This is a genomic window from Vreelandella zhanjiangensis DSM 21076 (genome assembly GCF_000377665.1).
Classification (GTDB): domain Bacteria; phylum Pseudomonadota; class Gammaproteobacteria; order Pseudomonadales; family Halomonadaceae; genus Vreelandella; species Vreelandella zhanjiangensis.
In genome coordinates this window covers 57,672-113,843 of record NZ_KB898649.1, presented here as the reverse complement: position 1 = coordinate 113,843, position 56,172 = coordinate 57,672, and the positions used below count along the sequence as shown (strand labels likewise).

Here is a 56,172-nt window from a genome sequence, read left to right as displayed (position 1 = left end):
CGGTATTTTTCTCTCCTCTGCGTGCGGTGGCGGTGGTTCTTGCGCCCAGTGTAAGTGCCGTGTTGAAGAGGGCGGCGGCTCGATTCTGCCTACCGAAGAGTCCCACTTCACCATGCGTGAAAAGAAAGAGGGCTGGCGGCTCTCTTGTCAGGTGCCGGTTAAGCAGGACATGAAGGTAGAAGTACCTGAAGAAGTGTTTGGCGTTAAGAAATGGGAAACCGAGGTTATCGCTAACCCGAACGTCGCTACCTTCATCAAGGAGCTGAACCTGAAACTGCCTGAAGGTGAAGAAGTTGCCTTCCGTGCCGGTGGTTATGTCCAGCTGGTCGCACCGCCTTACGATATTAAATTCGCCGATTTCGATATCGAAGAAGAGTATCGTGGTGATTGGGAAAAGTTTGGCATATTCGACGTTGCCCACAAGAACAATGAGGAAGTGATTCGCGCTTACTCCATGGCGAACTACCCGGAAGAAAAGGGTATCCTCAAGTTCAATATTCGTATTGCGACACCGCCTCCTGGCAGCAGCCATCCGCCGGGCCTGATGTCTACCTATGTTTTCAGTCTGAAGGCGGGTGACAAGGTAACGGTAATGGGTCCGTTTGGTGAGTTCTTCGCCAAGGATACCGATGCTGAAATGATCTTTATCGGCGGTGGTGCCGGTATGGCGCCAATGCGTAGCCATATCTTTGACCAGCTTAAGCGTCTTAAGTCAGATCGTAAGATGTCTTTCTGGTACGGTGCTCGCTCCTGGCGTGAAACCTTCTACAACGAAGAGTACGACCAGTTGGCAGAAGAGTTCCCGAACTTTGAGTGGCACTTGGCGCTTTCCGACCCGCAGCCTGAAGATAATTGGGAAGGCCCAACCGGCTTTATCCATAACGTGCTGTTTGAAAACTATCTGAAGGATCACCCTGCGCCTGAAGATTGTGAGTACTACATGTGTGGGCCGCCCATGATGAACGCCTCTGTGATTAAGCTGCTGCTTGATCTCGGCGTTGAGCCTGAAAACATCATGTTGGATGATTTCGGCGGATAAGTAATGATTCATTAGTACATGCCCTTTGGGCGCATTGGGGGCTGGCCGTAAGGTTGGCCCCTTTGTTTATGAATAGGGCTAAACGGGGCAAAACCTGCATTACCTGTGCGAATAGCCACCTGCGCTAATAAGTGTCTGGCGGCTAAGGTACAATAGAGGTAATGATGAATGACTGAAGGGCACTAATTGCCTTAACTGTTGTCGGCAGGTGGTGCATCAAAAGCAATGCTGGGAGGTTTACATGGCAATCTGGCTACTGGTATTTGGTTTTATGGCGCTGATTATGAGCGCGATGGCGGTTGGCGTTCTAATGGGCCGTAAACCTATCGCAGGCTCCTGCGGTGGTTTAAACCAAATTGGCATGAAAGACGGCTGCGATATTTGCGGCGGTAAAGATGAAGTATGCGAAGAAGAGAACCGCAAGCGGAGCGGCGTGCGTCGGCGTAGCGATGAAAGTCGTGGTGCAGACCTGGGCTATGACGTAACGCGGCGATAAAGCCACTCTTGAAGGGCTTAGCAGGCGCAGCCGAGTGATCCGCTGCGCCTAATTATTGGGGAAAGAGGAGACGCAGAGAGTATGGCGGTTCACAATTACGATGTCGTGGTTATTGGTACAGGTCCCGCAGGGGAAAGTGCTGCTATCAACGCTGCAAAGCACGGTAAGCGCGTGGCGATTATCGAAAAGCAGGCACAGGTGGGTGGTAACTGTACGCACTGGGGCACTATTCCCTCAAAAGCGCTACGCCATCAGGTCAAGCAAATCATGGCGTTCAATACTAACCGCATGTTTCGCGATATCGGTGAGCCCCGCTGGTTTTCTTTTCCAAAAGTAATGGAGCGCTCTCGCGGCACTATCGATAAACAGGTGGAAATGCGCACCACGTTTTATGCCCGCAACCGTATCGACTTGTTCCATGGCATTGCGCGCTTCAAGGATGAGCATACGCTGGTAGTGCGTGACCAGCACGAGGGCATGGAAGAGCTGGTCGCCAAGAAAATCATTATTGCTACCGGCTCACGGCCCTATCGGCCGGCGGATATCAATTTTCGCCATCCGCGTATCTACTGCTCCGATACTATTTTAAGCCTTGAGCACACGCCGCGTACGCTAGTGATCTTCGGTGCTGGCGTTATCGGCTGTGAATACGCGTCAATCTTTTCAGGGCTGGGCCTTAAAGTCGATTTGATCAATAATCGCGAAAGCCTGCTCTCCTTCCTGGATGCTGAGATCAGCGATGCGTTGTCTTATCATTTGCGTAAACACGGTGTATTGATCCGTCATAATGAAGATTACGCAAGTGTTGAAGGCGATGAATCCGGCGTGGTGGTACATCTCAAATCAGGTAAGAAAATCCGCGCCGATGCCTTTTTGTGGGCTAACGGGCGGACCGGTAACACGGATAGCCTGGGGCTTGAGAATATTGGCCTGGAAGCCAATGGGCGTGGTCAGCTTAGTGTTGATGAGCATTATCGGACGTCGATTCCGCATATTTATGCAGCTGGCGATGTTATCGGTTGGCCAAGTCTTGCCAGCGCGGCTTACGACCAGGGGCTCAATTCATGTAACGAGCTGCTTGATAAAGAGTATCGCTTTGTTAGTGATGTACCCACCGGCATCTACACCATTCCCGAAATCAGTTCGTTTGGCCCTAACGAACGTGAACTTACCGAAGCAAAAGTCCCTTATGAAGTCGGTAAGGCGTTCTTTAAAGACACCGCGCGGGCGCAAATCACTGGCGACGTGGTGGGGATGCTGAAAATCCTGTTTCACCAAGACACACTGGAGATTCTGGGTATCCACTGCTTTGGCGATCAGGCCTCGGAGATACTGCATATCGGCCAGGCAATTATGCAGCAGCCGGGCGAAGCCAATACTCTCAAGTACTTCGTGAATACGACGTTTAACTACCCGACCATGGCAGAAGCGTATCGGGTAGCAGCACAAAATGGCTTGAACCGAGTGTTTTAAAGCGCCATCAATTGAGTAGCACGTTGTTACTAATATTTTATTGAAACAACGCGTTGCTTTAAAAAAGGGGCCGAGCGGCCCCTTTTGCGTATGTCTAATACTCGTCCAAGAGCTGCTGGGCGCGTTCCTGCCAACTGCCTTCAATCGACGCCGCTTGCATCAAGGCATCACGTGCCTCATCAGGCTTGTTCTGCTGTAGTCGCAGTATCCCTAGATTTAGCCATGCTGCCCCCATTTGGGCATCATATTGAGTTGCCGCGTCAAAAGCTGCCATGGCTTTCTCCGGCTGCCCATCGGCATACAGGGCGTTGCCCAGCGCAAACTGACTTAGCGGATTGCTCGGATAGCGGGCAATAAGGGCTTGCCAACTGCTCAAGGCTTCTTTTGGCCCGTGGATTTCTTCATAAGCGCTAATAGCTTCCAAGGCATTACGCGCGGTAATACCTTCCGGCAGGGTACCTGGGTCGGCAACAATAAACCCCCAGCGGTCGCTGCGTGCCCAGGTGGCATCAAATCGGCTGAACGACAGGGTGTGTCGCTCACGTTCACCACTGCGCAGGATGAGCGTTTCATCGGGTAAATCAAACCCGATCGCGACCGCATAGTGCCACATTGGGTAAATAGGCAAAGAAAGGTTCTGCATCACCACGACCGGGTCGCCGTTAGCTAAATGGTTTAACAGCGCATCCATGGTGCCGCGAATGGGGTAGGCAAGCTGTTGGTGGCGACGGACGGTGGCCAGCATTTCAGGTTGAACACTGCCGTCGCGTCCTGGCAAGAATACTTGCGGGATCAGCTGATCTACGTCTACCTCAACACCCTGATAATTCAACACCATGGCAAGCGTTGCCGGGCCGCACTGGTACTCGGTTTGAGCAAAAAACGGTACGGTACGATTTTCTACCTGAGGGGTTAAAGCTTCGTAGGTGCTGTCGAGTAACACCGGGCTACGTGCGCAGGCAGCAAGCAGTAGAGTAAGCATAAAAACGCCCGCAAAGCGGGCGTAGGGTAACAACGTTTTCATAGTGACTGGCTTAGCGGGTAAACGGATAAACGTCGGTCAAACCGAGAATATCAGTAATCAGCAAAATGATGAAAACGGCAAACAAAGCGCCGATAACACCGCCACCAGCGCCGGCAGGTAGCTGATCAAGCTGCTGAGCCATTTGCTGTGCTTCAGCATCGCTCAACGCGGCAACACGAGCGTCTACTTCATCAAGATCCACACCCTGCTTTAGCAGCTGGTCCTGTACGTCGGCACGAGCCAGAATTTCATTGATTTTCTCACGGTCAGCACCGGCACGATCACCTGCTAAAACAGACTGAGTTGAAACTAGATCCATGGATTGCGGAGCGGCAGGCGCAGCAGCAACGGGCAGGCTGGTGATCACGAGCGCCGCGATTAAGAGCGTAGAGAGGTAAGCGCGCAATGTTTTCATCGTCTTCTTCCTTATAGACTGTTCAGAGGGGAGAGGTACTTTACTGCTGGAATCAAGAGTATAGAAATAAAACGCGTGAGTTTTAAGTCAATTGTGCAAGATGCTAATTATTTGCACTAATGCGATAGGTCGAGGCCATTTCAGAAAGTATGCCTTTGCCACCGGCCATGGTCATCGCCAAATCATGCAGACCGGGCCATAACGGCACCACCGATGCACCTTTCACGGCAAGATCAAGCCGTTGGGCCATCAACAGGAGTTTATGCAAACGCTTCATGGGAAGACGTTTAATGGCTTTTTGATAGGCGGGACGGCGCTTGTCAAAAATCATCGGCTTTTGGGTTTTGCAGGCATGTTCAAAGCTCTGGCCTTGATCCAGGTGCTGATGCAAAGAGAGCAGGGTGCGCAGCTCGCGGCTTAATGCCCATAGCACGATAGGTGCTTCGACGCCTTCACTACGCAAGCCCTGCACAATACGAGAAGCGCGGCTGGTTTCGCCTTTTAAACAGGCATCCGCCAGGTTGAAAACGTCAAAGCGCGAGCTGTCTTCAACGCCCTGAGCAATGCTTTCCACGTTTAATCGCGTGCCTTGAGGGTGAATCAGCGAGAGTTTTTGAAGCTCCTGATCAGCCGCCAGCAGGTTGCCCTCGGTGCGTTCACCTAAAAGGCGTGCCGCCTCAAGATCAATTTGCAGGCCATGGAGTGATGCGCGGTCGCGAAGCCAGTAGCCAAGGCGTGAATTGTCCACCGGCCATACGGGTACGAACACACCGTGCTTGTCGAGAGCTTTAAACCAGGCACTTTTTTGCTGCTTGGCGTCTAGCTTGCCCATGCTGATAAGCAGTATGTCGTCGCTGCCTTCCATCATTTCAGCGTACTGAACCAAGGCTTTGCTACCTTCCTGGCCAAGCTTATGGGTGCCTAGCCGCACTTCCATTAGTTTTTGAGTAGCAAACAACGACAAATTGCTGGAGGCTTCCAATAGGCGCCCCCAGGCAAAGTTGGCATCTACATCCAGCACTTCGCGTTCTTCAATACCCGCCTGACGAGCAGCCGTCCGCACGGCATCGCAGGCATCACGATGCTGAAGCGGTTCTTCACCGGCCACAATGACTACCTTGGGCAGTTTTTTGGCAAGCGTTGCAGATAGCTGGTCAGCAAAAACCTTCACTCAAAACCCTTAACATTCGCCAGGCGTTCGACAATCCGCTGCGCTAGCTGACGAGCAAGCGTATCCTGAGCTTCACGAAAGAGCGTCTCGCGGTTAAGCAAGTCGTCATCATTGACCCGGATGCGGCTACTGACCGACACCGTTGCGTTATTAAGTGCATAGGCATTGGTGTCGCGCTGTTGCACGGATAGCGTCGTGCTAAGTGTGAGTTCATGTTCACGGCTGGCACGACTATCGCTACCTATACGCCGCTCTAACCGAGAAGGCGGTCCTAATGTAACGCGCCAAGGCGCAGTGGGATCAACCTCAGTGCCTAGCTGTTGCAGGCGTGCGCGTAGCTGTTGTGCCGTGGCACTGGTCACATCGCCTTCAAGGGCAAGCGCAGGCAGAGTGGGCATGGAGCCGCTGCCGCGTAGATGAAAGCCACAGCCGCTAAGTAGCACTGCCGCCGAGGCGGCAATGCTGGTAGTCAGAAAGGTACGTCGGTTCATCCGCTTACCACGATGTTTACCAGCTTACCCGGCACGACAATAACTTTACGGACCGTTTTGCCTTCCAGGTGGCGCTGGACGTTTTCGTTTTCCATCGCGAGCTTCTCGATGGCTGCTTTGTCCGCACTCGCCGGGGCTTCCAGGCGAGCACGTAATTTACCGTTTACCTGAACAACGAGTTCGATGTTGTCACGCGTAAGTGCCACTTCATCAATAACCGGCCATTGTGCTTCAATCGCGGGCTCTGTGTACCCCAGGCGCTGCCACAGGCTGTGGCAAAGGTGCGGAGTGATCGGTGCAAGCAGCAGCACGCAGGCTTCAAGCGCTTCGCGGCTAACCGCCAGGCCCAGCTCGGAAGTATCATCGAACTTGCCAATCGCGTTGGAAAGCTCCATGACTGCCGCAATCGCCGTATTGAACGTGGTACGGCGACCAATATCGTCGCTGGCTTTCTTGATCGTTTCATGGGTTTTACGACGCAGCGCTTTCTGCTCATCGTTAAGCGTATCCAGTGTTAATTCACCCGGTGTACCCGCTTCGATGTGCTCGTTGACCTGACGCCAGATCCGCTTGAGGAAACGGTGCGAGCCTTCAACGCCGGAATCAGACCATTCCAGCGACTGTTCGGGCGGAGCGGCAAACATCATGAACAGGCGAACCGTATCAGCCCCGAATTTGTCGATCATCGACTGCGGGTCAACGCCGTTGTTCTTCGATTTGGACATCTTCTCAATGCCGCCCATCTCAACCGGCTGGCCGTCACTCATAAGCACTGCGTTCAACGGGCGACCTTTATCATCACGCTGAACTTCAACATCGGCTGGATTGAACCACTGCTTGCCGCCGTTATCGGTGGTGCGATAGAAGGTTTCTGCGATCACCATGCCCTGCGTTAACAGCTGCTGGAACGGCTCGTCGGAATCCACCAGACCAAAATCACGCATCAGCTTGTGGAAGAAGCGGGCGTAGAGCAGGTGCAGGATAGCGTGCTCGATACCGCCAATATAAAGATCAACCGGCAGCCAGTAGTTGGCGCGATCATCCAGCATGGCGTCGTGGTTATCGGCACAGCAGAAGCGTGCGAAGTACCACGAGGACTCCATAAAGGTGTCGAAGGTATCGGTTTCGCGTACCCAGCCATCGCCAAGGTCAGAAAATTCGGGCATTTTCTTAAGCGGTGAGCCGGAGGCATCCACAGTTACTTCCATAGGCAGGGCAACCGGAAGCTCGTCGTCAGTCAGCGGAACGGTTTGGCCTTCCGGGCCGTATTTAACCGGAATCGGTGCACCCCAGTAACGCTGGCGGGCAACGCCCCAATCGCGCAGGCGGAAGTTTGTTTTGGTTTCACCCCGGCCCATTGCCGCAAGCTTGGCGGCAATCGCATCGAACGCCTGCTCGAACTCAAGGCCATCGAACTCACCGGAATTGATCAGCTTGCCGTGCTCGATAAACGCGGCTTCGGAAAGGTCCGGTGTTTGGCCATTTTCATCGGCGATAACCGGTTTGATCTCGACGCCGTACTTGGTGGCGAATTCCCAGTCGCGCTGGTCGTGAGCAGGTACTGCCATGACTGCGCCGGTACCAAATTCCATAAGCACGAAATTAGCCACAAAAACCGGGACTTTGTCACCGGTCAGCGGATGAACCGCTAAGTGACCGGTCGCCATGCCAAGCTTTTCTTTGGTGGCCATTTCCGCTTCAGACGTGCCGCCTTTGGCGCACTCGGCACAGAACGCGGCAAGCTCGCTATTATGCTCCGCCGCCTGTTTTGCAAGCGGGTGGCCTGCGGCAACCGCCACATAGGTAACGCCCAGCAGTGTATCCGGGCGGGTGGTGTAAACCGCCAGCGGCTCGGCTGCGCTGCCATCGGCCGCTTCGATATCAAACGTCAGTTCAACGCCACGGGATTTGCCAATCCAGTTGCGCTGCATGGTTTTGACCTGCTCAGGCCACTCCACTTTATCCAGGTCAGTCAGCAGCTCGTCGGCATAGTCGGTGATTTTCAAGAACCACAGCGGAATTTCTTTGCGCTCAACCGGAGCGCCAGAGCGCCAGCCACAGCCATCAATGACCTGTTCATTGGCGAGTACGGTCTGATCGACCGGGTCCCAGTTCACCGTGGACATCTTCTTGTACACCAGGCCTTTTTCAATCAGCTTGGTGAAGAACCACTGCTCCCAGCGATAGTAACTGGTATCGCAAGTAGCGAATTCACGGCTCCAATCGTAGGCAAACCCCAGCGCCTTTAGCTGATTACGCATGTAATCAATATTCTGGTAGGTCCACTTGGCAGGCGGTACCTGGTTTTGAATAGCGGCATTCTCCGCCGGCATGCCGAAGGCGTCCCAGCCCATGGGTTGCATCACATTTTTGCCCTGCATGCGCTGGAAACGTGAGACAACGTCGCCGATAGTATAGTTACGCACGTGGCCCATGTGCAGCTTACCGCTGGGGTAGGGGAACATGGATAGGCAGTAAAATTTCTCGCGATTCGCGTCTTCTACTGCTTTGAAGCACTGATGTTTGTCCCAGTACTGCTGGGCGTCACGTTCGATTTCACGAGGGCTATAGTGTGCGTCCATCGGTTTTTTTAATGCCTTGGCGTATTCGCCCAACTTGGGCGCAAAGTGAATGGTAGATGACGACTGTCAGATAAGTAATGTCGATTGTATCCTATGAAGGAGTATCCTTGAACGGCAAGCTGATGATAGGAAATAACTGCGTCGATAAAAGGAGAGGTACCATGAGTGAACAACACAATGACCATCGCCTGCGCGAGGGCTATGAACGCCTGCTGGAACGCATGCAGGATGGCGCCAATGAGCTGACGTGGGACAACTTGCAAAAGGATCTAGACGACGCAGTCGCTTTTGAGGCAGAGCTTGAAGAGTACACCAAAGATGAGCTGGCGTTGCTGCGCGCCTGGGTGGAGCGTGATCTAAAAGATATGCGGTACTACCTGGCCGATACCGGTATGCAGGTCGCCACGTGGCTGGGCATTGATATCAGCGGCCTGTCGCGGCGGGTAGCGGAGTCGCTACTGTCTATCGCCGACCGTAGTGTAGTTGAGCGTGAACGCTTTGCCGAAGACCTGGAGGCAGCTCGGGCTGATTACTGTGAAGGTGAAATAGCCGCCCCTGGCTTGATGGCTTGTGTGCATTGCGATGCCCAGGTGATGCTGCCGCAGGTAGCTCGCCTGGAGCCTTGCCATCAGTGTGGGCATCGCTATTTCTACCGATTCCCCAATAAAATCATCGAAACGTAAGCGTTGCTGTCTGGGATAAATACATTGGCGTGGCAGCCCCTTTATAGGGCTGCCCACGTCTAAGCAGCTAATTGACTAAATAGCTCAACCCGGCAATCGAGCCCAGCGAAAGCAGACTCATTACTCCCGCATAAAATAGATTGTTCTTCATAATGCGATAACCGCTAACGCCGTAGCGTCCCTGCAGGGATAAATTAATCCCCGACAATGGCCCGACGCTGGTGCCCACTGCCCATGAGCATAGCCCCACAAAGGCAAACAGGGTGTGTTCTCCGCCTTGCAAGCTCACCATGGAAGCCAGTACCGAAACCCCGATAATCGGGTGAAGGCCCGCCAGCGCACTTAGCACGATAGCGATAAAACTCACCATGCCTTGTGGAGCCCCAAAGGCTTCGAACAGTGTCCAATCGCTGCCTGCTAGTGCAGTTACCAAGGTAGACAGGCCTAGTGTTAATAAACCTGCCGCTAAAAATAACGAGATCTCACCGCGCATCGCCGGTAAACGCGTCGTCGTATGCTGACGAACGCGACGAAGCGTGTAGCGTGGCCCCTCCCGCAAGTTATAAAGCAAAGCGACACTTGGAATTAAAAAAGTGATAATTCCCACAATGGATAGCTCAGGTGTAAGCCAAAAGTGAAACACCATGACCAGAAGCGCCATCACGACCGGCATCAATAAACTGCGGGGTGCCAGTGAGAAGCCCAGCACATTGCTTAAATCAAACCGCCGTCCCAGTTCCAGGGTGGTCAGTAATCCTGATGCCATCGCCAAAGGAAGACCAAACAGCGCGATGTGGGAGTACTGCATCTCGGGGGCTAAGGCGATGACGATGCCCATGGACGCAAAAAAGGGCGACCACGTCGCGGCACTGGAAAGCCCGCGGTTCAGCGCCAGATACTGAGGCATTGAAAGGGGGCCTGAGCGCGCCAAACGATCGCCCACCATAATAATCGTCGACATGTTCAAAATTGTGCCCAGAAAATGCACGCCCAGCCACGTGCGCAAAATGCCGCCGCTGCCCGTCAGCTTCTTGCCGGAGGCCCTTTTTCGCCCCTGCTGTTTACCCACTAGAGAAATAAAGCTCACGCCGACAAGCATGGCCGCCACAAAAGCATTGCCCTGCAGCATCGCGGGCCAATCCACCTCGGCGTTATAAACAAAGCGCGCTACTAACAGCATCGAAAGGCCCAGGCCCATCAACACCCCCGCCTGAACCCGCGAGCGCTTAGGGATATCCCGCCAAAGCAACGCCACCGAGAGCCACAACAAATAGCTCACCGCATGCGCCGTATTTAATAAGCCCGTAAAACCGAGAATCTGAGCGATCAGCCCAAGCAAAATCAGCACGCCCGCTAAACGCTGCCGAGAAGTGGTCTCTTGCATGACAAACCCTTAGTAGTGAATTAGCAGGCTAATAGGATTTGCGAAGGAAGGCTAGCAATGCTGTTTTCAAGGCCGCAAAAGCAACCAGCACTTGTGGGCGTTCGCTTTAGCGCACGATGATTATGCGGCTCCACTATCCTAGAATAAATCTGGGAGATAGGTACTCGTAGCGCGTGGTAACGATTTGTGAGGAACGAACAAATAAGGCACCCGCGAAAATGCCTCGGCAGGAGCGTGCAAGAGTGGATAAGCTTCAGAAGATAGCTTTCGAAAGCTATCGTTGCTGCCAAACGATAAATCTAAGCGCATGATACGCAGCCCGCCGAATGGTATGGTTGCCCGCTATGGAAAAGTAAACGCTTAATCACTGTCACGAAGTTTTTTGTTCAGGATTAAAAAGTATTTTTGTATTCTCATTTATGAACAATATATAGAAAAGGAACAATAGAGCATGGACCTCTCATGGCTAGTTTGTGATGCAAAGCATTTTGCGCAAATGAAGAAGGACTTGTTGGCCGAAGAGACAAGTAATACCGAAGATCCTGACTTAATCGCCATCGTAACGCCAGAAGAACAGCTTTTTATATTTGAATATGGTGACAAGCGTGCCTCGCTCTTCGCACGATATAAGGAGCGCCGTTATCTTTCGTTAAATCGCAAAGTGCTCTTTTGTGAAGTTGAGGAGCGCCCTCGGATGTCAGAAGTATCATTCTGGGAAAATGGGGTCAACGTTTGGGGGGCATACCATTATGGTGATGAAGACATCTATCATCTTGAAGAAAATGGTAAGCCGCCGGGGAACTATTACGTCATTAAGAAAACATTATTGCAAATGCAACGCGAGCAGGATAGTAACGGTGATGAAGAAGTTGATCACGTTTACTCTCTTCCTCTGTTTCAAGCTAAAGACCTCACAGGTTACGGTGCAGATACCGAGATGCCACAGGGAAAGGTATATAAATGGGATTGTCGCCCTCGTCCTAATGCCGCTATGCGTTTCCTCAATCGTCTGTTGAGGCGGCACTGATTTAGTATTGCTGTATTGAAGAACAGTCAGACGCCAGTGATGCTGATATTATTTGAGTCATCGTTTGGGTGGACGTCAGCTACTGGTAGATTTTACGCTTTAGCAAGCATAGGAAATTGATAGCGTGGGAATAAGTTTTCAGCAGTCGTTTTTTATCTATAAATTGATGGTTTATTAATGAAAATAAGACAAATGGAAGCTACTGATCTAGACGAAGCAGCAAAAGTACATTCGCTTGCATTTCCTCGCCAAGCGCATTCTTATGAATGGCTAAAATGTAACTTTAGCGCCTCTCCACGATTTCTCTGCTTTGTCGCAGAGGTTAGTGGTAACGTTATTGGTTATATTATGTGGATGCAAAAGAGTGGGTTTCGTTCTGAAGCTGTTCTGGAGTTAGAGCAGCTGGCAGTATTACCAAATCGTCAAGGCCAGGGAGTTGGTAAGCAGTTAATTGAAAGCTCACTACCTTTGGTTAAAGAGCAGCTAGTAACACATGGTTCTACGTTAAAACATATACTAGTAACTACAAGAGCTGATAATGCTGCTCAGAGGCTATATAAATCAACATTAGGCGCTGAAGTTGAGGCAACCATTCGCAATTTATATTCAGCAGATGAAGTATTGATGATTGCACGTAACATTAATTTGTAAGCGTAATGGCTGCATCACTTGCAGGTTCCGTCTTGCAGCGCTTATCAGCCCCACATACCCATGAGGCAGTCAAGCTGCGAAACAATGTTTCAGAGGTCATGACTGACTCAGTAATTTTCTATGCAGTACAGCAAACGCTGTCTCTAGCTGAAGTGCGCTTGCTAAGTCAGGCAGTGATATTTACCTATTCGGTTCCGGGGTTGATCAGGTGGGAACGGTATGTGCTGCAAGCATCCAAGGATTATTATTAAATGCAGTTAATACTTCCAAACCTAGAATATGAGCGTAGCTACCGGGAATACATCCAAGAGCTTGGCGATGAAGAGCGCTATCCTTTTCCCTTGGATTTCGATCATTCTGATTTTGGTAAGCTTCTAGCGAAGCTGGAAACATTCAAAAACGGTACTGATCTGCAAGAGCGGCTCGTTCCATCAAGCACCTATTGGCTGGTAGATGAGAGTGAGATTCTGGGAGTATCTAACCTCCGGCATCATCTTAACCATCGAATACGGCATGCAGGTGGTCATATTGGGCTTAGTATAAGGCCTACCCAGCGGGGAAGTGGGCTTGGGAGGCATCTGCTGGCGCTTACTTTGGAAAAGGCGTTGGAGCGTGGCATTCACCCGGTTCATATTCACTGTCATAAACACAACTTGCCTTCCTCGCAGATGATCATCGCAAATGGCGGCTCCTTGGAATCTGAAATTAACGACGGTGGAGAAATTATTCAGCGGTACGTGATCAATGCACCTTGATTGTCACGATGCCTCTGCGGTACTCAACCTGACTTTACTGTTTGTCAATTTTAAACCTGTTGAGAATCGAGCATGAGCGAGCAAACGTACTATCAGCGTTCATTGGGTGTAGAGGTCTATCCTCACCTCAAGATGGCTCTTGAAGTAGTGGACACTTCGCTGCCCAAAGTCGCGGTGGATGCAGGCTGCGGCGCAGGCCGTGATGCTCTTTTTCTGCTCGAGCGAGGCTTTACAGTGCATGCCTATGATAAAAGCGATGCGGCTATTGCCCGCTTGCGTGAAAAGGGCCAGCTACATCTCGATAGAACGTTATTTCCTCAGGTTTGCAGCTTTGAGTACTTTGCGTATCCAGAGTCGTCCTTAATAAACGCGTGCTCAAGCCTGTTCTTTTGCTATCAGGAACGGTTTGCGACTGCCTGGATGAATATCGCCCGATCGCTGCTCAAAGGAGGCGTGTTTTGCGGTCACTTTATGGGCCCCAACGATTCCTGGGTAAAGATGGGACACGGCGATCTTACTGTTCACTCAAAAGCTGAGTTAAACGAACTCTTTGCCCGCGATTTCAAGATCCTTGATATTCATGAACATGATGCAGAAGGTATGACGTTGCTGAGTAAGCAAAAGCATTGGCATACTTATTCTGTCGTTGCTCAGAAGATTACTGTAGTCAATGAAACATAGCGCGCAGCTTGAACAATGGATTGCCCAGGATAAAAAACGCATGAAGGCGCTGTATGCGGCGGCTGAAATGGGGCTACCCGATGGATGCCTGGCAGCGGGCTTTGTGCGCAACCTGGTATGGGACAAAATGCATGGGTTTTCAAGTCCCACTGCGCTTAACGATATTGACCTGATCTACTTTGACCCCAGCAACGTCTCTGAAGAGCGCGATCGCCATATTGAAAAGAGGCTCAAACGCACTGTGGATTTGCCGTGGTCGGTCAAAAATCAGGCCAGAATGCATGTGCGGAATCTGGACCAGCCCTATACCTCAACGGCGGATGCCATGAGCTATTGGGTGGAGGTTCAAACCGCCGTGGGTGCATCGCTGGATGATAACGGTGAGGTGGTAATTATCGCACCGTTCGGGGTTGATCCTTTATTTGATTTTACTATCACGCTGAATACCAAAAGGCCCAAACCACTCGACTTTAAACGACGTATTGCTGAAAAACGCTGGCTGGAGATATGGCCCCAGTTGAAGGTGTTAAATCCTTAACGCAATATCAGCGTTATTACGCGCTAAAACAGACGTCTGCAGGGGTAGGAACGGTATGCTTTGATACCCTCCAGTCAGATCTGCCGTGACCTGAATGGAGGGGTTAGCCCTCCGTTTTGATGAATCACCTAGTGTGTGCTTCGGTTACTTTCTGCTTTGGCAGTGGGGCGGTGATTGTTTGTTCATTAGCCATTTTATTATCGATTTCAAGGGTAGGCGGTTCCATGTGGCGCGCTTGGCGCTTCAGAATACTGGTGTACAAAAATTGGTTATAAACCGCCCAACAGTGGAAGGTTAAGAAGGTGACGATAAAACTGACGGCAACCACTTTGATCATCAGTGAGCCGTAAAGCTGTTCAAGAATGGCTTCTTCGATGATAAAGAAGGTGTATAGCCTTGCCAGTACAAGCAGCCACAAGATAAGGGTGGCCGTTGTAATAATGACGTCGCGGATACGATAGCCCAAGCCTTTCTGGCAGGGGTTATCAATGATGATAGGTACGAGCTTATTGTTCATGGAAACGCTCTCCTCGGTCTGGGCTGGTCCAGGTGGCAAGCCTTCCCTGCTGACGCATCATGGCTTTGGGGAAGGCAATAACAACGGTCGCCATATTGAGAATCCAGTAGGCAAACGGGTACCAGATGCTCCAGTAAACGCAGCGAAATATCTCTTTATCGTAGCGGCTGTCGATATAAAAGCTGACGGTGAACTGGATAAAACTAACCGCTATCAAAATACTGCCGAAATACGAGAACACCTGAGTAGTGATCGGCCATTCCATGGGTTGGTTCGCTTGAGAAACAAGCCAGGCGATCAGTAGCGCGATAACCGAGTAGCACCAGGCTACGCTGATGATGTATTCCAGCATCAATGGCCAGAAGCGCCGGTTTTTCCAGCGGATAGTTTGTGAGAAGTAGCGTAGAACGACTTCACCGCCACCTTGTGACCAGCGCAGCCGCTGCTTGAATAGCCCGCGAAGCGTTTCAGGCATCAATACCCAGCACATGGCGCGTGGTTCATAGCGGACATGGCCACCTGCCAGCTGCAAACGCCAGCTCACGTCGATATCTTCGGTAATCATATCGGTGTTCCAGCCACCGACTTTCTCCAGTGCTGTGCGTCTAAACGCGCAGATAACCCCAGATATGGTAAACACCATGCCGTAGATACGCTGGGCACGCTTGATAAGACCGATAATCGCGGAAAATTCGCCGGTTTGTATTTTGCCAATGACGGTTGAACGGGTTCGCACGCGAGGGTTGCCGGTGACGCCGCTTACTTTAGGGCTGTTCATAAAATGCCCCATCATGTAGCCGATAGCGTCGTAATCGAGGATGGCATCTCCATCGATTCCCACAATGATGTCGCTCGTCGCCTCACTTAGCCCATGGTTCATGGCGCTGGCTTTGCCCTGGTTGGGTTGATGCAGCACTTTTAAGTCCGTGTATATAAGCGCAAGCGCCTCAAGCCGACTACCGGTGTCATCCTTACTGCCATCATTGATGGCAATAACCTTCATCTGCGGATAGTTCTGCTTGAACAGGTGGTGAACGGTTTCATCAACATTAGCGCCCTCGTTATAGCAGGGTAGCAGTACCGTGACGGTGGGTGCGTTTTCGTCCCATTCAAGCTTGGCAGGCCAGGGCTGTTTACGCTCCCAATGTACATAAAAGTAGATACCGCCACAGATCCAGATGGTTGCCATTAGGCTTGGGTAGCCAAGCGTAAAGATGGCTAGGTATTCAAGTATGTTCATGGTGTTGCCCTAAAGCGGCGGCCATTGGAAAAAGCTGGTCGTAGCACACTAAGATTTGGATGGTTCTGGAGAAAATCATCCGGGTAGTAGCCGATATGCTGAATGCCTTCTTCGCGCAGCAGGCGTACCCATCGTGCTAACTCTTCGCTGGAAACGGGTGTTTGAGTGCGCCAATCCTGGGTTTGCAGTTCAAAGACCAACTGCTTGGAACTCACCTGAGCAAGCGAACGTCTGGCTAATTCCCGCAACCACTCATCCGGATTTTCGGCCTCTTCCATGTAGGGCATGGCCATTACGGCAACAAAATCGTAACCCGATGCGAAGTTTTGAATATCCTGCGAGAACCATTGCTGGCTTTCTGGATTCATCACCGTGCGGGCATACAGGTTACGCGCAGTAGTGAATTCTTTATTGTCTGCCTGGCGATAGTAGTTGGCTGCCTGCTCCAGCTCTCGGGTGAAGTCGGTTAAAAATTGGGTTTTATGCTGTGTCCAGGCCGCCATAAGGCTTGCGTCATTCTTAATAGCGGTAATATCGCGAGGTAAGGAGGCCTGAGCGTAGGCAGCCAGTGCTTCGGGGTTGGCATCCTCAAAATCGTTTAAAAAAGCGTCATCGTGAAATATCACGCCATCGAATTTCGTCAGGCGTCCAAGGTCCTGATAAATTTCGCGAATGATGCGCCGGTTGTCTTCCACATAGGGTGAAAGGCGACGGTAGCGGTCTGGGGCTTCAAGGCCTGTTTGTGAGTCGATGACATAGCGGTAGTCGTCACCAAGATCGAACGAGAGTACCGGCATCCACGCATATACCTTGACGCCCGCGCGTTTTTTTAACTGCCAGGCTACCCGGTTAAACAGGTCGGCTCTAACCGGCAAATGGCGGTTGGGGAAGTAGAGTTCATCGGCCACGCCATCACCATCAGGATCTGCAAACGCCTGCAGATAAACGGTGGTAACACCGTAGTTGTAGATACGCTCGATCAGCCTGTCGAGATTCTGTTCTTGCTGAATGGGGTCGTCGTCGTAAACATAATCTATATCCACGTGAACAATGCGCAGGTCTTCGGGTTCCCAGACGCGGTCGGAAAGAATTTCTTCAATCGTCTGAAGGCCGGTTTCCTGGTCGATCAGGTAGCGGTTGATAGAGCGCATGGAGCTATGCAGCTGGTTAGGTGCGCTTAACAGGCTAAAGGTATAGATCATGCCGTATTCAGCGGCGATATCCAGCGTTGCCTGACTAGATGCGCCGTAAGGCCATACCATCATGCGGGGCGAGCGACCCATGTGTGTCTGAAACTGCTGTTGGGTTCGTGCCATATCGTTGCGAATTCGTTCTACATAAGCGGCCTCGCTTTCGTAGCCGGTTTCCGGGTTCCAGATGCTAGTTACCGCGGCTGCCTGCTCGTTGCCCATCGGGTTGCCTTTAACCCCGTAATGCAGGTTGTAGGTATGAGAAGCGATTTCGACCAGCGGCGATTCGTCCAGAATCTGCACCTGCTCCCAGGTTAAAAACCGCTCCCGGGGTAGGGTAATATTGCCGTAAGGTACCCGGCCGCCTTCAGGGACATCCAGCCAACTGCCGACGACGGCTTGAACGGCAGGAAACCCGTACAGCTTTAGCAGCGGGAAGACAATGTCGTAGAAGCTGCGATAGCCATCATCGAAGGTGAGCAGCACGGCTTTGTCGGGCAGAGGCTGCCCGCCTGCTTTGGCATCGATAATTTGCTGCAAGCTAACCGGCTGATAACCACCTGCCGAAAGTAGATTGAAGTGTTCTATTAACCGGGCACGAGTGATGGTTTGCGAGTAAATGGGTAAGTCCGGTGTGACAGTGGTATCAACAATGTCGTGATAGCTGATCACTACATAATCACCAGGGGTACGTTCTGCATGGGCTTGTTGTAGCCCCAGCATGACCAGCAGGGCAGCGTTAACAAGAAAGACGCGCCAAAATTTCATAAAAACCTCCATACAAAGCTGGCCGAAATACTGTTGTCGTACTCAGGGGTGCCGTCGTAAACGGCCCTTTGTCTTGAAATGCCGTACTCGATGCTAAGCGTGGGTGCTATTAGCCACTTGTGCTGATAGCCCACTGACCACGTGTTTTCGCTATCCTGATCTTCTTGCCAGTAATGTCCTGAACCCAGCGCCAGGGTTTGTGTAAAGGACTTGCGGTAATCAAGAGGCAGCTCATAGCTAAGGGATAAAACACCGCCCAAATTGGCATCACGACGTGGATTGAAGTAACTGGCTTCAACTTCATCATTGCGCGAGGCAGACGCTTGAATCTCGCCGTTAACCTGCCAGCGATCGAAGTGATAAAGAATCTGGTCCCAATAGCCGTAAACTGATTGGCGTAGGTTGCTATCGGTAAAGTTGGTTGCCATCAGGCCAATTGCGCCTGCGCCCCGCTCGTCGTGTCGGTAAGCAAGTTCTCCCCGATAACGATCGGCGGTCACTCCGTCGCGTAGTGCCCGCAGCGGTGTATCGGGTGTGTTAATTTCGACGCCTAACGTGGTGGTGAGGTGATCGGATACCGCGTAGCGAAGCTCGGTACGGGCCATAAAATCGTTATTGAGCTGAGCGCCGTGTCCGGCGGCAATCGTCACGGTTGCCGGGTAGAGGTTCCATTCGTAGCCTGCGGCGGTATACGCCGCATAAAGGTTTTCGCCTTCAAACTCACCATATTGGCCAATGCGTTGAGCGAACGCGCGTGAGCCATTCTCATCGCGCGGTCCTTCCAGCAGCACTTCATAGCGCCACTCCTTGGAGGCCTGAGTACCGCTTCCTTGGCCTTCACTACGGGCAACCGTGCTGCTCAATTGGGGGGCACGCAGTTCACGCCACTCACGGGCCAGCTCATCACGCGTTGGACTAGGCCTGGCGGTGGCTAGCTCATTGGCAATTTGAGTTGTGGTATCGCGCCACTGGCCGCGCTGGAGCCTGGAAAGCAGCACCCCATGGCGGGGTGCATCGCGCTGCGTGGGCGGCATTAACTGTTCCGCGTGCTGATACGACTCTTCGGCTTTTCTTGGCCAACCACGGTCACGCTCAAGGTCGCCCTTGATCTGCCAAAGGTACGGGTCGCCGGGCGCCTGATCCAGGTAACTTGCCAGGCGTTCGCTAGCGGCACCGGTATCGCCACGCCACGAGGTAAGCAATATTTCAAGTAACAGAATTTTTTGATAGTTGGGGTTTTCAATGCGCGTTGTGCGGGTGAAATCCCAGCGCTGTTCGGGTTCACCCGCACGCCATGCCGCCAGTAACCGGTCGGCATCACGAAAGCGTTGTGCATCCGTATAACTGTAAAAAAGCCCTTCATTGAGTGGGTCGTCCGGATCAGAGCCTTTTTCAGGCGCCTGCTGGATCAGGTTCTCATAAAGCGTTGTCGCTTGGTTGGGGCGGCCTAAGCCATTCAATGCGTAGGCTCTGGCGCGGTTGACGTAGGTTGGCAATTGGCCATGCTGGCTTTCAAGCCGCATCGCTAGTGCTTCCGCTTCCGGAAATTGCCTAAGTTCGGCAAGCGCTACCACTTTGTCATATTCAGCTAAGGTAACAAGCTCTGGGGGAGTGCCCGCTGATTGCAGAACACTATTTATCTGCGCCAATCCTGCACGGGTTCTGGATGGCTGGTCGGTGTGGATTCCCAGGCGTATATCGGTAACCGATTCATAGTAGGTAAGCCACAAACGATCACTTTCGGAGAATACGGTGGGATTGGTCTGCATGATTTGTCGGGCAGCAGAGCTGGCCCCCAGCCCTACCGCCAAGCGATAAAGTGCCTGCAGCTCGTTGGTATTTGCAGGGTCTTGCTCCACCAGTGCCTGCCGGGCACCCAGTTCTTGCATCGCGTTAGAGGTACGTGATGCAAGGTAGCCTCTGGCTTCCAGGCCCGCAGTAGTGGTGCCCGCGACTTGGCTATGTTGCTGTAGAGCGATATCGGCCATGGTGTAATTACCCATGTCTGTCTGGACTAAGGCACGTCCAAGCCACCCCTCTGCATTGTTTGGGTTGCGATAGGTCAGCGCTTGAAATAGCGATAGTGCTTTGGGGTAATCACCCGCACTACGTGCCGCACCAGCCAGGTTGGCAAGTTCGTTTTCAGTAAAGTCACCAGGCTGGCACCAGGAACAGACAGCTAGTGCTTCCTGGTATTGCCCGGCACGTACCTGTAATGCAATCAGGTCCGAACGTACGCGAGTATTTTGTGTTTGGGAGTAAAGTGTTCGAAGGCCTTCAATCGAGGTTTCCAAACCTCCTTGACCTGCCTGAGCCACAAGGGCTTCACGCTGTATATCGGTAGTAGTTTGCCCGTAGGCTGTCTCTACGGTTAAACAGGCAAGCAGGCAAACCGGCAATAAGGAGCGAGGACGACCGTGCATGGTGTTATTCCTACACTGAAAGGAAGTGGCAACTACATATTGTTACTAAGAACATATGTTTCCAGTGTATAAGAGGATCTAAGCGATAGAACTAGGGTAAATGTTGATATTGCAGGGGATAATAATAATTAAAGCTAAGTGGTAGGGTCAGTCTTAATAATGAGTTGTCGAAACTTAAATTTTTAGTACTTTTTAATATTTTTGTATTTTTTATAAATAGTTGTAGCCATTTGTCTTTAGAAGTGAAGGTTTAGCAAGCATAAACGTATATTATGGCAAAATAAACATAATGGAACTTTCATAGAGTGCAATGTATTAGATAAGTTGTCGTTTAAAAATAAATCTTTTGATAAAAGTTGGATAGCGCGTTAACGCATGATTGGATATGCTTTATCAAGATGCAATGAAGTGGGCAATTGTAAGCAAAATGAGCGTTTATTGACTATATAAATCATCTGGTCATTCAAAAGAAGGGCCGTTAGTTGATCCTTTAAAATAATGAGTTTTTTGGTAAAAACATTGAGGGGAAGGCCATGGCTTCTGACATGCAATACCAAGGAAAATGCCTTTGCGGTGCTGTGGGCGTGACTATCACCATGCAAGATAATCATATAAGCGTTTGCCACTGCTCAATGTGTCGAAGATGGGGTGGCGGGCCTCTTTTTGCCGCCGAACCTGTCCGTGACGTAAGTTTTACGGGCGATGAATATGTCGCGACCTTTAGTTCCTCCGAGTGGGCTGAACGTGGATTCTGTAAGCAGTGTGGTACGCATTTGTTTTATCGATTAAAACAGGAAGAACACTATGCTATTCCTGTCGGTTTGCTGGAGAGTAGCGACTGGGAATTTACCGAACAGATTTTTATCGACCATAAGCCCGAGTTTTATACCTTTGCAGACGATACCCACATGCTAACGGAGGAGGAAGTGTTTGCTCAGCATGCAAACAAGTCGTAAGCAGCTAATAACGCTAAAATACCATTGAGCAGACTGAATAGAGAACGGTCATCAGGAGGAAAGATGAGTTTTCTGGTCAATATCGATGTCGATGATCTTGAAAAGGCAATCGACTTCTACCGTTCGGCGTTTGAACTACATGTCGGGCGCCGTTTTGGCGTATTCGGAGTTGAGATGTTGGGCAGTTCAGCGCCGGTCTACCTACTTATGAAATCACCTGATTCAATTGCTGTACCTGAGACTCGCCTACAGCGCTGTTACAAGCGGCACTGGACTCCCGTTCATTTGGATTTCGTCGTCGATGATATAGAAACGGCCGTTCAGAGGGCGGTTTCTGCTGGCGCACAGATCGAAAAGCCTGTCACGACCCAGGAGTGGGGTAAGCTTGCGCTGTTGGCTGACCCGTTTGGGCATGGGTTCTGCTTTGTTGAGTTTCTGGAAGGTGGATACGATGCGCTTGTAGAAGAAGAAGCATAGCTATTTTAGCTATGCAGTTTTTTCCACTGTCGCTTCCAGCGCATCAATCATTCTTCTTGCCGCATTGGAAAGCGTACGGTTGGTATGCACCAGATAGCCAAGCGGCCTGTGTATCGGAGCGGTATCGATACTTAGCTCGACCAGTTCGCTATCCACCATGCCCTCGGGTAATAGGCTCCAGCCAAGCCCGACGCTGCACATCATTTTCAACGTCTCTAGATAGTTGGTCGCCATGCTCACTGGTAAGGTAAACCCGGCTTCAGCAAACCGTTGTTCAATCAATGTTCGGGTAAACGTCATTGCTCCCGGCAGCACACACTTGTACTGGCATAGCGTTTCAAGCGTGAGTTCAGAGGCTTGGGCTAACGGGTGATCCGGGGCGCAAACAAAGCATAGCCGGTCACGCCAGAGCTTGACCACATGGAGTTGTTCAATAGGGTGGGGCGCAAGCGTTACCACCGCGAGTTCAAGCGTGCCATCCTGTACGCCCTGGTAGGCGAACTCGGAATCGAGAAAGTGCAGATCTAGCTCAACCTCCGGATGGTGCTGAGTATAGTGCTTGAGAATGGGCGGCAGGCGGTGCAGGCCAATATGATGGCTGGTCGCCAGCGTTAACCGGCCGCCGACCTGCCCAGAAAGATTGGCAAGCGCGCGTCGGCTATCCTCTACTGCTGCAAGGATCCGCTTGGCCTGGGGGAGTAATAAATGGCCGGCTTCCGTAAGCGATATACGCCGGCCTATCCGATCAAACAGCCGCGTGCTGACCTGTGATTCCAGCGTGGCAATACGTTTACTGACCGCGGGCTGGGTCAGGTAGAGCTGCTCGGCAGCCCGCGAAAAGCTTTGAGTTTCGGCAACGGCTAAAAACGCCTGTAGGCTTTGGGTATCCATGCGGGGTTCCGTCGCTAAGTTCTTACTGGTATTCCAATGTGGAATCGTATCTATAAATAACATGAATTGCTTTTATGCGCGACACGCGTGACACTCGTTGCATCACTGGCGCAAAGACGTCAGCGCAAAAAACTAGCAGGGCGCTTGCCCGGGAGAGCCATATGTCAGGTCAAACCCTTTACGACAAACTCTGGAATCAGCACCTGGTGAAACAGCGTGATGATGGCACCGCGTTGATTTATATCGACCGTCAGCTGCTTCACGAAGTGACCTCTCCACAGGCGTTTGAAGGTCTGCGCTTGGCCAAGCGTAAGCCATGGCGTTTGGATGCCAACTTGGCGACGCCGGACCATAACGTACCTACCACGTTGAAAGAGCGCGCCGAAGGCAACAGTGGCATTAAAGACCCGGTGTCGTTGATTCAGGTACAAACCCTGGATGACAACTGCGTTGAGTACGGTATCGAAGAGTTCAAGATCAACGACCCACGCCAGGGCATCGTACACGTAGTAGGACCGGAGCAGGGCGCAACGCTGCCTGGTATGACCGTGGTATGCGGTGACTCCCACACGGCAACACATGGTGCGTTTGGTGCGCTGGCCCACGGCATCGGCACTTCTGAAGTCGAGCATGTGCTGGCGACGCAATGTTTGCTGGCGCAAAAAATGAAGAACATGCAGGTGCGCGTGGAAGGCGAGCTTGGCCTCGGCGTAACCGCAAAAGACGTGGTGCTGGCAATTATTGGAGAAATTGGTACCGCAGGTGGTACTGGCTACGCGATTGAGTTTGCCGGCAGCGCGATTGCCTCGCTTTCCATGGAAGGCCGCATGACCGTGTGCAATATGGCCATTGAAGCCGGTGCCCGGGTGGGGTTGATTGCTGTTGACGACACCACCATCGATTACCTGGCCGAGCGCCCCTTTGCGCCGACTGCCGAGCAGTGGGAGGCAGCGGTGGCTGACTGGCGTAAGCTGGTATCGGATGACGATGCCACGTTCGATAAAGTGGTTACCCTGAAAGCTGAAGATATCGAGCCGCAGGTTAGCTGGGGAACCAGCCCTGAAATGGTGACGGGTATTTCAGGCCAGGTACCGGACCCCAAGGCGGCGCTGGATGAAACCGTACAGCGCAGCCATACCCGCGCGCTTGAATACATGGGGCTGCACGCCAATCAAAAAATCACCGATATCAAGCTCGATAAAGTGTTTATCGGTTCGTGCACCAACTCGCGTATTGAAGATTTGCGTGAAGCCGCCAAGGTTGCCCAAGGTAATAAAGTGGCCGACACGATCAAGCTTGCCATGGTCGTGCCGGGGTCTGGCCTGGTGAAACGTCAGGCGGAAGCCGAAGGGCTGGATAAGATCTTCATCGACGCTGGTTTCGAGTGGCGCGAGCCGGGCTGCTCCATGTGCCTTGCCATGAATGCCGATAAGCTGGGCGCAGGCGAGCACTGCGCATCGACCTCCAACCGCAACTTCGAAGGGCGTCAGGGGTACGGCGGTCGTACGCACTTGGTAAGCCCTGCGATGGCGGCGGCGGCGGCAATTGCTGGCCACTTTGTTGATGTACGCAGTTTATCCGCCAACGATGCTACCCACGCCCAGGAGGCTTGAGCCATGAAAAAGTTTACTCGTTTCGAAGGCGTGGTTGCCCCGCTTGATCGCGCGAACGTCGATACCGATTTAATTATTCCCAAGCAGTTCTTGAAATCGATCAAGCGCACGGGGTTTGGCGTTAACCTGTTCGATGAACTGCGTTATTTAGATGAAGGGCAGCCGGGGCAGGATTGTTCCAATCGCCCGCTGAATCCTGATTTCGTGCTCAATCAGCCGCGCTTTAAAGGGGCTGAGGTGTTGCTGGCCCGGCGCAACTTTGGCTGTGGCAGCTCGCGTGAACACGCGCCCTGGGCGCTGGAAGATTTCGGTTTTAAAGTCGTCATTGCGCCAAGCTTTGCAGATATTTTTTACAATAACGCGTTTAAAAACGGCATATTGCTGATCACGTTAAGCGAAGAAGAAGTGGATCGTCTGTTTGCCGGCGTTGATGCTAACGAAGGCTATCAGCTGGATATCGACTTGGAGCACCAGCGGGTCATCACGCCGGGTGGCGAAACTCTTGAGTTTGAAGTGGACGCGTTTCGCAAGCACTGCCTGCTCAACGGCCTGGATGATATCGGCATCACGCTGCAAGATGAAGATGCGATCCGCACCTTTGAGCAGAAGCACAAGGATGCCCGGCCCTGGCTGTTCCGTCAGCCTGCCTGATTCAGCTCAATAAAAGCTATTCAGAATAGCTAAAAAGACATACATAGCGCGGTGCAACCCCATTGCAACGCGCTAAGCGGCGCCAAGCCGTGCTGACACTCTATTAAGGATTTAACATGACCCATAAGGTGCTTCTGTTACCCGGCGACGGTATTGGCCCCGAAATCGCGGCTCAGGCCGCGCGCTTGTTAAAAGCCTGCCAGGAAGCGGGTTTGGATATTGACGTTGAAGAAGCCCTGGTCGGTGGCTCGGCTTATGATGTGCACGGCGAGCCGCTGCCCGCTGAAACGCTGGAAAAAGCCAAAGCGGCCAGCGCTATTCTGCTTGGCGCGGTGGGTGGCCCTAAATGGGACAAGATCGAAGATCTTTCCAAGCGCCCCGAAAAAGGCCTGTTGGGCCTGCGCAAGAACCTGGGGCTGTTTGGCAACCTGCGCCCGGCTATGCTCTATCCGCAGTTGGCCAGCGCCTCCAGCCTGAAACCTGAATTGGTGGCAGGCCTGGATATCATGATCGTGCGTGAATTGACCGGCGGCATTTATTTTGGCCAGCCGCGGGGGATTGAAGAGCGCAACGGTGAGCGTGTAGGCTTTAATACCTACATTTATTCTGAAAGCGAGATTGAGCGCATTGGCCGCGTGGCGTTTGAAATGGCCCAAAAGCGCGGCAAGAAGCTTTGCTCGGTGGACAAGGCCAACGTGCTGGAAGTCACTATCTTGTGGCGTGAAGTGATGGAGCGTCTGGCACCGGAGTACCCGGACGTCGAGCTTTCGCATATGTACGTGGATAACGCCGCGATGCAGCTGGTGCGCGCCCCGAAACAATTCGATGTGGTCGTGACGGGCAACATGTTTGGCGATATTCTTTCTGATGCCGCCGCCATGCTCACCGGTTCCATCGGTATGCTGCCTTCAGCCTCGCTGAATGAAAGCGGTCAGGGTATGTATGAGCCTTGCCACGGCAGCGCGCCGGATATCGCCGGGCAAAATATTGCCAACCCGCTGGCCATGATGCTGTCGGTTGCCATGATGCTGCGCTATTCGCTTAATGAAACGGCCATGGCAGAGCGTATAGAAGCCGCGGTGGGCAGCGTACTGGACGATGGCCTGCGCACTGCGGATATCGCTTCTGAAGGCATGCGGACTATCGGCACCGATGCAATGGGCGATGCCGTATTGGCCGCATTTGCAAAATGTTAATTGTATTCAAAGCGTGCTAACTAATTGATCTGAAAGTGTGACGGCTCGGCCACTCAAAAGGGTGGCCGACGCCATTTATAAGTTTTGTGTATAATATTGGTCTCATTCTTTGCTGGAGGACTTCACATGTTGAAAGTCGGTTTCGTAGGATGGCGTGGCATGGTGGGCTCTGTGCTGATGCAGCGCATGCAGGAAGATGGCGATTTTAACGGTATTGAGCCCATCTTTTTCACGACCTCCCAGGTAGGCCAGCCTGGCCCCGATATCGGCGTAGACGTACCTCCGCTTAAAGATGCGTTTGCCCTTGAAGACCTGAAAGCGCTTGATGTGATTGTGACTTGCCAAGGGGGCGATTACACCAAGGAAGTCTACGCAGATCTGCGTAAAAACGGCTGGCAGGGCTACTGGATTGATGCAGCCAGTACGCTGCGCATGGAAGACGAAGCCACTATCGTGCTTGACCCGGTTAACCGCAAGGTAATCGATGAGCAGCTTGCCAAAGGCGCCAAGACCTTTGTAGGTGGTAACTGCACCGTTAGCCTGATGCTGATGGGCCTAGGTGGCCTGTTTGAAGCCGATATGGTCGAGTGGATGACCTCCATGACCTATCAGGCAGCTTCTGGCTCTGGCGCCAAGCACATGCGCGAACTGCTCAATCAAATGGGTCAGCTGCGTGATAGCGTTGGTGAAGAGCTCAAGGATACATCGAGCGCAATTCTGGATATCGATCGTAAGGTAACCGCTGCCATGCGCGGTGGCGACTTCCTGACCGATAACTTCGGCGCACCGCTTGCCGGTAGCCTACTGCCGTGGATTGATACCAAGCTTGAGAACGGCCAGAGCCGTGAAGAGTGGAAAGGCTTCGTTGAGACCAACAAGATCCTGGGCCGTGGCGACAAGCCTGTACCCATTGATGGTCTGTGTGTACGAATCGGCGCCATGCGTTCGCACAGCCAAGCCTTCACCATCAAGCTCAAGCAGGATGTGCCGCTTGATGAAATCGAAGATCGCATTGCCAAGCACAATGAGTGGGTCAATGTGATTCCTAACGATAAAGACGCCACGGTTGCAGGCTTAACGCCCGCCGCCGCGACCGGTACGCTGAATATTCCGGTAGGCCGCCTGCGCAAGCTGAATATGGGCGGAGGATATCTTTCTGCATTCAGCGTAGGCGACCAGCTGTTGTGGGGCGCCGCCGAGCCGCTCAAGCGGATGCTGAAAATTTTGCGCGAGCAATAAATCAGCACGGCAAGTGTTAGCCAAAAAAACGGGGAGCTTTTAGCTCCCCGTTTTTTTTATGTCATTCATAAGATATGAATACATTAGGTCAAATAGGTGCATGCGTTTATCGCTTAACCATGTTAAGTATACTTGGTGATTGTTGTAGGGCTGCACAGCGTTGTGCATTGATAAATCAAGAATTGGTTGGGTCACGTGCCGAAAAAAACTTCAAACTATCGAGCTGCTCTAAACGCCGTTGCATGGCTGGCGCTGGCTTCGCTAAGTTCATTTACATTTGCCATTGAATTAGGGCCGGCCTCTGTTTCTTCGCCTCTGGAAAGCCCTTTAAGCGCTTCTTTACCGCTACTTGATTCTGACGCCTATCCGTTAGATGAATTACAGGTACAAGTTGCCAATGAAAACGCATTTTCCGACGCAGGGCTTGAGTGGATATCAACTATTCAGCCGGTGAGTGTTGCGCTTGAAGAGCGAGAGGGTCGTCGGCAAATTATGTTGAGTTCGCAGCAGCCGGTTACCGCTCCCTGGCTGGATTTATTACTCACGCTAGACTCTCCAGAAGGACAACAAACCCATACCGTTACCCTATTGTTCGACCCTGTTGGTTACTCTTCGATTACTTCAAACCCAGAGACTCAGGATAGCGCGGTTACCACACTTGATGTGTTGCCGGGGGATACGCTGTGGCGTATCGCCGAGCGTAGCAAGCCAAGTGAGGTCAGCATTCAGCAGATGATGCTGGCATTGGTCGAGGCCAACCCCGATCTTTTTCCTGCCGGTAATATTAATAGTTTGCGTGCTGGGCAGGTGCTGGCGGTACCCAGTGCGGCTCTGGCGTTAAGTCGTTCACCTGGCGACGCTGCGCAAACCGTTCGCACAATGGTGAGTGAAGGGCAGTATTCATCTACTTCTGAGCCATTGCTATTGTCCCAATCTGAAACGCAGCCAACGTCTGAACAGGATAAGCCATTAACGTCAGCCTCATCTGAGGGCGTCACTTCCAGCGCTGCCGATTCCAGTGAGGAGAAGACCGCGCAGAACAGCGCCATTGCGGAGCTTGGAGTGCAGTTAGCGCAAAGCCAAGCGAGCCTGATAAGAGCCCAGGAAGAACGCGAGCAGTTCCGTGTCGAGCTTGATGAAATGCGCCATAGCATTGATTTATTAAAAGAAGACATGGCGGCTCAAGCTGCCTCACCCAGCATGCAAGCATCGAGTGCAGGTGCCGCCACACAGATGGCGCTCGACCGACGTACGCAAAACACTGACGGCGTGCTAAACCGCCTAAAGCGCAACCAACAGTCGCTCGTCTGGGGCTTAGGCTTGCTGCTGATAGGACTGCTAGTGGCAGGACTTTGGGGATTTTTAAGACGTCGTAAAGTGCTGACGTATGATGATAAGCAATACGTGGAAGGCGCAACATTAGCTGAGCCGAAAGTGTTTCGGCCTACCGGTACAGCTTCTGAGAAAACAGCGTCTCCGCCATCTTTAAATATACCGTTATCTTGTGATGTTGAGCGCAGCAGTTCATTAGCCGGCGGCGAAATGGTAGATCATAAGCAAGACCCATTCTTCACCAGCGTGGCGAGAAGTCAGGCGGCAGGTTTAGCTGTACCCCTTGCAGCAAAGCCCGTGGACCTTTCAGAGACACAGTGGGAGATCGAAGAGGTAGCATTCGAGTCTCGAGGCCGGGATAATAGCTGACCTTTCAAATTTAATGACGTGGCTTGATGACGCTGTTCTACCACTTTGATGAAACACAACCGCTGAAAGGCCGCTTGGCGATGGGCATTGAGTACGATGGCTCGCGTTTTTGCGGCTTTCAGCGTCTAAAACATGCTGCTTCTGTGCAAGCAGCTGTAGAAGATGCCCTGACGAAGGTGGCCAGTGCGCCTGTCCAGATCCATGCCAGCGGGCGCACTGATTCGGGTGTTCACGCGACGCGCCAGGTGATTCACTTCGACCCCCCCGCCGAGCGCACTGAGAAAGCCTGGATTTTTGGCGTCAATACAAACCTGCCGCGCGATGTAGCCGTGCGCTGGGTAAAGCCGGTATCGGACGACTTTCATTCACGCCTGGGGGCGCTTGGCAGACGCTATCGCTATTTAGTGCTTAACCAGATCAGCCGCCCCGTTCTTGAGCGTACCAACGTGACGTGGTGCCGTGATCCACTGGACGCGGATGCCATGCATCGAGCCGCGCAAGCGCTCGTTGGCGAGCATGACTTCTCAAGCTTTCGTGCGGCGGGCTGCCAGTCCAAGACTCCATGGCGGCAGATGCATTTTGTCGAAGTGAAGCGCTATGGCCCGCTGGTGGTAATTGATATTCAGGGCAATGCGTTTTTGCACCACATGATTCGCAATATCGCCGGAGCGCTGATCAGCGTGGGGCGTGGCGCGCAAGATGATCAGTATATTGAACGTTTGCTGGCACTTAAGGATCGTAAGAAAGGAGATGTAACAGCACCTGCGTGCGGGCTGCATTTCGTTGACTCGATTTACGATGAGCGCTTTGAGCTGCCGATGGAGCCGGTAGGGCCTAATCTGCTCGCGTTTACCGGTGAATGGACTGGCGAGCGTGAATTACCTGACAACCCCAGGATTGCGGCGCGGCGTAAACTTAGCTTTGCCAAGAAAACGCCTGACCCGGCACAGGAGGCGCTCGATGAAGATACTTAGCCCCATGCGCACGCGAATCAAGTTTTGTGGGCTTACCCGCCGTGAAGATATCGAGCAAGCGGTCAGATTGGGAGTGGACGCGCTGGGCTTTGTTATGTGGCCTAAAAGTGCGCGCAGTATTACCGTTGAGCAGTTGGCAGTCCTTTCTGCCGATGTGCCAGCGTTTGTTACCCGGGTTGGGCTATTTGTTGATCAACCCGTTGAGTTGATTGAACAGTGCTTGCCGTACCTGGATCTGATTCAGTTCCACGGCAATGAGTCTCCCGAGTTTTGTGCTCAGTTTGGTCGCCCTTGGATAAAGGCCCTGCGCATGCATGAGAGTGTCGATCTGGAGAAAGCGGCGGCTGACTATCATCAAGCGCAGGCACTGCTTCTTGATGCTTATCGTCCGGGCATTCCTGGCGGCACGGGCGAGACGTTTGATTGGGCGAGAATCCCCGCAGAACTGGCAAAACCTGTTATCCTCGCCGGTGGGTTAACGGTTGAAAATATTGCTTTGGCCGTTCAACAGGTAGCGCCTTATGCCGTTGATGTATCTGGTGGAATTGAACTGACACACGGCTGTAAGGACGTTGATAAAATGGCGTCGTTTGTCAGCCAGGTCGCGTTCGCCGACGCGCGTTAAGCACACTGCGCAGCTTGCCTCATTTGGCTGCGTCCTATGTTTATTCAATGTTTGCCTTGTCTGGCAATCTCGTGAGGTATCTCTGTGACTGTCTCCGTAACTGGCTCAGCAACTGGTGATTCTAAAACCGCTTCTGAAACCGTTTCCGAAACCCGGTTCAGCGACCTAACCCGAATGCCCGACGCCCGTGGCCATTTTGGCCCCTATGGTGGCCGGTTTGTATCAGAAACTCTGAGCTTTGCCTTGGAAGACCTGGAAAAGACGTACTTAAGTCTGCGTGACGATCCCGCTTTTCAGGCCGAGTTTGATTATGATCTTGCCCATTATGTCGGACGGCCGTCGCCGCTCTACCATGCCAAACGCTGGTCAGAGTCTCTGGGCGGGGCACAAATTTGGTTAAAGCGTGAAGACTTGAACCATACCGGCGCTCATAAGGTGAACAATACGATTGGTCAGGCACTGTTGGCCAAAAAAACCGGTAAGCCCCGCGTTATTGCTGAAACCGGTGCGGGTCAGCACGGCGTGGCGACGGCAACAGTTGCTGCGCGGTTGGGCCTTGAGTGCGACGTGTATATGGGCGCTGAAGACGTGCAGCGCCAAAAGCTCAATGTCTATCGGATGCGCTTATTAGGCGCGCGAGTTATTCCGGTAGAGTCAGGTACGCGCACCCTGAAAGACGCCATGAACGAAGCGCTGCGCGACTGGGTAACGAATGTCGATAATACGTTTTACATTATCGGTACGGTAGCAGGGCCTCATCCGTATCCGCAGCTGGTACGCGACTTTAACGCAGTTGTCGGGCGTGAGGCGCGGCGCCAGTCGCTTGAACAGATCGGCCGCCTGCCGGATGCACTGATAGCGTGTGTTGGCGGTGGTTCCAATGCGATCGGTCTGTTTTATCCGTTCGTCGAGGACGACGATGTTGCGATGTACGGTGTGGAAGCCGGCGGCGACGGCATTGAAACCGGCCGCCATGCAGCACCCCTCTCGACCAATGCGCCGCGTGGCGTGCTCCACGGTAACCGCACATATTTGATGTCCGACGAGGCGGGGCAAGTGTCGGATACCCATTCGATCTCAGCCGGGCTTGATTACCCAGGTGTTGGTCCTGAACACTCGCTTTGGAAAGATGTCGGCCGGGTTAATTACGTAGCGGCAAACGATAAAGAAGTGTTGGAAGCGTTTCGCGAACTGACGCAGATGGAAGGCATTATGCCCGCGTTGGAATCCGCTCATGCACTTGCTCATGCCAAGGTGTTGGCGCCAACGATGCGCCCTGATCAGCATATTGTGGTCAACCTTTCTGGCCGTGGTGATAAAGACATCATGACCGTGGCCAAGATTGATGGCATCGAATTTTAAGAGCAGCTTTTAAGGACCGTTTTTAAGAACAGTTTTTAAGAACCGTTTTAAGGACAAGCATGAACCGTATTGATCAGCGCTTCAGTGAACTCAAGCAGCAGGGCCGTAAAGCCCTGATTCCGTATATTACGGCAGGCGACCCGGCCCCGCAGTACACCGTTGGCTTTATGCATGCGCTTGTTGAGGCGGGCGCCGATATTATTGAGCTTGGCGTACCGTTTTCAGATCCAATGGCAGATGGCCCGGTTATTCAAAAGGCTTGTGAGCGCGCCTTGAAACACGGCACGCGTTTAATTGACCTGCTGGATATGGTTGCTGAGTTTCGCCAGGTCGATACTAAAACGCCGGTTGTGCTCATGGGTTACTTGAATCCGATTGAGCGGATTGGCTATGAAGCCTTTGCTGATAAGGCGGCGGCAGCAGGGGTTGATGGCGTATTGGTCGTTGATATGCCGCCTGAAGAGGCTGATGAGCTTGGTCCGCTATTAAAAGTACGTAATTTAGCTGCGATTTTCCTTGTCGCGCCTACCACTTCCCATGCGCGAGCCGCTACAATATGCGCTCACGGTGAAGGGTACCTTTATTATGTTTCGCTGAAAGGCGTCACCGGTGCGGCAACGTTAAATGCAAACGACGTTGCTGAGCATTTAAAACCGCTGCGTGATATGACCGATCTGCCGCTCTGTGTGGGCTTCGGTATCCGCGACGGTGTTACGGCGGCTGAAGTCGCCAAGGTGGCTGATGGGGTGATTGTAGGTAGCGCCCTGGTTAATCGTATTGCCGAAAATGTAGAAACGCCTGAAATTATCGCCGGTCAGCTTAGAAGTGTGTTAGCAGAAATGCGCACCGCGATGGACGCCTAACGCTGCCCCTCATCGTCTACACTGAATCGATTGACGACACTCATCAAGCTTGGCGTTGCCAGGCATTGACGTAAACGGAAGACTTTCTGATATGAGCTGGTTAGACAAGATAGTGCCCTCCATGGGGCGTATCCAGCGTAAAGACCGTCGCGCTAGCGTGCCCGACGGCCTCTGGCGTAAATGTCCCAAGTGTGAAGCCGTTCTCTATCTTCCTGAGTTAGAGAAGCACAACAGTGTATGTCCTAAATGTGACCATCACTTGCGGCTAACCGCACGCAAACGCTTGGACTGGTTCTTGGATAAAGAAGGGCGTGAAGAAATTGCGGCAGAGCTTGAGCCCAATGATCGCCTGAAGTTCCGCGACTCCAAAAAGTACAAAGACCGTTTTACGGCGGCGCAAAAAGAGACTGGCGAAAAAGATGCGCTGGTCTCCATGCGTGGCAATCTAGACGGTCTGCCGGTCGTTGCCGTTGCCTTTGAGTTTACCTTTATGGGCGGCTCGATGGGTGCTGTGGTCGGCGAGAAGTTTGTTCGCGCGGCGACGCTTGCGCTTGAAGAGCGTATTCCGCTGGTCTGTTTTGCCGCGTCAGGCGGCGCACGTATGCAGGAAGCACTGTTCTCTCTAATGCAGATGGCGAAAACCTCGGCAGCACTTGAGAAACTTAAGCAAGCGGGTGTGCCGTATATTTCAGTGCTCACAGACCCTGTCTTTGGTGGTGTCTCTGCGTCACTGGCGATGCTGGGCGACTTGAATATTGCTGAACCCAATGCGCTGATTGGTTTCGCTGGCCCTCGGGTTATCGAGCAGACCGTACGCGAAACATTGCCTGAGGGTTTCCAGCGTAGCGAGTTCCTGCTTGAGCACGGTACGGTTGATATGATCGTGCATCGCCATGAAATGCGGTCTCGCGTGGGCGGTATGTTGCGTAAACTGACCCATCACGATGCGCTCTCAATCACCGATGAGTTGGCAGATGAAGTAAACGTCGCCGAACCGCTGGTTGATGAAGCCCATATCGCTGATGAGGCGGAAGCACTTCATAACGACACCAGCACAGAGACTACCGATAAGAGCCATGAATCACACCGCAATGCCTAAATCCTTAACAGAGTGGCTGCATCACTTAGAAACCCTGCATCCTGTAGGGATCGATTTAGGCCTTGAGCGCGTGTCACACGTTGCAAAGCGTATGGGGTTGCTTGGCAGCCCTATCGCCAAGCGTGTTGTGATTGTGGCAGGTACCAATGGTAAGGGTTCGACCCTTGCCATTATGGATGCCGTTGCCCGAGCCCACGGGCAGCGTGTTGGCGCCTATTCCTCTCCACACTTGTTGCGGTATAACGAGCGCGTGCGCATCGATGGCCAAGAGGCGGAAGACCAGCTCTTGGTCGATGGTTTTGAGCGCGTAGAGCAGGCACGCCTGCAGGCGCCTGAAATAAGCCTTACCTATTTTGAAGCGGGCACTCTTTGCGCGCTGTGGTGCCTGGCGAATGCCAACCTTGACCTGGCTGTACTTGAAGTTGGCCTGGGTGGTCGGCTGGATGCCGTCAATATTATTGATGCTGACGTGGCCGTTGTGACCACTATTGCTCAGGATCATGCGAATTTTCTGGGCACCGATATTTCGCAAATCGGGCTTGAAAAAGCGGGTGTTTTCCGGCCTCTTCGCCCAGCGGTGCTAGGCAGTCAGTCGCTACCCAGCAGCGTTGCGGATACCGCTATTGCACTGGCCGCACCGGTATATCGGCTAGGCTTGGCGTTTAGCCACAGTGCCGATAAAGAAGGCCGTAAGCCATGGTGCTGGCATGGATTGACAGCCTCAGGGGATACGATTTCTATTGATGCGCTTCCCGATCCTGGCCTGCCCATTGATAACGCGGCAACTGCGCTGCAAGCGCTGGCAATGACGGGACTTACGCTAATCCCGAAAGCCACGCAGGCCGCTCTGGCTAACGTGCAATTGCCGGGCCGTATGCAATGGATAGGGCAGTGGTGCCTGGATGTAGGGCATAATCCCCATGCGGCTGCCTATCTGGCGGATCGCTTGCCAGCACCGCCGGAAGATGGCCGGCAGTGGGCATTAATTGGCATGCTAAATGACAAGGACGCCGATGGGGTTATTGCCGCTCTGGCGTTGCGTATTTCTGACTGGGTCTGTGTAACGCTTGAAGGTGAGCGGGGCCGGCCGGCTGCTGAGCTTGCTGAACGTATTACCGCTCAGGGAGGACGCGTACATCATTGCGCAGACTCGCCTGAAGCCGGTGTGGATTTTTTAGCCCCATTGCTTAACGCTCAAGATCGTATTTTGGCAACTGGTTCATTTTTCACCGTCGCAGCCCTGCTAGCTAGGCCCCTGCCACAGGCCCTGTAGCTCTTTAGGCTAGTCTCGCTCAAGGGAGATGAAGATGAAATACGGTAAAACAGAACGCATCAGCGGTATTGTGATCCTGCTTGCGCTGCTGGCGATTTTTGTGCCCTGGTTGATGAGTGACCCGGCACCTCGCGAGGAGCGCCCGCAGCCTACCTTCATTATTGAGCAGCCGATTGAAACAGCGCGGCGCGATGTGGCAGCCCCGCAAATGCCGGCCACGATTAATGCACAGCCTTCTACCAACGTGGCGAGTAACGATGAACTTGATGCACCGATCAACGCATCCCCTTCGTTGCCCCAAACGAATCAAATTGATCCGCCAAGTCAGGCAGCCACAGCGACGCAAGAGCCAAGCCCTGCCACTAATACAGCAGCGCAGAACGATCCTATTGCTGACCTGGTAGCGGCCAATAGCTCGTCGAGTAGCAGTCAAAGCAGCAGCGCTTCTGCATCAGCCCCTGCTTCAACTCAGCAGGGCGAGTGGGCCGTGCAGGTGGGTAGCTTTGGTGATGCAAGCAATGCTGAGCGTCTAGGTAGCCAGCTTTCGAGCGAAGGGTTTAGCGTTTTTCAGCGTCAGCGAGACAATAATCTGACGACCGTTCTGGTGGGGCCATATGCCTCATCTGAAGATGGTGAGTCGGCGATGGCGTTGATCAAGCAGCGGGCCAACGTACAGGGCCTGCTAGTGCGGGTAAGAGACTAAATAATGGCATTAACGTGGATAGATGCCATTTTCCTGGCCGTACTTGCGCTTTCAATGCTGGCCGGTTTTGTACGTGGCTTTGTGAGAGAAGCATTGGGCCTGGGGGCCTGGATTGTTGCCTTGATGGTGGCCCGCGTACTCGCCGAGCCGCTGGCTGAATTCATGGCGGGCTTTATTGAAAGCTTTGATGCCCGGCTTGTATTGGCGTTTGCCCTGATCATATTCGCGGTTATTTTGCTTTGCGGGATTGTGATCCGGATAGTTCATGCCGCGATTGTCTGGGCAGGCATGGGGCTTTTAAACCGCTTTGCCGGCGCTGTCTTTGGTGTCGCGCGTGGAGCGGTCATTTTATTGGTGGCAACGGTACTTATTACGCTCACGCCCTTTGCTGAACTTCAGGCATGGCAGCAAGCATCGTTACGTCCCACCTTTGTTGAGCTGCGCGATTGGGCCGTTAGCCAACTTGACCAATGGGAGCGTGAATTGCCCGAAGCCCCAGCGTCTCTGCGGGATATTTCATTGCCGGACATTCGTTCGAGAAATGAGTTCGCGCCGCAACCGATTGATAGCCAGTGATGTCATAGAGGCTGGTGCATCCAGGCTCTATTGAGTAACGCTTAAAACGCAAGTTTTAAAACGAGTTTCAAGAACGTACGGGCTTGTTTTGGCAAGCCATGGCACTAAAGCGAGGTAACTTGAATGTGCGGTATAGTAGGCCTTCTGGCCAAGCAGGCGGTAAATCAGGGAATCTACGATGCCCTGACCGTACTTCAGCATCGCGGCCAGGACGCTGCCGGCATGATGACCTGGAGCGAGGGACGCTTCCTACTGCGCAAGAGTAATGGGCTGGTGCGCGATGTCTTTCATACTCGCCATATGGCTCGCCTTAAAGGCAACCTGGGCATTGGTCACGTACGTTATCCTACGGCTGGCTCTTCCAGCGAAGCGGAATCCCAGCCGTTTTATGTCAACTCTCCTTACGGTATTGCGTTAGCGCACAACGGTAACCTGACCAACTCAGAGCAGTTGAAGCAGGAGCTTTTCTCGACCGATCTGCGTCATATCAATACCAGCTCCGATTCTGAAGTGCTGCTTAACGTGTTTGCCCATGAGCTAGGCAAGCAGGGATTGCACCTGGAAGCGGAAGATATTTTTGACGCGGTACGTAGAGTGCACCGACGCTGCAAAGGCGGCTACGCGGCGGTCGCGATCATTAATGGCTTTGGTATGGTGGCGTTTCGTGATCCTCACGGCATTCGCCCGGTTGTCTTTGGTACTCGCCAGACGGATGCCGGTCAAGACGTCATGATTGCTTCTGAGTCGGTTGCCTTGGACGTGGGCGGCTTTGAACTTGAGCGTGATCTGTCGCCCGGCGAAGCGATTTTTGTGGATATGCAGGGGCAGTTCCATACCCAAGTTTGTGCTGATCGCCCGCAGCTGCGCTCGTGCATTTTCGAGCACGTTTACCTGGCACGTCCGGACTCCATTCTGGATGGTGCTTACGTGTACGGTACCCGTATGCAGATGGGTCGCAAGCTGGGTGATCGCATTCTTAACGAATGGCCGGATCACGATATTGATGTGGTTATTCCGATTCCGGATACGTCGCGCACCTCGGCGCTGGAAATGGCGCAGCACCTTGGGGTGACGTATCGCGAAGGCTTTATGAAGAACCGCTACATTGGCCGTACGTTCATCATGCCGGGCCAAACGCAGCGTAAGAAATCGGTTCGCCAAAAACTCAATGCAATTGATGTCGAGTTTAAAGGCAAGAATGTATTGCTGGTGGATGATTCCATCGTACGCGGCACTACCTGTAAGCAGATTATTCAAATGGCCCGTGATGCGGGTGCCCGTAAGGTCTATTTTGCTTCCGCCGCGCCGCCTGTGCGTTATCCCAACGTCTACGGCATCGATATGCCGGCGGCTAAAGAGCTGATTGCCCATGGTCGTACCGAAGATGAAGTGGGCGAGCTGATTGGCGCCGATCGCATCTTCTATCAGGATCTAGAAGATCTGAAAGATGCCTGTCGTGAAGTGAACCCCGAAATGGAAGCCTTCGACTGTTCGGTCTTTGACGGTAACTACGTCACCGGGGATATCGACGAAGCCTACCTGGCGGTGCTGGAAGCCAGTCGTAATGATTCGGCAAAAGATCAAAGTGCGGGGAATCACGCCCTGGTAGATATGCATAACCAGGATGATGACCTCGACGACTAATGGGTTTTGAAAAAAGCCCTTGCTAGGGCTTTTTCAGAATGAGCCGAAACGCTTCACGATGTTTATAGATACCTGTTTATAAAAAACTAAGGGACACGCCCATGCAGAATAACAGCCCGCAGGATGAGTGGTCGTTAGAGACGCTGGCGATCCGTGCTGGTCACCATCGCACCTTCGAGCAAGAGCATTCGGAGCCTATCTTCCCGACCTCTAGCTTCGTCTACGAAAGCGCCGCGGAAGCGGCCCGGAAGTTTGGCGGAAAAGAGCCCGGAAATGTCTACTCGCGCTTTACCAACCCGAGCGTGCACACCTTTGAGCGCCGTCTGGCAGCGCTTGAAGGCGGTGAGCGTTGTGTCGCCACTAGCTCGGGTATGGCAGCGATTCTTTCAACGGCGCTGGCGCTGTTGTCGGCAGGCGATGAGATTGTTGCATCGCGCTCACTGTTTGGCTCGACCGTTAGCCTGTTTGATAAGTATTTGGGCAAGTTCGGGATTACCACCCGCTATGTGGAGCTTTCCAATGTAGATGCATGGGAAGCCGCCATTACGCCTAAAACGCGGCTTCTGTTTGCTGAAACGCCTTCCAATCCGCTTTCCGAGATTGCGGATATAGCGGCATTAGCGGCACTGGCGAAACGCCATGATGCACTATTGGCCATAGATAACTGCTTTTTAACGCCGTCACTGCAGCAGCCTATCGCCCTAGGCGCAGATCTGGTAATTCACTCAGCCACCAAATATCTGGATGGGCAGGGCCGGGCGATTGGTGGTGCGGTGGTCGGCAGACACGACGTGCTGGAAGAAGTATTTGGCGTGGTGCGTACCTGCGGCCCTTGTCTGAGTCCTTTCAACGCGTGGATATTTACTAAAGGGTTGGAAACGCTCTCGCTGCGTATGAAAGCCCACTGTGAAAATGCGTTAACCCTGGCGCGCTGGCTGGATCAGCACCCGGCGGTGAGCAAAGTGCATTACAGTGGTCTGGAAGCTCACCCGCAACACGCGCTTGCCAAAAAGCAGCAGAAAGGCTTTGGCGCCGTACTCGGGTTTGAAGTGATTAACGGACAAGAGGGTGCCTGGCAGGTGATTGATGCCACCCGTCTGCTCTCAATCACGGGCAATCTGGGCGATGTCAAGACCACGATAACCCATCCGGCAACGACTACGCATGGCCGCCTTTCGGATGCGCAGAAAGAAGCTGCGGGCATTTCACCCGGGCTGATTCGTGTAGCCGTTGGTCTGGAAAGTCAGCAGGATATACAGCGCGACCTGGCCCGTGGCCTGGATGCTTTAGCTGCTGGTTAATCAAACAATAGATACGGCTAACGAAAAACCCACCTTGCGGTGGGTTTTTTTAGCGCTAGTGAAATCTAAGTTCCCACTGTTTTTTAAACAGCGGCTACCTGTTTCAGGAAGCGTTACGGTGCGGCAGGTCTGACTGGGCAATCTGGTTATTGTTGCTGGTTGAGTGATGCGCTTCAGAGCTCGGGGCGATAACACGGTTCTTGGCTGCGTCGCCATTTACCAGTGGCAGATCAGCTGGCGTTATGGACAGGCTGTAGGCGCTGTGGCTCAGGGAAGAACTGGCGTGAACCACTTCGTTGAACTCACCGGAGCCCTGTTCAGCCAGAACGGCGGTCGAAGTCAGGGTCATGGCGATAGCGGCGATAAAGGTAAATTTTTTCATGAGTGCTGTTCTCTCGTAACAATATACATTTAGTTTTAAGTCGTAATGACGTGTCGTGTTAGGACATGCGCTAATATTAAGCGCGCAAAGCAAATAGTAAAATTGATTAAAAATATCTTGTTCATGCTATTTTATAGAATGATCTTGATCGTCCAAATCAGTAGTGATGCAAGCTACCTATAAAAGTCGTTAGCCAGTTATTCAGTGGTTTTTACGAATGATGCATTCAGCTTTTTTCAGCAGTAATGGTTATTACTTGTCAGTATGCTTTGCAGGTAAATTCACAATTTTTCTCATGTTAATCGCATGTGCTGGCCAGTAGCCCTGTAGGCGTAATGGGTTACTTGATAAGGAATAAAAACGATGTGGCGTAACTCACGCATGCGCTGGGGGGCGATAAGTATCCTTTTCCACTGGCTGAGCGCTCTGGCAATTATTGGCCTGTTTGTGCTGGGCTGGTGGATGACCGGGCTTGGCTATTATGACAGCTGGTATAACCAGGGCCCTTGGGTGCATCGCTCAATTGGAGTGTTGCTGCTGCTGGTCACTGTAGCGAGGATTGCCTGGCGTTTGATGCAGGCGACGCCAGCAGGTGAAGGCAGCCGACTTGAAAAGCTGGCTGCACATGTGGGACATACTGCGCTTTATGTGATTTTGCTGCTGGTGCTGGGCAGCGGCTATCTGATCTCCACGGCCAACGGGCGCAGTATCAGCGTATTTGGATGGTTCGATGTACCTGCCCTGGTGCATGGGTTACCGAACCAGGCTAGCATTGCCGGTGATGTCCACTGGTATAGCGCGCTGGCGCTCGTTGTTCTGGCCGCCGGGCATGCGCTGGCCGCCTTTAAGCATCATTGGGTTAATAACCATGATACGCTGCTGCGCATGATTAACCCGATGCATCGCTCCAGAAAAATGTAAATGTGAAATTGCTAACGTTTTAATTTTTATGCCGAAATAGTTTAAAGAAACGATTTTTGAACGCTGCGATCACGCTCTATTCGTAGTGCCTACTATGGAAAGTAAGGAGATATTGATGATGTTGAAAAAGACTGCATGTGCATCTGCCGTTGCTGCTGCATTATTGGTCCCACTGAGTCAGGCGCAAGCAGCCGACTATCAAGTGGATACTGAAGGTCAGCACGCTTTCGTTCAGTTCAAGATCAGCCACTTGGGCATGTCTTACCTGCTGGGTAGCTTCAAGGAATTTGATGGTCAGTTCACCTACGATGAAGATGACCTGGACGCTTCATCCGTCGAGTTTGAAGTAAAGATCGACAGCCTGGATTCCAACCATGCTGAGCGTGACCGCCACATCCTGAGCGATGATTTCCTGAATGCGAGCGAGTATCCCACCGCCACGTTCACCTCTACCGGTTTTGAATCAACCGGCGATAACGAAGGTGTTCTCACCGGTGACTTGACGCTGCATGGTGAAACCCAGGAAATCGAAATGCCGGTTACCCTGATTGGCGAAGGCGATGACCCGTGGGGCAACTACCGCGCCGGGTTTGAAGGCAAGACAATGCTGACGCTGAGCGATTTTGGAATCGACATGAGCGATTTTCCCGAGCCGATGCATGAGCTTGAGCTTTACGTGACGTTTGAAGGCATCCGTCAGTAAATTTTAAAGCTTGAAACGCCACCGCCCTTGCCGGGCGGTGGCGTTTTTGTTTATAACCACTCAGTTCAAAAAGGAGTGACTAGCTTGAGCAACACCTTGCAGCAGCACGAGTTGGCCATAACCTTATGGCGCCAGACATGGCCGATGGCCATCGGAGTATTGGCGTTATTGGGTTTTCAACTTGTTGATAGTGCTTTCATCGCTCGTTTGGGTACCGCGCCTCTGGCGGCCCAGTCATTTACCTTTCCACTCTCGTTTTTGATCATCGGCATTCAGGTGGGAATGGGCATTGCCATCGCTGCGCTCATATCGCGCGCCCTGGGGGCCAATGAGCACGCGCGGGCCAAGCGGCTGAGCAGCCTTGTCCTGCTTGCTGGCGGGGCGATTATCGGCGTTATCTGCATTGGCCTGTGGCTTATGCATGTACCCATCTTTCGCATGCTGGGTGCCGATGCCACGGCGCTTGGCTACATTCGCATCTACTGGGCCCCGCAGCTTCTATCCGCCTGGCTCGGCGCGCTGCTTTACTTCATGTATAGCGTATTTCGCGCGCACGGTAATACACGGCTGCCGGGCAAGATGATGGTGTTGAGCAGCGTTACCAACCTGGTGCTCGACCCGCTGCTAATCTTTGGAGTGGGCTCCTGGGAGGGCTGGGGGCTACCGGGCGCGGCCTGGGCTACCTGCATTGCCTTCACCCTGGGGCTTTTAATAACCACTCAAAAGCTGATTCGTAAGCAGTGGGTAGCCTGGGTAGGGCTCTGGGAGGAAGCGGGGCGCTCCTGGCGACCTTATCTCGGCATTGCCGCCCCGGCCATGGTCAGCCAACTGATGCCGCCGTTGGCCAGTATGCTGACTATTTCAGTAGTGGCCGGGTTGGGGGATGCGCAAGTTGCGGCTTGGGGGCTGGCAAGCCGGCTGGAGACGCTTTCACTGATGGTGATACTGGCCATGACCATGTCGCTGCCGCCTTGGCTCGGCCGCTGCTATGGCGCCGGTGATTGGGGGCAGATTCAACAGCTAATGCGCCTGGCGCTGAAAGTAGCGCTTGCCTGGCAGCTGGCACTTGGTGTGCTACTTGCACTGTGCGCGCCCTGGCTTGCCATGGTACTGGCGGGCACGCCGAACGTTCAGAGCGAACTGACCCTATTGATCCGGTTTCTGCTACCAAGCTATGCAGCTCTTGGGGTATGCATGCTGGTGGTGTCGGCGGGTAATGCGCTGGGTTGGCCACTACGCGCCATGCTGCTCTCCAGCGCGCGCCTGTTTGCCTTCTATTTACCCTGTTTATGGATAGGTGCGCAGCTGTTTGGCTGGCTGGGCTTGGCCGCTGGAGCGGCGCTGGGTAATCTATTGGCAGGGCTGGCCGCATGGGCCGTATTGCAGCGTATATTATCCCGCCCGCATCGGCAGGCGGGATATAACGGCTAGCGTTTGTGAGGCGCTTCCTGGAACGAGAAGTACATAAACAGGAGTGCCATTGCTAGATAGCCCAGCATAAAGTCAGGCGCGGCGTTAAAGGCGAGTTTGGGGGCGTGCATCAAGCCCACAAAGGAAAAGCCCGAGGCAATGGCTGCAAACACGGCGGCGCGCCGGAATTGATGATCAATGACAGAGACAGTCATGGCGCCCAGTAAAATAGCCATGAACATGGCGCCTTGTCCCATCACTACGATGGCACTGGAAATATCGCTGACCACTTCACCTGCGCCGCGATTAAATCGCGTCATGATGTAGTTGGCGAAGTAGGGCAGCATAGCGAGCGCCACCGCCGGATAGTAACGTGTGTCGTTAGCTTGAAACGCCGTTGCGATCATCGACATGCCTACAAACACTAATATTGGGGCGACTACCGAAACCGGGATAATCGCTGCCAAAGCGGCAATTAGACCTGTCATCGTGGCCAAAGCATAAACGGCGCCATTTAACAGGCTGTAGCCGCGCCCTGCACCCATCCATTTAGCGCCTACCGTGGCAATGTAAACTGTCGTCGGAAAGACGCCGCCAAACAGCGCGCCGACCATTGTGCCTACACCATCCACTGCCTGGCATTCACGGACATCGTATTTATCACCCGCAGCCTCCATCGCCTCCACATTGTTCATGGTTTCAATGGCGTTATAAAGCGTGATGGGAAGCACAACGGTAAGTACCGCGAGCATACCGGAAAATAAAAGGCCCAGACCTTCAAACCAGGCCATGTTAGGTAATAAGGGATAAAACCCTAAGTGGGTAAACGCATCACTGAAGCGTTCGCTGCCAGCATCGCCAATCAGGTATGCCATCGCGGTGCCTACCACAATAGCAAACAAGGATGTGGGCAGCTTGAACGGCATGCTGACTCGAGCAACGAGGCCGACGATAATAATCGCTAATACTAAAAGGCCGATAACAGGCACTTCCAGGGTCTTGAACAGCATTTCACCGGCAATAAAGGTAAGTGCAACCCCGGCAACGGCGCCCAGCATGGCCGCGCGCGGTAGATGATACTGGACCCAGCGTCCAATAATGCTGATAGCCGCTTCAATGGCGCCGCTGATAAAGCAGGCGGCTACCGCCACTTTCCAGGCAAGCTCGGTATCTCCGGTCAGCTGTTTGGCTGGCAGCAACACGCCAAACAAAAATACAAACATGACCGGGGTGGAAATCCCGTACGAGAGGGCGGTAACATCAGTGCGGTTTTCTTTACGCGCAAGTCGCGCAGCGCTCCAGGCGTAATAGAAGTTGCCGACCATCACCGCGATGGCGGCACCAGGCAGTACCTGGCCATAAACAATTGAGGCGGGAAACCCCATGCCCAGCATGGTGATCGCAATAACAATAAAGTTAGCGATATTGTTCTGAAAAAGTGCGAAGAACGCGTCGGTATCTTCTTTTTTATACCAGGGATAGCGTGTACTGGCTGCCGCCATGGAAGGCCTCATTGAATTGAGTGTTCACAGTGCAATATCCTTAGGCTGAACATTAGGAAGGTTCAGGCTTGACTGATCGGTCAGGTATTGCGCTGTATAGGACGCCGCACGGGCGCCCCAGGCTCTGGCGGCAAGCGGGCAATTGTACACAACAATAAAACGGTTCCCAAGATACAAAAACGCCCAGGCATAGCCTAGGCGTTTTAACATGCATAAAGCTAACGGTTAGTTGTTAACCGCCGCTATGGCTTTAGCAAGGTAAGGCAGGTTTTCATGTGAGAAACCCGCTACGTTGGCACGGCCAGAACGAACCATGTAAATACCAAACTCATCACGCAGACGATCTACCTGTTCAGGCGTAAGGCCTGTATAGGAGAACATGCCACGCTGTTCTGCAACGCATGCGTACTTCTGATCAAGTCCGTAAGGCTTTAAAGCTTCCACGAAATCACGACGCAATGTATTAATGCGATCACGCATTTCGGTTAGCTCTTCACGCCAGATAGCCGTGAGCTCTGCATCGCCTAAAATTTCGCTTACGATGGCTCCGCCATGTGCTGGCGGGTTGGAGTAGTTTTCACGGGCAACAATGGCAACCTGAGAACGCACGTTCTCCATCTGCTCGGCGTCTTTAGCGACCATAATCAGACAGCCTGTCCGCTCGCAGTAAATGCCGAAGTTCTTGGAGCAAGAGCTGGTAATAATCACTTCATCCAGCTTTTCGGCCAGCAGGCGTACGCCGTAAGCGTCTTCGTCCAGACCTTCGCCAAAGCCCTGGTAGGCGAAGTCGACCAGCGGTAACAGCTTGCGCTCATGCAAAACGTCCAGCACTTCCTGCCACTGCTCTTGGGAAAGATCAAAGCCGGTCGGGTTATGGCAGCACGCATGCAGTACGACCACATCGCCTTCAGGAATCTTTTTCAGCGCGGCCAGCATGCCTGAGAAATCAAGACGGTTATCCGGATCTACATAGGGGTATTTATGCAGTTCAATGCCGGCGGAAGTAAAAATGCCGTGGTGGTTCGGCCAGGTCGGGTCACTTACCCAAATGCCTTTGCCGGGTAACTGGCTGGCAATGAAGTCTGCTGCTAAGCGTAAAGCGCCTGTTCCTCCCGGTGACTGGGTAGCGCTGGCACGCTTGGCGTTCAATACCGGTGAGTCGGCACCCAATACCATGGGCAGCACGACGTCGCTATAGGCAGGCGCGCCGTGTGAGCCAATATAGGTTTTGGTGGTTTCATTATTGAGCAGGCGAGCTTCGGCTTCTTTGACCGCGCGCATGACCGGTGTATTACCGTTTGAATCGCGGTAAACGCCTACGCCCAGGTCAACTTTTTGTGGATTGGTGTCTTTTTTGAAAGCTTCAATCAGTCCGAGAATGGCATCTCCAGGGACTCGCTCAATATGCTCAAACATTTACTTAGCTACCTCGTCGGTTCTGGCGGCAAGAATGAAATCATTATGATGCAGGCCGTTAATTTGATGGGTCCACCACATCACAGTGGCTTTGCCCCACTCAGTGATAATGACGGGGTGGTGCCCAGCCTGCTCAGCTAGTTCGCCAACACGCTGGGTAAACAGCAGCGCCCTGGCAAAGTCACGAAACGAAAAACTTCGTGATAGCTTCATGATGCCATCGTGGTCGACAATCCGCCACTCTGGTAACTGCTTGAGATAGGCCTCTCGTTCATTTTCCTGGAGAGGCGGCATGTTTTTATTGCAGGGTTCACAAGCCTTGCGAGCTAGCTTTTCCATTACCATTCTCCCAAAAATTGGCTAGGGCAGAAGACAAACGCAATCCCGGCCCACGTCTTTGGCGCTATACAGTGCCTGATCGGTACGCTCTATAAGATTCGTCAGGGACTCACCACAACGGTATTCAGCCACCCCAATGCTAAGCGTGACTTCGCCTTGCCCTACACCAAAATCGTGCCTGGAAATAGCCTCGCGTAATCGATCAGCAAGCTTATGGCATTGCTGCAGCGGTGTAAGCGGCAACACTACCATAAACTCTTCACCCCCCAGGCGGGCCACCATATCCTCACACCGTAACAGGGTTTTCATTTCCGTTGCGAGTTGCTTAAGCACTTCATCGCCCTGTAAATGTCCCCAGCGATCATTGAGCAATTTAAAATGATCGATATCGATCATCATGATAGATAAAGGCGTACCGTGGCGCGTACTGATGGATGTTAAATGGGATAAGTGCACCATTAGTTTACGCCGATTAGGAAGTCCCGTAAGGGCATCGGTATCGCAGAGTTTGCGTAGTCGCTGCTCTTCGATCACTTGATCGGTAATATCCATCATGACGCCTGTCCAAAGCACTCCATCGGCCGATGGTTCTGGATTGGCGCATACCGCGATCCAGTGAGATTTGCCATTTGGCAGGGGAAGTTTAAAGCGTGTCGTAAGCGGCAGCATCCAGCGCGCCGAACGCTCAAGCGCAGACATGACCTTTGGATATTCATTGCCAGTTAATTGCTCAAGTAATTCACCGGCATCGCTAGCCAGCTGTGCACGATCAATATGCCTAAGCAGTCCGCCTCCACCCTCCAGGTAAGGAAACTGCATATGACCATTGGATGAGCGATAAAACTGAAAAATGACTCCGGGTATCAGCGGAATGAGACAGTCAGCACTCAAAGGCATAGGGTAGTCATTCACGGACATGCATAAAGCTCCAAAATGAATGCCAAAAGTTGACTGTGAAGACTATCGCTATTTAGGTAATAGAGTTGTAAGCCATTGCTGACAAAATGACACTCAATTTATAATAAATATGAATTAACTAATTTCTTTATGGAATATGAAATACTGTTTTGTTATTTTATGATATTTTTATGTTAACAATCTGTCTTTTTAATTTTTGTTTGTATGGTTAAGTGTGTTCTTGTTAATTTTTTTGTTGTTATTTTATTAACCATCGTGGTGTTAAGTAAATTAAGCATATTTTTTTATAGGATTGAATATGAGTGGTTTTGTCAGTTTGGTCGGCGCAGGGCCCGGTGATGCCGAATTATTAACTCTAAAAGCCTATAAACGATTACAGCAGGCTGATGTGGTGCTGTATGACCGGCTAGTGAGTGAGGACATCCTGGCGCTCATTCCTGCCAGCATACAACGTTATTACGTAGGTAAAGAGCGCTCTTTACATAGTGTTCCCCAGCATGAAATTAATCATACATTAGTCGCTTGGGCAAAAGAGGGTAAACAGGTCGTTAGACTCAAGGGGGGGGATCCTTTCATTTTCGGGCGGGGCGGCGAAGAGCTAGAAACACTCATGGCGGATAATATAGCGGTAGAAGTAATCCCGGGGATAACGGCGGCTTCCGGTTGCGCTGCTTACGCGGGCATACCGCTCACTCATCGTGATCATGCTCAGGCCGTTCATTTCATTACCGGCCATTTAGCCCAGGATGAGCACGCAATTGAGTGGCATGCACTAGCTCGTAAAGGGCTGACACTGGTCTTTTATATGGGGCTAAGCAGTGTTGAGGTAATTAGTCGCGAGCTTATTGCCCATGGTTTACCGTGTGATACGCCTCTCGCTTTGATCGAAAGTGGCACCACAACGGCCCAACAGACCCATATCGGCACGCTGCAAGCGCTGCCAGAGGCACTAATCGCTGGGCGTATTAAATCACCGGCATTATTAATCGTGGGCAGCGTGGTTTCACTGCATGAGAAGCTAGCGTGGTTTAAAGGCGCTCAGACCCCAGCATCAGCGCGCCATAATGATCTACACTCATAAGCGAGCCAACGTTAATACGTTGAATTAGCTAATGGACTGGCTAGATGCCATTTGCTGTGTATGCTAGTAATGAGTGTTAGGTCATAAGCGAACAATTTACGCTGCTGGTATCGGTAGCCAAGACGAGAGGGACGCAGAATGCCAGAAACAAGCCACCCGGATCATCAGACGCCTGCCACCAGGCTGGATACCAAAACCTTATTTAAAGATAACCGTGTTCGAGCTATTGCGGGTATCGCGGCAATTGCGGTTATCTGGGCCATCATGGCCCAATCTAATGCCGGCACTCATAAAGATCGCGTTGAAACGCTTGAAGAGCAGCTTGCTACAGTAGAGCAGGATAACCGCCGGTACAGCCGCCGTATTCAGGAAATAGACCAAGCAGAAACCAACCTGTCCGATATGCAGGCAGAGATGGCATCCTTGGAAGAGCAGCGCAATGAGGCAAGCGCATCGCTTGAAAGTGCGCAAAATGATGTAAATACCATCCAGTCACGTCTTGAGGAACTGGAAGCTGAGCGCACTACGCTGCAGCAAGAAGTGGACTCGCTCAATCAGCAACTTGAAAGCGCACAAGGCGAAATGCAGTCGCTTCGTGATGAGCGTGATCAAATCGAGACGACTCAAGAAGAAGCTGAAGCTTCGCTTCAACAGGTAGAAGATGCGCGTGAAAGTGCTGATCAAGCTCGTCAAGAGGCAGAGGCTGCTCGTCAGCAGGCTGAAGAACAGCGTCAAGAAGCTGTAGATGAGCTGAGCAGTGCCGAGGAGGAGTTGGCGTCGCTTGAAGATGAAATCAGTCAGGCTAATGAAGAGCTTTCAAGCCTTGAAGAGCAGATATCCAATATTCAGACCGAGCTTGACGAGCTACAGAGCACACGTGATTCCGTAACAGCGGAGCGCGATGAACTGCAGCAGGAAGTCGACTCGTTAACTGAACTGCGTGAGCAGGAAGATCAAAGTCTGACGCAGGTGCGCAGTGAGATGGAAGACCTCATGGTCGCCCTTGACCTGGGGCGTAACGAAGTAGCCAATGTTGAGGATGATATTGAAGAGCGCGAAAATCAGTTGTCTCGCTTGGAGTCTCAGCTGAGTGAATGGCGCGAAGAGCTGTCTTCACTCGACCAGCGCCTGGGTAGTGTTGATGATGCTGCTAATGATGAAGTGCCCACATTAGCGGGTGAAGAGCCGGAAAATAGCGCCTCAGAAAGCGGTAACTCTGAGCAGGAAGCGGCCAACGATGAAGACGATAGTCAGCAGCAAAACCAGCAACAGAGCACTAACTAGGCGAAAGCGCATTTAAATCGTTTGTCTAGGACGTTCGTAAAGACAGCGCAGACGAACCATCAAACGGATGCTGGCAGCCCAGCATCCGTTTTGTTTGTTTATGAATATGCGCTCAGAGAGTATCATTTATGCCTAAGTGAAGGATTTACCCAGATAATAGGAGGGCGACTCAATGGATGGCGTTAAACACATCGTCGCAGTGGCATCAGGTAAAGGTGGGGTTGGTAAATCGACTGTCACCGTTAACCTGGCATTGGCGCTTTCTGCCCAAGGTTATCGCGTAGGGGTTCTAGATGCGGATATTTATGGGCCAAGCCAGGCCCAGATGCTTGGGGTTAAAGAGGGCGTTCGCCCTGAGTCCACGGGTGATAATAAGTTTTTACCCTTAAAAGCGCATGGCCTGCAGGCAATGTCCATGGCCTTTTTGGTGAATACCCGCGAAGCCATGGTATGGCGTGGACCAATGGTTGTAGGGGCTTTTCAGCAGATGCTCACGCAAACGCAATGGGATAATCTGGATTTTCTGTTGATCGATATGCCTCCGGGTACCGGTGATATTCAGCTGACGTTGGCTCAGAAAGTACCGGTAAGCGGGGCTGTGATCGTCACTACGCCACAGGATATTGCGCTTTTAGATGCTCGCAAAGGTATCGAAATGTTCCGTAAAGTGAACGTGCCGGTACTTGGGGTGGTAGAAAACATGAGCCTCTATCACTGTAAGAACTGTGGCCATGAAGCCGCAATTTTTGGCACCGGCGGTGGCGATAGTATTGCTGAAGAGTATCAAACCACGGTGCTGGGACGTTTGCCCTTGACGTTGTCTATTCGTGAATTGGCAGACTCGGGCACCCCGAGCGTTGTATCAGAACCTGATAGCTCGGTAAGCCAGACGTTTGCTGAGATTGCCAGACAAGTTGCCCAATCGGTGAGTGCCAGCGAAAGCGGTGGTCCCACTATTTCTTTTAGCGAGTGATGAAGTAATACATGAGTATCAAATCAGATAAGTGGATTCGTCGCATGGCGCAAAGCGACGCCATGATCGAGCCGTTTGAAGCCGAGCAGGTTCGCTATGTGAATGATCAGCGAGTGATCTCTTACGGTACTTCAAGCTACGGTTATGATGTGCGCTGTGCCGATGAGTTTAAAGTGTTTACTAATATTCACTCGGCTATCGTTGATCCCAAGGCGTTCGACGAGAAAAGCTTTGTAGATATTAAAGGCGATGTCTGCATCATTCCGCCCAACTCATTTGCTTTGGCAAGAACCGTTGAGTACTTCCGCATTCCGCGTAGCGTGCTGACTATCTGCCTGGGCAAATCAACCTACGCGCGCTGTGGCATCATTGTGAACGTCACGCCGCTTGAGCCTGAGTGGGAAGGGCATGTCACGCTTGAATTCTCTAACACCACAAACTTGCCTGCCAAGATTTATGCTCACGAAGGTGTGGCGCAAATGCTGTTTTTAGAGTCTGATGAAGTCTGTGAAACCTCGTATAAAGACCGCGGGGGGAAATATATGGGGCAGCGTGGGGTAACCTTGCCGCGCACTTAATAAGTGAGCGTTATTAAGTAGCCCAAAACAAAGCCTTACGGGAAACCGTAAGGCTTTGTTGTTTACTACACGTGTTTGCCGCGATCATTTATTGGTCAAGCAATAGACTACTCTTCGGCGTCTTCGTCCAGTTCTTCATCCAACTCTTCAGCTGCATCAGCATGTGAGAGGCGCATGCCATGGGCAGGCAACAAATGCCCGTCCATTTTGGCGCCTTCGGCGCTGAACTGAAGTCGGCCTTCTAAAAACCACTGCACCGCAATCGGATAAATCAGATGCTCGCGCGCGTGGACCTTCTCTTTCAGTGTCTCTTCGCTATCATCCGCGCTTACAGCCAATTCCGCCTGAAGAACCACAGGGCCGCCATCCAGCTCTTCGGTAACAAAATGCACGCTACAGCCGTGGCTGGTTACTTGATCGGCCAGCGCCCTTGCGTGGGTATTTAAGCCTTGGTACTCGGGCAGCAGTGAAGGATGAATATTGAGCATCCGACCCATAAAGCGTTGTACAAAGCGCGGCGTTAAAATACGCATAAAGCCCGCCAGTACGATCAAGTCGGGCTCGTGGCGCTCAATGACTTTAATCAGCGCGCCATCGTAAGCCTCGCGAGTATCATATTCGCGATGGGGCAGGGCAACTGCTTCGATGCCAGCCTCGTGAGCGCGCTTCAAACCGTAAGCGTCTGCCACGTTGGAGATCACCGCCACAATCTCACCGCCTAAGCGGTCATGAGACTGTGCATCGATCAGCGCCTGAAGATTGCTGCCACTGCCAGAAATAAGCACGACTACCCGACGTGGGCCGGTCGGCTCTGGCGCCATATCGGTAATCGTATCGCTGGGGTAATCGGTACCACTCATACGGGCAGGTTCTCCAGCACCACGGCTTCATCCTGGCGCTTGATAATATGACCGATGCGATAAACCGTTTCACCCTGGGCTTGTAAGTGGGTCATGGCTTGCTCAGCCTCTGCGGCAGGCACCACGATAACCATACCGATGCCGCAGTTAAGTACACGGTGCATTTCAACTTCGTTAACATTGCCTTGAGCCTGCAGCCAGTCAAATACCGCAGGACGCTGCCATGTAGCAATATCAACGTGTGCCGCGAGGTCTTCAGGCAGTACGCGGGGGATGTTTTCCAGCAGGCCGCCACCGGTAATGTGGGAAAGCGCGTGCACAGGAATAGAAGTATCCCGCATCAAGGAAAGCAGCGACTTCACATAAATGCGGGTTGGCGCCATTAGTGCATCGCCTAACGGGGTATTATCTACCTGCGTTTCAAGCGAGGCATTGCTGACTTCCAGGATCTTGCGGATTAACGAGTAGCCGTTAGAGTGAGGGCCTGAAGAGGCAAGCCCCAGCAGGATATCACCTTCGCTTACTTTGCTACCGTCAAGAATTTCGGATTTTTCCACAACGCCGACACAAAAACCGGCCAGGTCATAGTCACTACCTTCGTACATGCCGGGCATTTCGGCTGTTTCACCACCAACCAAAGCGCAGCCAGCCAGCTCACAACCGGCGCCAATGCCGGTCACTACGTCGGCGGCGATATCCACATCCAGCTTACCCGTGGCATAGTAGTCGAGGAACAGCAGCGGCTCGGCACCTGCGACAATCAAATCATTAACGCACATTGCCACTAAATCGATGCCAATAGTGTCGTGCTTGCCAAGGTCCATCGCAAGGCGCAGTTTGGTGCCCACTCCATCAGTGCCAGATACCAGAACAGGCTGCTTGTAGCCTGCGGGTAGCTCGCATAAAGCGCCAAAACCGCCCAAGCCGCCCATTACTTCGGGGCGAGTGGTACGTTTGGCAACGTGTTTGATGCGATCAACTAGGGCATTTCCGGCATCAATATCGACACCTGCATCCTTATAGCTGAGCGAAGGAGTAGCCGGAGAAGTGGAAGTCTCGGTCATGACAGTTCCTGTGAAGCCTATAGCAGTACGGGTAGTGCTGGCGAGATGGCCAGTGCTGGGCAATAACTGACGTGGATTGTAACACCGAGCGGCGTGGCCCGCATCGCCGGTATACATGTTGCGCCTACGTTCCTACAACTTTTGTTATTATTCAGTGCATAAAGCGCTTTTGATGGATCCAGGAAGGAGAGTCATACAATGCGAAGTTCATGGTTAGGGGTAGTGCTGCTGGTCGTGTTTATTGGACTGGTGTATGTCCTGAATTCAGTTTTAATGCCCTTTATTGCCAGCATGGTATTGGCGTATCTGGCTGATCCACTGTCTAATTATTTCCAGCGGCTAGGCATGAAGCGCACGCTGGCCGTTTGCCTCGTCTTCTTGATACTGCTGATTGTATTGACAGCAAGTTTATTAATTCTCATACCGCTTATCGTCCAGCAGATTAAGCAGTTGGGCGATGCAGTACCGGGTATTTTTGGCTGGGTTGAAAACGTGCTGGCGCCCCAGGTTCAGGAATGGACCGGCTACGATTTACGTGGTGAGTTAACCAACGTACGTGAAGTGCTGGTTGAAAACTGGCGCGATGCGGGTGGCTATCTAGCCCAGGCTTTAGGGCATATTGGTCGCTCCGGCATGGCATTTATGACCTGGATTACTTATATCGCACTAATTCCGGTCGTTACCTTCTATCTGCTTCTCGACTGGAATCGCATGCTAAGCAACATCGCAAGCTTGGTGCCGCGGCAATGGGCGAGCGACACGTTTCGTTTAGCACGCCGCTGTGATGAGGTGCTGTCGTCTTTTTTACGTGGTCAGCTATTGGTCATGCTGTGTTTAGGCGTTATTTACGCCACAGGGCTTACCTTAATGGGGCTTAACTTTGGCTTACTGATTGGGTTCGTTGCCGGGCTGGTTAGCTTTGTACCGTTTTTGGGCTTTATCGTAGGTATCGCTGTTGCTCTAATTGTTGCGTTATTTCAATTCGGTACGTGGTGGGCGGTACTCGGTGTCATCGTGGTATTTAGTATCGGTCAAGCCGCAGAAAGTGTCATACTACAGCCCAAACTTTTAGGGGATAAAATTGGCTTGCATCCAGTTGCCGTTATTTTTGCAGTCCTAGCAGGTGGAAACCTGTTTGGGTTTACCGGCGTACTGCTAGCACTGCCTGTTGCCGCCGTTTTTATGGTGCTTCTCCGCGAATTAAACGACCGTTATAAGCACAGCTCACTTTATAATTCTGAACAACGTTTCTTAACGCCTTTAAACCACCATGATGGGCTGGATCGTCACGACGAAAGGGAATCATCATGAGCCGAGTGCCGGCACAGCTGCCGTTAGGAGTAGGGTTGCGTGATGACGCAACCTTCAATAATTATTACGCTTCAGGCGCGAATGCACTGCTGGTTGAGCATCTGACTCAACAATTTCAACCCAATGCCGAGCCTTTTATCTATTTATGGGGGGCTCAGGGAAGTGGGCGAAGTCATCTTCTTCAGGCGGCCTGTCATGCTGCCTCCGATGCCGATAAGCGAGCCTTATATCTACCGTTAGCCGACCTGGGGCATTTTCCACCCCTGATGCTTGAAGATATTGAGCGTCTGGATTTGGTAGCGATTGATGATCTGGAATATGTCGTCGGCCGAAAGCGTTGGGAAGAAGCGCTATTTCATGCTTTTAATCGGTTGCGCGATGCAGGCAAGCAGCTTGTGATTGCTTCCAATGCCCCGCCACGCCAGCTGAATGTTGTACTGCCTGACTTAGCTTCACGGTTAACGTGGGGCGTGACTTTTCATCTTCACCCGCTCAACGATGAGGAGCGCCTGGCAGCACTCAGGCTACGGGCGAATGTTAGGGGAATGCAGCTGCCGGACGATGTAGGGCGCTATATTTTGCATCGTGGGCCGCGTGAGCTAGGTGATTTGTGCCGAGCTATTGAAACGCTTGATCAAGCGTCTTTATCCGCAAAACGAAAACTTACGATACCATTCGTTAAGTCAGCGCTTAACTGGTGAGCCGTGCCCGCTTATTGATCCAGCGGGCAGGCCACTATTTAAATAGATAACAGCTTAAGTTGAATAGGTAACAACTTAGGCAGGTTTGCGCATTTTGCTCGCCGCTGTCTGGGCCTGTTTTACACTATCTTCGGCCAGCTTCTGACTCTTTTGAAAATAGTTCTGATGAAGCGCAACAACGTTGTCTGCGTCGCCTTTAGCCTGTTCTGCTAACTGCTTTACAACCTGCTGCTGGCCTTCCATATAACTACGTAGGCCTTCTGAATCTTTTACGTTGGCTAGCTGACGCAGCTGCGCAATGCCGGTTTCAGCATAGGCTTGGCTGGCGTTGACTTGAGCATTCAGCATCTTCTCTGCGTAATCGAGAGTCAGAGCGGCATAAGCACGCGCAGGGGCCATAAAGAAATTATCAAACTGCTGGTTCATTTCATTAGTGTTGAACGTATTCATTATAGAACTCCTGAATCGAGATAGTGCGTTTAAGCATCCCGTTTAATAACAGCCGCTATTAAAAGGCGACAATTTGTTTCATTAAGCTTTGGCTATGAATATTAAGCTTTCTTGCGCTGCAGCATAGCAGTCGTTTTTGTGCAGTGCAATATAAAGGCGTGAGGCCTTATTTTCTAGCCTAAAGCGGTTAATGTTTACCCAGGCGTTGAGAACGTCTAGCTTGAATAGCTGCAGATATTGCGAAAGGACTTGCCGACGTGATCAGCTGTAAATAAGATTGATTACTATTTAAAAAGGAGCATAAATAATGGATACTCGTACCGAACGCGACAGCATGGGTGAGCTTGAAGTACCGGCTAATGCCCTTTATGGAGCCCAAACACAGCGGGCTATCAATAACTTTCCCGTTTCCCACTCACCTATGCCTGCGGCCTTTGTACACGCTGTGGCGCGCATTAAACTAGCCGCCGCGCGCACTAATCAGCAATTAGGTTTGTTAGATGAGGCTAGATCGAGCGCCATCCAAAAAGCTGCACAGGCAGTGATTAATGGTGAACACGACGATCAGTTCCCGATTGACGTATTTC

55 protein-coding genes (2 of these 55 running past the window's edge) are annotated in these 56,172 nt (G+C 52.3%); 36 read left to right on the top strand and 19 right to left on the bottom strand.

The features are described 5' to 3' along the window. The 3 genes from nqrF to sthA form a co-directional block, all read left to right on the top strand. Positions 1–1,039: the 3' portion of an NADH:ubiquinone reductase (Na(+)-transporting) subunit F gene (nqrF, locus tag D467_RS0109530; protein WP_018917286.1), read on the top strand. The gene continues 194 nt to the left of window position 1, outside the view; the window shows 1,039 of its 1,233 coding nt (coding positions 195–1,233); its start codon lies beyond the left edge, outside the window; its stop codon occupies positions 1,037–1,039. 241 nt (positions 1,040–1,280) lie between these two features. Continuing rightward, the gene (gene nqrM, locus D467_RS0109525) at positions 1,281–1,535 is read left to right on the top strand and encodes a (Na+)-NQR maturation NqrM (protein WP_018917285.1); all 255 of its coding nucleotides are present in this window, start codon (positions 1,281–1,283) and stop codon (positions 1,533–1,535) included. An 81-nt stretch (positions 1,536–1,616) separates the two neighbouring features. After that, positions 1,617–3,008: a Si-specific NAD(P)(+) transhydrogenase gene (gene sthA, locus D467_RS0109520; protein ID WP_018917284.1), complete on the top strand. Its 1,392-nt coding sequence runs from the start codon at positions 1,617–1,619 to the stop codon at positions 3,006–3,008. A gap of 94 nt (positions 3,009–3,102) precedes the next feature. Here the strand turns inward: sthA and D467_RS0109515 are convergent, their stop codons facing one another. The 5 genes from D467_RS0109515 to leuS form a co-directional block, all read right to left on the bottom strand. After that, positions 3,103–4,032 carry a PA2778 family cysteine peptidase gene (locus D467_RS0109515; protein WP_018917283.1) on the bottom strand — a complete coding sequence of 310 codons (930 nt, stop codon included), beginning with the start codon at positions 4,030–4,032 and terminating at the stop codon, positions 3,103–3,105. Positions 4,033–4,042: 10 nt separating this feature from the next. Beyond that, on the bottom strand, positions 4,043–4,447 hold the full coding sequence (locus tag D467_RS0109510) for a PA2779 family protein (RefSeq protein ID WP_018917282.1): 405 nt from the start codon (positions 4,445–4,447) through the stop codon (positions 4,043–4,045). Positions 4,448–4,550: 103 nt separating this feature from the next. Next, positions 4,551–5,618 (bottom strand): DNA polymerase III subunit delta, encoded by a 1,068-nt coding sequence (holA, locus tag D467_RS0109505; protein WP_018917281.1) that lies wholly within the window; start codon positions 5,616–5,618, stop codon positions 4,551–4,553. Then, entirely contained in the window at positions 5,615–6,109 is a 495-nt protein-coding gene (locus D467_RS0109500; protein ID WP_018917280.1) for an LPS-assembly lipoprotein LptE, read from the bottom strand. Before D467_RS0109500 ends, holA begins: the two co-directional genes overlap by 4 nt. Next, complete coding sequence (gene leuS / locus D467_RS0109495; protein ID WP_018917279.1) at positions 6,106–8,691, bottom strand: leucine--tRNA ligase; 2,586 nt, start codon at positions 8,689–8,691, stop codon at positions 6,106–6,108. The genes D467_RS0109500 and leuS overlap by 4 nt, the downstream gene beginning before the upstream one ends. A 161-nt stretch (positions 8,692–8,852) precedes the next feature. Here leuS and D467_RS0109490 point away from each other — a divergent pair, with 161 nt between their 5' ends. Then, positions 8,853–9,374 (top strand): zinc ribbon-containing protein, encoded by a 522-nt coding sequence (locus tag D467_RS0109490; RefSeq protein ID WP_018917278.1) that lies wholly within the window; start codon positions 8,853–8,855, stop codon positions 9,372–9,374. Positions 9,375–9,441: 67 nt separating this feature from the next. Here D467_RS0109490 and D467_RS0109485 read toward each other — a convergent pair whose 3' ends face one another. Further along, positions 9,442–10,758 (bottom strand): hypothetical protein, encoded by a 1,317-nt coding sequence (locus D467_RS0109485; RefSeq protein WP_018917277.1) that lies wholly within the window; start codon positions 10,756–10,758, stop codon positions 9,442–9,444. A gap of 451 nt (positions 10,759–11,209) precedes the next feature. On the opposite strand from D467_RS0109485, the gene D467_RS0109480 reads away from it, so the two are divergent. The 5 genes from D467_RS0109480 (at position 11,210) to D467_RS0109460 (ending at position 14,410) form a co-directional block, all read left to right on the top strand. Next, the gene (locus tag D467_RS0109480; RefSeq protein WP_018917276.1) at positions 11,210–11,785 is read left to right on the top strand and encodes a hypothetical protein; all 576 of its coding nucleotides are present in this window, start codon (positions 11,210–11,212) and stop codon (positions 11,783–11,785) included. 177 nt (positions 11,786–11,962) lie between these two features. Next, complete coding sequence (locus D467_RS0109475) at positions 11,963–12,436, top strand: GNAT family N-acetyltransferase (RefSeq protein ID WP_208596475.1); 474 nt, start codon at positions 11,963–11,965, stop codon at positions 12,434–12,436. A gap of 251 nt (positions 12,437–12,687) precedes the next feature. Beyond that, positions 12,688–13,191 carry a GNAT family N-acetyltransferase gene (locus tag D467_RS0109470; protein ID WP_018917274.1) on the top strand — a complete coding sequence of 168 codons (504 nt, stop codon included), beginning with the start codon at positions 12,688–12,690 and terminating at the stop codon, positions 13,189–13,191. Between the two features lie 72 nt (positions 13,192–13,263). Further along, the gene (locus D467_RS0109465; protein ID WP_018917273.1) at positions 13,264–13,872 is read left to right on the top strand and encodes a class I SAM-dependent methyltransferase; all 609 of its coding nucleotides are present in this window, start codon (positions 13,264–13,266) and stop codon (positions 13,870–13,872) included. Next, positions 13,862–14,410: a nucleotidyltransferase family protein gene (locus D467_RS0109460; RefSeq protein WP_018917272.1), complete on the top strand. Its 549-nt coding sequence runs from the start codon at positions 13,862–13,864 to the stop codon at positions 14,408–14,410. The genes D467_RS0109465 and D467_RS0109460 overlap by 11 nt, the downstream gene beginning before the upstream one ends. Before the next feature lie 124 nt (positions 14,411–14,534). On the opposite strand, the gene D467_RS0109455 is transcribed toward D467_RS0109460, so the two are convergent. Genes D467_RS0109455 through pgaA form a run of 4 tightly spaced genes read right to left on the bottom strand, consistent with a single transcriptional unit; the run spans position 14,535 to position 20,548 of the window. Then, positions 14,535–14,927, bottom strand: coding sequence for a hypothetical protein (locus D467_RS0109455; RefSeq protein ID WP_018917271.1), 393 nt, complete (start codon positions 14,925–14,927; stop codon positions 14,535–14,537). After that, complete coding sequence (gene pgaC / locus D467_RS0109450; RefSeq protein WP_018917270.1) at positions 14,917–16,167, bottom strand: poly-beta-1,6-N-acetyl-D-glucosamine synthase; 1,251 nt, start codon at positions 16,165–16,167, stop codon at positions 14,917–14,919. Before pgaC ends, D467_RS0109455 begins: the two co-directional genes overlap by 11 nt. Then, positions 16,164–18,125, bottom strand: a complete 1,962-nt coding sequence (gene pgaB / locus D467_RS0109445) for a poly-beta-1,6-N-acetyl-D-glucosamine N-deacetylase PgaB (RefSeq protein WP_018917269.1) — start codon at positions 18,123–18,125, stop codon at positions 16,164–16,166. Before pgaB ends, pgaC begins: the two co-directional genes overlap by 4 nt. Next, positions 18,122–20,548, bottom strand: a complete 2,427-nt coding sequence (gene pgaA, locus D467_RS0109440; RefSeq protein WP_018917268.1) for a poly-beta-1,6 N-acetyl-D-glucosamine export porin PgaA — start codon at positions 20,546–20,548, stop codon at positions 18,122–18,124. Before pgaA ends, pgaB begins: the two co-directional genes overlap by 4 nt. A 533-nt stretch (positions 20,549–21,081) precedes the next feature. On the opposite strand from pgaA, the gene D467_RS0109435 reads away from it, so the two are divergent. Next, positions 21,082–21,504, top strand: coding sequence for a GFA family protein (locus D467_RS0109435; protein ID WP_026285697.1), 423 nt, complete (start codon positions 21,082–21,084; stop codon positions 21,502–21,504). 63 nt (positions 21,505–21,567) lie between these two features. Then, positions 21,568–21,981 (top strand): VOC family protein, encoded by a 414-nt coding sequence (locus tag D467_RS0109430; protein WP_018917265.1) that lies wholly within the window; start codon positions 21,568–21,570, stop codon positions 21,979–21,981. Positions 21,982–21,990: 9 nt separating this feature from the next. On the opposite strand, the gene D467_RS0109425 is transcribed toward D467_RS0109430, so the two are convergent. Beyond that, on the bottom strand, positions 21,991–22,872 hold the full coding sequence (locus D467_RS0109425; RefSeq protein WP_018917264.1) for a LysR family transcriptional regulator: 882 nt from the start codon (positions 22,870–22,872) through the stop codon (positions 21,991–21,993). 161 nt (positions 22,873–23,033) lie between these two features. Here D467_RS0109425 and leuC point away from each other — a divergent pair, with 161 nt between their 5' ends. The 15 genes from leuC (at position 23,034) to D467_RS0109350 (ending at position 39,692) form a co-directional block, all read left to right on the top strand. Next, positions 23,034–24,485 (top strand): 3-isopropylmalate dehydratase large subunit, encoded by a 1,452-nt coding sequence (gene leuC / locus D467_RS0109420; RefSeq protein WP_018917263.1) that lies wholly within the window; start codon positions 23,034–23,036, stop codon positions 24,483–24,485. 3 nt (positions 24,486–24,488) lie between these two features. Next, entirely contained in the window at positions 24,489–25,136 is a 648-nt protein-coding gene (leuD, locus tag D467_RS0109415; protein WP_018917262.1) for a 3-isopropylmalate dehydratase small subunit, read from the top strand. Positions 25,137–25,252: 116 nt separating this feature from the next. Continuing rightward, the gene (leuB, locus tag D467_RS0109410; RefSeq protein ID WP_018917261.1) at positions 25,253–26,332 is read left to right on the top strand and encodes a 3-isopropylmalate dehydrogenase; all 1,080 of its coding nucleotides are present in this window, start codon (positions 25,253–25,255) and stop codon (positions 26,330–26,332) included. A gap of 126 nt (positions 26,333–26,458) precedes the next feature. Continuing rightward, on the top strand, positions 26,459–27,571 hold the full coding sequence (gene asd / locus D467_RS0109405) for an aspartate-semialdehyde dehydrogenase (protein ID WP_018917260.1): 1,113 nt from the start codon (positions 26,459–26,461) through the stop codon (positions 27,569–27,571). A gap of 195 nt (positions 27,572–27,766) precedes the next feature. Next, positions 27,767–29,272 (top strand): type IV pilus assembly protein FimV, encoded by a 1,506-nt coding sequence (locus tag D467_RS0109400; protein ID WP_155826469.1) that lies wholly within the window; start codon positions 27,767–27,769, stop codon positions 29,270–29,272. A gap of 26 nt (positions 29,273–29,298) precedes the next feature. Further along, positions 29,299–30,246, top strand: a complete 948-nt coding sequence (gene truA / locus D467_RS0109395; protein WP_018917258.1) for a tRNA pseudouridine(38-40) synthase TruA — start codon at positions 29,299–29,301, stop codon at positions 30,244–30,246. Next, entirely contained in the window at positions 30,233–30,871 is a 639-nt protein-coding gene (locus D467_RS0109390) for a phosphoribosylanthranilate isomerase (protein ID WP_018917257.1), read from the top strand. The genes truA and D467_RS0109390 overlap by 14 nt, the downstream gene beginning before the upstream one ends. Positions 30,872–31,045: 174 nt before the next feature. Further along, positions 31,046–32,233 carry a tryptophan synthase subunit beta gene (gene trpB, locus D467_RS0109385; RefSeq protein WP_026285696.1) on the top strand — a complete coding sequence of 396 codons (1,188 nt, stop codon included), beginning with the start codon at positions 31,046–31,048 and terminating at the stop codon, positions 32,231–32,233. A 59-nt stretch (positions 32,234–32,292) separates the two neighbouring features. Next, positions 32,293–33,096: a tryptophan synthase subunit alpha gene (trpA, locus tag D467_RS0109380; RefSeq protein ID WP_018917255.1), complete on the top strand. Its 804-nt coding sequence runs from the start codon at positions 32,293–32,295 to the stop codon at positions 33,094–33,096. A gap of 91 nt (positions 33,097–33,187) precedes the next feature. Further along, a complete protein-coding gene (accD, locus tag D467_RS0109375) occupies positions 33,188–34,195 on the top strand; it encodes an acetyl-CoA carboxylase, carboxyltransferase subunit beta (RefSeq protein ID WP_026285695.1) in 1,008 nt (335 codons plus the stop codon). Next, the gene (gene folC, locus D467_RS0109370; RefSeq protein ID WP_244147820.1) at positions 34,173–35,468 is read left to right on the top strand and encodes a bifunctional tetrahydrofolate synthase/dihydrofolate synthase; all 1,296 of its coding nucleotides are present in this window, start codon (positions 34,173–34,175) and stop codon (positions 35,466–35,468) included. The genes accD and folC overlap by 23 nt, the downstream gene beginning before the upstream one ends. Positions 35,469–35,502: 34 nt before the next feature. Beyond that, the gene (locus D467_RS0109365; RefSeq protein ID WP_018917252.1) at positions 35,503–36,171 is read left to right on the top strand and encodes an SPOR domain-containing protein; all 669 of its coding nucleotides are present in this window, start codon (positions 35,503–35,505) and stop codon (positions 36,169–36,171) included. A gap of 3 nt (positions 36,172–36,174) precedes the next feature. Beyond that, positions 36,175–36,747, top strand: a complete 573-nt coding sequence (locus tag D467_RS0109360; RefSeq protein WP_018917251.1) for a CvpA family protein — start codon at positions 36,175–36,177, stop codon at positions 36,745–36,747. A gap of 123 nt (positions 36,748–36,870) precedes the next feature. Continuing rightward, on the top strand, positions 36,871–38,391 hold the full coding sequence (gene purF / locus D467_RS0109355) for an amidophosphoribosyltransferase (protein WP_018917250.1): 1,521 nt from the start codon (positions 36,871–36,873) through the stop codon (positions 38,389–38,391). A gap of 101 nt (positions 38,392–38,492) precedes the next feature. Further along, positions 38,493–39,692: an O-succinylhomoserine sulfhydrylase gene (locus tag D467_RS0109350; protein ID WP_018917249.1), complete on the top strand. Its 1,200-nt coding sequence runs from the start codon at positions 38,493–38,495 to the stop codon at positions 39,690–39,692. A 103-nt stretch (positions 39,693–39,795) separates the two neighbouring features. Here D467_RS0109350 and D467_RS0109345 read toward each other — a convergent pair whose 3' ends face one another. Then, the gene (locus tag D467_RS0109345) at positions 39,796–40,074 is read right to left on the bottom strand and encodes a hypothetical protein (protein WP_018917248.1); all 279 of its coding nucleotides are present in this window, start codon (positions 40,072–40,074) and stop codon (positions 39,796–39,798) included. Between the two features lie 363 nt (positions 40,075–40,437). Between D467_RS0109345 and D467_RS0109340 the strand changes: the two genes are divergently transcribed. The 3 genes from D467_RS0109340 (at position 40,438) to D467_RS0109330 (ending at position 43,129) form a co-directional block, all read left to right on the top strand. Continuing rightward, the gene (locus D467_RS0109340; protein ID WP_018917247.1) at positions 40,438–40,995 is read left to right on the top strand and encodes a cytochrome b; all 558 of its coding nucleotides are present in this window, start codon (positions 40,438–40,440) and stop codon (positions 40,993–40,995) included. A 118-nt stretch (positions 40,996–41,113) separates the two neighbouring features. After that, positions 41,114–41,698 (top strand): YceI family protein, encoded by a 585-nt coding sequence (locus D467_RS0109335; protein ID WP_026285694.1) that lies wholly within the window; start codon positions 41,114–41,116, stop codon positions 41,696–41,698. A 144-nt stretch (positions 41,699–41,842) separates the two neighbouring features. Then, entirely contained in the window at positions 41,843–43,129 is a 1,287-nt protein-coding gene (locus D467_RS0109330; RefSeq protein ID WP_167324156.1) for an MATE family efflux transporter, read from the top strand. On the opposite strand, the gene D467_RS0109325 is transcribed toward D467_RS0109330, so the two are convergent. From D467_RS0109325 to D467_RS0109305, 4 genes are all read right to left on the bottom strand, one after another. Next, the gene (locus D467_RS0109325) at positions 43,126–44,610 is read right to left on the bottom strand and encodes a uracil permease (RefSeq protein ID WP_018917244.1); all 1,485 of its coding nucleotides are present in this window, start codon (positions 44,608–44,610) and stop codon (positions 43,126–43,128) included. The two genes, D467_RS0109330 and D467_RS0109325, sit on opposite strands and share 4 nt — an antisense overlap. 225 nt (positions 44,611–44,835) lie before the next feature. Continuing rightward, complete coding sequence (locus D467_RS0109315; protein ID WP_018917242.1) at positions 44,836–46,026, bottom strand: amino acid aminotransferase; 1,191 nt, start codon at positions 46,024–46,026, stop codon at positions 44,836–44,838. Then, entirely contained in the window at positions 46,027–46,365 is a 339-nt protein-coding gene (locus tag D467_RS0109310) for a 4a-hydroxytetrahydrobiopterin dehydratase (RefSeq protein ID WP_018917241.1), read from the bottom strand. Positions 46,366–46,386: 21 nt separating this feature from the next. Further along, positions 46,387–47,283: a GGDEF domain-containing protein gene (locus D467_RS0109305; RefSeq protein WP_018917240.1), complete on the bottom strand. Its 897-nt coding sequence runs from the start codon at positions 47,281–47,283 to the stop codon at positions 46,387–46,389. Positions 47,284–47,581: 298 nt separating this feature from the next. On the opposite strand from D467_RS0109305, the gene cobA reads away from it, so the two are divergent. The 4 genes from cobA to dcd all read left to right on the top strand — a co-directional run bounded on the left by cobA (position 47,582) and on the right by dcd (position 51,199). Next, positions 47,582–48,364: a uroporphyrinogen-III C-methyltransferase gene (gene cobA / locus D467_RS0109300; RefSeq protein ID WP_018917239.1), complete on the top strand. Its 783-nt coding sequence runs from the start codon at positions 47,582–47,584 to the stop codon at positions 48,362–48,364. Between the two features lie 138 nt (positions 48,365–48,502). Beyond that, on the top strand, positions 48,503–49,648 hold the full coding sequence (locus D467_RS0109295) for a coiled-coil domain-containing protein (protein WP_018917238.1): 1,146 nt from the start codon (positions 48,503–48,505) through the stop codon (positions 49,646–49,648). Positions 49,649–49,820: 172 nt separating this feature from the next. Continuing rightward, positions 49,821–50,621 carry an iron-sulfur cluster carrier protein ApbC gene (apbC, locus tag D467_RS19150; protein ID WP_018917237.1) on the top strand — a complete coding sequence of 267 codons (801 nt, stop codon included), beginning with the start codon at positions 49,821–49,823 and terminating at the stop codon, positions 50,619–50,621. A gap of 11 nt (positions 50,622–50,632) precedes the next feature. Beyond that, positions 50,633–51,199, top strand: coding sequence for a dCTP deaminase (dcd, locus tag D467_RS0109285; RefSeq protein WP_018917236.1), 567 nt, complete (start codon positions 50,633–50,635; stop codon positions 51,197–51,199). Positions 51,200–51,306: 107 nt separating this feature from the next. On the opposite strand, the gene purN is transcribed toward dcd, so the two are convergent. After that, positions 51,307–52,059, bottom strand: coding sequence for a phosphoribosylglycinamide formyltransferase (gene purN, locus D467_RS0109280; protein WP_018917235.1), 753 nt, complete (start codon positions 52,057–52,059; stop codon positions 51,307–51,309). Further along, positions 52,056–53,123, bottom strand: coding sequence for a phosphoribosylformylglycinamidine cyclo-ligase (gene purM, locus D467_RS0109275; protein WP_018917234.1), 1,068 nt, complete (start codon positions 53,121–53,123; stop codon positions 52,056–52,058). The genes purN and purM overlap by 4 nt, the downstream gene beginning before the upstream one ends. 198 nt (positions 53,124–53,321) lie before the next feature. On the opposite strand from purM, the gene D467_RS0109270 reads away from it, so the two are divergent. Both D467_RS0109270 and hda read left to right on the top strand, forming a co-directional pair. After that, positions 53,322–54,434 carry an AI-2E family transporter gene (locus D467_RS0109270; protein WP_018917233.1) on the top strand — a complete coding sequence of 371 codons (1,113 nt, stop codon included), beginning with the start codon at positions 53,322–53,324 and terminating at the stop codon, positions 54,432–54,434. Continuing rightward, complete coding sequence (gene hda / locus D467_RS0109265) at positions 54,431–55,135, top strand: DnaA regulatory inactivator Hda (protein ID WP_018917232.1); 705 nt, start codon at positions 54,431–54,433, stop codon at positions 55,133–55,135. The genes D467_RS0109270 and hda overlap by 4 nt, the downstream gene beginning before the upstream one ends. A gap of 75 nt (positions 55,136–55,210) precedes the next feature. On the opposite strand, the gene D467_RS0109260 is transcribed toward hda, so the two are convergent. After that, positions 55,211–55,585 carry a phasin family protein gene (locus tag D467_RS0109260; RefSeq protein WP_018917231.1) on the bottom strand — a complete coding sequence of 125 codons (375 nt, stop codon included), beginning with the start codon at positions 55,583–55,585 and terminating at the stop codon, positions 55,211–55,213. Between the two features lie 307 nt (positions 55,586–55,892). Between D467_RS0109260 and D467_RS0109255 the strand changes: the two genes are divergently transcribed. Beyond that, positions 55,893–56,172, top strand: partial view of a lyase family protein gene (locus D467_RS0109255; protein WP_018917230.1) — the 5' portion only. Its footprint extends 1,097 nt past the window's final position; only the first 280 of its 1,377 coding nucleotides appear in the window; its start codon is at positions 55,893–55,895; the stop codon falls past the right edge of the window.

What these genes read in the sequence shown, in the direction of transcription:
- D467_RS0109515 (WP_018917283.1), bottom strand. Translation starts at nt 4,032, where the DNA reads ATGAAAACGTTGTTACCCTACGCCCGCTTTGCGGGCGTTTTTATGCTT.
- nqrM (WP_018917285.1), top strand. Translation starts at nt 1,281, where the DNA reads ATGGCAATCTGGCTACTGGTATTTGGTTTTATGGCGCTGATTATGAGC.
- D467_RS0109360 (WP_018917251.1), top strand. Translation starts at nt 36,175, where the DNA reads ATGGCATTAACGTGGATAGATGCCATTTTCCTGGCCGTACTTGCGCTT.
- D467_RS0109295 (WP_018917238.1), top strand. Translation starts at nt 48,503, where the DNA reads ATGCCAGAAACAAGCCACCCGGATCATCAGACGCCTGCCACCAGGCTG.
- dcd (WP_018917236.1), top strand. Translation starts at nt 50,633, where the DNA reads ATGAGTATCAAATCAGATAAGTGGATTCGTCGCATGGCGCAAAGCGAC.
- D467_RS0109340 (WP_018917247.1), top strand. Translation starts at nt 40,438, where the DNA reads ATGTGGCGTAACTCACGCATGCGCTGGGGGGCGATAAGTATCCTTTTC.
- leuS (WP_018917279.1), bottom strand. Translation starts at nt 8,691, where the DNA reads ATGGACGCACACTATAGCCCTCGTGAAATCGAACGTGACGCCCAGCAG.
- D467_RS0109510 (WP_018917282.1), bottom strand. Translation starts at nt 4,447, where the DNA reads ATGAAAACATTGCGCGCTTACCTCTCTACGCTCTTAATCGCGGCGCTC.
- purN (WP_018917235.1), bottom strand. Translation starts at nt 52,059, where the DNA reads ATGAGTGGTACCGATTACCCCAGCGATACGATTACCGATATGGCGCCA.
- D467_RS0109460 (WP_018917272.1), top strand. Translation starts at nt 13,862, where the DNA reads ATGAAACATAGCGCGCAGCTTGAACAATGGATTGCCCAGGATAAAAAA.
- D467_RS0109490 (WP_018917278.1), top strand. Translation starts at nt 8,853, where the DNA reads ATGAGTGAACAACACAATGACCATCGCCTGCGCGAGGGCTATGAACGC.
- folC (WP_244147820.1), top strand. Translation starts at nt 34,173, where the DNA reads ATGAATCACACCGCAATGCCTAAATCCTTAACAGAGTGGCTGCATCAC.
- D467_RS0109390 (WP_018917257.1), top strand. Translation starts at nt 30,233, where the DNA reads ATGAAGATACTTAGCCCCATGCGCACGCGAATCAAGTTTTGTGGGCTT.
- D467_RS0109260 (WP_018917231.1), bottom strand. Translation starts at nt 55,585, where the DNA reads ATGAATACGTTCAACACTAATGAAATGAACCAGCAGTTTGATAATTTC.
- D467_RS0109345 (WP_018917248.1), bottom strand. Translation starts at nt 40,074, where the DNA reads ATGAAAAAATTTACCTTTATCGCCGCTATCGCCATGACCCTGACTTCG.
- D467_RS0109485 (WP_018917277.1), bottom strand. Translation starts at nt 10,758, where the DNA reads ATGCAAGAGACCACTTCTCGGCAGCGTTTAGCGGGCGTGCTGATTTTG.
- D467_RS0109305 (WP_018917240.1), bottom strand. Translation starts at nt 47,283, where the DNA reads ATGTCCGTGAATGACTACCCTATGCCTTTGAGTGCTGACTGTCTCATT.
- D467_RS0109465 (WP_018917273.1), top strand. Translation starts at nt 13,264, where the DNA reads ATGAGCGAGCAAACGTACTATCAGCGTTCATTGGGTGTAGAGGTCTAT.
- D467_RS0109430 (WP_018917265.1), top strand. Translation starts at nt 21,568, where the DNA reads ATGAGTTTTCTGGTCAATATCGATGTCGATGATCTTGAAAAGGCAATC.
- asd (WP_018917260.1), top strand. Translation starts at nt 26,459, where the DNA reads ATGTTGAAAGTCGGTTTCGTAGGATGGCGTGGCATGGTGGGCTCTGTG.
- apbC (WP_018917237.1), top strand. Translation starts at nt 49,821, where the DNA reads ATGGATGGCGTTAAACACATCGTCGCAGTGGCATCAGGTAAAGGTGGG.
- D467_RS0109435 (WP_026285697.1), top strand. Translation starts at nt 21,082, where the DNA reads ATGGCTTCTGACATGCAATACCAAGGAAAATGCCTTTGCGGTGCTGTG.
- D467_RS0109310 (WP_018917241.1), bottom strand. Translation starts at nt 46,365, where the DNA reads ATGGAAAAGCTAGCTCGCAAGGCTTGTGAACCCTGCAATAAAAACATG.
- leuD (WP_018917262.1), top strand. Translation starts at nt 24,489, where the DNA reads ATGAAAAAGTTTACTCGTTTCGAAGGCGTGGTTGCCCCGCTTGATCGC.
- D467_RS0109350 (WP_018917249.1), top strand. Translation starts at nt 38,493, where the DNA reads ATGCAGAATAACAGCCCGCAGGATGAGTGGTCGTTAGAGACGCTGGCG.
- trpA (WP_018917255.1), top strand. Translation starts at nt 32,293, where the DNA reads ATGAACCGTATTGATCAGCGCTTCAGTGAACTCAAGCAGCAGGGCCGT.
- D467_RS0109475 (WP_208596475.1), top strand. Translation starts at nt 11,963, where the DNA reads ATGAAAATAAGACAAATGGAAGCTACTGATCTAGACGAAGCAGCAAAA.
- purM (WP_018917234.1), bottom strand. Translation starts at nt 53,123, where the DNA reads ATGACCGAGACTTCCACTTCTCCGGCTACTCCTTCGCTCAGCTATAAG.
- D467_RS0109315 (WP_018917242.1), bottom strand. Translation starts at nt 46,026, where the DNA reads ATGTTTGAGCATATTGAGCGAGTCCCTGGAGATGCCATTCTCGGACTG.
- D467_RS0109365 (WP_018917252.1), top strand. Translation starts at nt 35,503, where the DNA reads ATGAAATACGGTAAAACAGAACGCATCAGCGGTATTGTGATCCTGCTT.
- leuC (WP_018917263.1), top strand. Translation starts at nt 23,034, where the DNA reads ATGTCAGGTCAAACCCTTTACGACAAACTCTGGAATCAGCACCTGGTG.
- truA (WP_018917258.1), top strand. Translation starts at nt 29,299, where the DNA reads ATGACGCTGTTCTACCACTTTGATGAAACACAACCGCTGAAAGGCCGC.
- D467_RS0109470 (WP_018917274.1), top strand. Translation starts at nt 12,688, where the DNA reads ATGCAGTTAATACTTCCAAACCTAGAATATGAGCGTAGCTACCGGGAA.
- trpB (WP_026285696.1), top strand. Translation starts at nt 31,046, where the DNA reads ATGCCCGACGCCCGTGGCCATTTTGGCCCCTATGGTGGCCGGTTTGTA.
- D467_RS0109330 (WP_167324156.1), top strand. Translation starts at nt 41,843, where the DNA reads ATGGCCATCGGAGTATTGGCGTTATTGGGTTTTCAACTTGTTGATAGT.
- pgaB (WP_018917269.1), bottom strand. Translation starts at nt 18,125, where the DNA reads ATGAAATTTTGGCGCGTCTTTCTTGTTAACGCTGCCCTGCTGGTCATG.
- pgaA (WP_018917268.1), bottom strand. Translation starts at nt 20,548, where the DNA reads ATGCACGGTCGTCCTCGCTCCTTATTGCCGGTTTGCCTGCTTGCCTGT.
- hda (WP_018917232.1), top strand. Translation starts at nt 54,431, where the DNA reads ATGAGCCGAGTGCCGGCACAGCTGCCGTTAGGAGTAGGGTTGCGTGAT.
- purF (WP_018917250.1), top strand. Translation starts at nt 36,871, where the DNA reads ATGTGCGGTATAGTAGGCCTTCTGGCCAAGCAGGCGGTAAATCAGGGA.
- D467_RS0109270 (WP_018917233.1), top strand. Translation starts at nt 53,322, where the DNA reads ATGCGAAGTTCATGGTTAGGGGTAGTGCTGCTGGTCGTGTTTATTGGA.
- D467_RS0109480 (WP_018917276.1), top strand. Translation starts at nt 11,210, where the DNA reads ATGGACCTCTCATGGCTAGTTTGTGATGCAAAGCATTTTGCGCAAATG.
- D467_RS0109455 (WP_018917271.1), bottom strand. Translation starts at nt 14,927, where the DNA reads ATGAACAATAAGCTCGTACCTATCATCATTGATAACCCCTGCCAGAAA.
- leuB (WP_018917261.1), top strand. Translation starts at nt 25,253, where the DNA reads ATGACCCATAAGGTGCTTCTGTTACCCGGCGACGGTATTGGCCCCGAA.
- accD (WP_026285695.1), top strand. Translation starts at nt 33,188, where the DNA reads ATGAGCTGGTTAGACAAGATAGTGCCCTCCATGGGGCGTATCCAGCGT.
- cobA (WP_018917239.1), top strand. Translation starts at nt 47,582, where the DNA reads ATGAGTGGTTTTGTCAGTTTGGTCGGCGCAGGGCCCGGTGATGCCGAA.
- D467_RS0109425 (WP_018917264.1), bottom strand. Translation starts at nt 22,872, where the DNA reads ATGGATACCCAAAGCCTACAGGCGTTTTTAGCCGTTGCCGAAACTCAA.
- D467_RS0109500 (WP_018917280.1), bottom strand. Translation starts at nt 6,109, where the DNA reads ATGAACCGACGTACCTTTCTGACTACCAGCATTGCCGCCTCGGCGGCA.
- D467_RS0109325 (WP_018917244.1), bottom strand. Translation starts at nt 44,610, where the DNA reads ATGGCGGCAGCCAGTACACGCTATCCCTGGTATAAAAAAGAAGATACC.
- sthA (WP_018917284.1), top strand. Translation starts at nt 1,617, where the DNA reads ATGGCGGTTCACAATTACGATGTCGTGGTTATTGGTACAGGTCCCGCA.
- pgaC (WP_018917270.1), bottom strand. Translation starts at nt 16,167, where the DNA reads ATGAACATACTTGAATACCTAGCCATCTTTACGCTTGGCTACCCAAGC.
- D467_RS0109335 (WP_026285694.1), top strand. Translation starts at nt 41,114, where the DNA reads ATGTTGAAAAAGACTGCATGTGCATCTGCCGTTGCTGCTGCATTATTG.